Source organism: Agrobacterium sp. CGMCC 11546, from assembly GCF_013365515.1.
Taxonomy (GTDB): domain Bacteria; phylum Pseudomonadota; class Alphaproteobacteria; order Rhizobiales; family Rhizobiaceae; genus Agrobacterium; species Agrobacterium fabrum.
This window is the reverse complement of sequence record NZ_CP047387.1, coordinates 1,132,440-1,187,610: the sequence shown is the minus strand read 5'-3', so window position 1 is coordinate 1,187,610 and position 55,171 is coordinate 1,132,440. Positions and strand designations below refer to the sequence as shown.

Sequence of the window (55,171 nt, the reverse complement as noted above, 5' to 3'; positions counted from 1 at the left end):
GCCCAGCCGGCCGGATCGGGGGCTGATCATCAGAGCCGGTGTCGCGTTTCTAACTGGCTGGCGACACCGCATCTCTAACCAGCTTTGACATTGTATGGCGATAGATTGCATCTCTGTGGCTGATCGGATGGCACCGATTTGACCATCTGTCGCCAATCACATGGATTAAATGCTTCCCTGCGGTGTTCTCCTGAGTGCGACCACGTACTCACAAAGGAACCTCCGCCGTGAAATACACCTATTCCCTCACTTTCCTGATGGCGGCATTGGCCTGCACTCCGGTGTCCGCCAGCCCGTTCTCGTCCGCTGCCGGACGCTATCGCATCGATCCCACCTCCCATATCGGGTTTTCAATCGACCAGGTTGCCGGTCCGGGAATCAAAGGCGCAATCCTCGACATATCAGGCCGGTTCGACATCGATCCGGACCAGCCGGCCAAGTCTTACGTGGAAATCAGCTTGAATCCGTCCAGCGTCAAGACGGGGCAAGAGCGGGTGGAAAACTTCCTGAAATCCAGCGCGGTTTTTAATATCGCCGCTTACCCGCAGATCGTGTTTCGCTCCAACCGGGTCGTTCAGGATGGACCACGCAGCGCGGTAGTCGAAGGCATATTGACAGCCAGAGGCGTCTCTCGACCCGAGACCTTTCACGCGACATTCGTTGAACAGCAAAAGGGATCGGTTACCTTCCATGTCACCGGCAATGTTCCCCGCATGCCCTATGGCATGGGCGTGGGCGTACCGCTCTATTCGAATACGGTGGCATTCGACATCGATCTGAAGGGCGTCAGATAAAAAGCCGCAGACGCATCAAAAAATCATCGAGGCGGGAATAAATTCCGTCGACCGGTGTTTTATCCAGTATCGGGCACGGTGTCCGATCCATTTCCTCAAAGGACCATCTCATGCGTGCGCATCATTTCGTTCTGGCCGGCGCCCTCGTGCTCGCCGCAACCGCCGCCCTTGCCGAGCTTTATGCCGGTGGCGCCGTGGTTGAAAAGGCAACGGCCAAGGGCACTATCCTCACCGACGCCAAAGGCATGACGCTCTATACATTCGACAATGACGGCGACGCCTCATCGGCCTGCTATGATAGCTGCGCGAAAAAATGGCCACCCCTCGCCGCCCTGAAAACCGACAAGGCGGATGGCGACTACAAACCGATCGCCCGCAAGGACGGCACGATGCAATGGTCGCATGACGGAAAGCCGCTTTATCGCTGGCAGATGGACAAGAAACCCGGAGACATTACAGGCGATGGCGTCGGCGGCGTTTGGCACGTTGCCAAGGAGTAACTCCAATGCCGGACTTTCTGGACGAGATGACAAGTTGCATACCAGCGCTCCGACGTTACGCGAATGCACTGACGCATGATCGTGACACGGCTGACGATCTCGTCCAGGACTGTCTGGAAAGAGCGATCCGCAAAAAGGCGTTATGGCGACCGCAGGGTCCGTTGCGCCCTTGGCTGTATCGGGTGCTCGTCAATGTCTACCGCAACAATCTGCGCGGTAGTAAACGCCGGCCCCAGCAAATTCCTATTGACGACGCTGCGGAACAACTGGTCGTCCCGGCGGCGCAGACGGGTCGGGTCGCGCTTGCGGAAATGGCCCGCGCCATCGAAAAACTGTCCGGCGAACACCGTGAGGCTCTGCTCCTCGTCGTTGTCGAGGGCCTGACCTATACGGAAGCCGCGAATATTCTTGAAATTCCCCTTGGCACACTGATGTCCCGTCTGGGGCGAGCGCGAACTGCGCTTGCCCGCATGACCCAGGAAGACCAGCCAAATCTCAAGGTGATAAAATGACCGGCAACGAGCCACAGATAACCGAAGCCGATCTGCTCTCTTATGTCGACGGGCAGCTTGAAGACGACAGGCTCAATGCCGTTCGTGCCCACCTCACCTCCAATCCGGCCGACGCCCGCAAGGTCAAGATGTGGCAGCAGCAAAATGCGACGCTGACCGCTCTTTATGGCCCTCTCGACACCAATGTTGTACCCGATCGCCTCGATGTATTCCGCATTGAGCGGCGCATGCGATCGGAACGGGCTGACTGGCGCAATAGGGCGGCGGCAGCCGTCATTGTTTTTGCCATCGGGCTGACAGGCGGCTGGTTAGGACGCGGGCTTGTATCCGATGTTGCCGAACCTGCTTCCATCGTGGCGGATGCAGCGCAGGCACATAAGCTTTTTGCGAGCGACGTTCTGCATCCGGTGGAGGTCCGCGCTGATAGCGAAGATGCTCAAAACCTGCCGAAATGGCTCTCCAAGCGGTTGGACCGTAAAATCAACATCCCGGATCTCACCCGTCACGGCCTCTCCCTCGTTGGTGGTCGTGTGCTGCCCGGTTCCGAAGGCCCTGCCGCCCAGCTTATGTACGAAGACAAAGGCGGGCAGCGTATCACCCTTTACATCGTTGCTGCGGCCGACTCGAGCGACAGCGCCATGCGGCGCTCCAGCGTCGGTTCGCTGGAAACGGTGTCATGGGACGACGAAATGATCCGATGCGCCCTGGTCGGCAACCTGCCGACGGACCGCATGGACGCCATCGCCAGAGACACCTATCAACAGCTGAGTTAACCGATGCAAGATTTTGGCGATAATTCTGGGAGAGCCCCGGCTGCTGGACGCAGCTGGCGCAACACGCCCTCATCCTTTGGGCTGGTGGCGATCGCATTCCATTGGACGATCGCTGTTCTTTTCGTAGCGCAGCTCGCATTGGGATATCTGATGAGCCGCGACAGCATCGACCCGGTCCTTCAGTTTAATTTTTTCCAGTATCACAAGTCGATCGGATTTCTGGTGCTGGCGCTGGCCGTGCCGCGTTGCCTCTGGTCGGTTTTCAGTAGGAAACCGCGGGCTGTCGATGGCGAAGGTCCGGTTTCGAGGTTCGCCGCGCGGGTCGCTCACTCGGCATTGCTGTTCCTGACCCTGGCGGTTCCCCTCGCCGGTTGGGCTGTCGCATCGACCTCTCCCTTGCAGATCCCCAGCTACGTCTTTGATCTTGTTGTCGTTCCGGGATTGCCCATGACGATCTCTGATCAAGCCGAGGCCTTCTGGAGTGACGTTCACGCCACCCTCGCCTATCTCGCGGCCGTCATCGTCCTTCTTCATGTGATAGCGGCGCTATGGCACCATTTCATCCGCAGAGATCCGACACTTCGTCGCATGCTTCCCCTTCCGGACACCACGGATAACAGCCGCCGGGAAATCTCCTCCGGACAATAGGGAGACGGTCGACGAGTTGCACAAAAGCTGCAGGCGCAACCTGTTTCAGCCGCACGATGCGCGGAGGACTCCCTTTCAGGACCATCATTTGTTATCTTCGCCCGCGAAGAGCATTGGCGCATCGAGGTAGACTTTGCCTAAGTAAATACCGGTCTCAATCCAGTTTCACCCGTATTGCGGATAGCCAGAGGCTGTCGGCGTATGATCATGTTCATCGGGTGGTGGCAAGAGACCGGTCTGGCATTGTTAAAATGTGCCTTGCACAGCCCTGCTGTCTCCGCTCTTCGCCCACCCAGGACATCGCCACGCCGTACCCGCAAGGGTTTTCTCCTGCACCATCTTGGTGGACTTCCAAACGGAAGACCAAGACACCATGTGCAACCTTCTTCGGGTCCAATGGACCATTACACCACGAACGGCGCCCCAGCCCTGGCTTGCCTGCAACGGATGCGGTGAGCTCAGAGCATTTCAGGCCAGCGGCAAGATCCGGCTCAATGCCAACGGCCGTAAACTCGATGCCTGGCTCATCTACAGATGCCTGATCTGCGACAAAAGCTGGAACCGGTCAATCTTCGAGCGGCAGAATGTCCGCGACATAAGCCCGCCTGTTCTGGAGGCGCTGCTGTGCAACGATCCGCAATGGATAAGAGCCGAAACCTTCAACGTCGAGGCGTTGAGACGCAAGTCGCAGCGTATCGACGAGTTTCCGGACTTCTATATCGAGAAAAGGATACGGGACGAACCCACCGACTGGGCCGCGGCCGAGATCGATCTCACGGTTCCGTTTCCGGCTAGCATACGTCTCGATCGCCTGCTGGCTTCCGAACTGGGGCTTTCACGCTCAATGCTGCAGAAGCTTCATGATGGTGGCCAGATACGGGCGCAATCCGACCTTTTGCGGCGGCGTCTCAGGAACGGTACACGGATTGTGATCGAGTGCCGTGACGGGTTTGATAGGGAGCGGCTCTGGAAACCGGCGATGACCGGCCTCTGAGGGCAGCGTGAGGGTCTGCAAGTTCAGGCCCTCGCCTGCTCATCGAGGCGGTTCAGCCATGCGCTGGAAGAGACCTTTTTCTATTTCATCGGGCTTGCGGAACGAAGAGGAGTGGTAAAAAAATCCGCCGTCTGACGAGGGTATTCGGCGTAATGAAAAGCTCATCTTATATCGCACGGGTAGGTATCGCGGCGATGTTTGCCTCCACTCAATCAGCCAGTGCGGGGCCTGAAGATCACCATTGGTCGAAGGATCCGGCGAGCCATTGCGCATTCGTCGTGCCGGCTTCGATGACCGAGGGGCCGGCCTTCTGGACAGGCGCTTGTGTCGACGGAAAGGCGTCCGGAATCGGCATGCTCCGTCGCCGGGATGGCGGTCGCGCCGGGGCTGCTTTCCTTGGTAAAATGAGGAATGGCCTTCCTGAGATCGGTGTCGTCGATCTGGGCGACGGGTATCGGGCGGGCAAGTTCAGCGACGGCGATATTGGTGGCGAGGCCGAGCTTGAGCCTCAGCTGCGGATAGATGCGTTTCGTATTGCAGCAGACGCCGCAAGGCAGGTTAGCGCCAAATACGCGGCAGAGAAGAATGAAGCCTCCGCTCAGCTCTATGGCACCATGGCGGAAACCCTTGAAGCTCAGATCGAATAGGTACCCCTGCGCGGTGATGTCATCGACAGGCGCTGAAAAGCTCTGGCCATTTCAGGCAAAAACCTTAAGCTCCTGCGCCGGACACAAATTGCAGAGAACCATCAGATTTTCAGTTCAAATCATCAGGGAGAAAGCACACTATGAGCCTGCGTATCAACGATATCGCCCCCGACTTCACCGCCGAGACCACCCAGGGTCCGGTGCGTTTTCACGACTGGATCGGCGATGGCTGGGCAGTCCTGTTTTCCCATCCGAAAAACTTCACGCCCGTGTGCACGACGGAACTCGGCGCCATGGGCGGCCTGCAGCCGGAATTCGAAAAACGCGGCGTCAAGATCATCGGCATTTCGGTCGATCCGGTCGAAAGCCATGAAAAATGGAAGGCCGATATTCGCACCGCGACCGGCTTCAATGTCGATTATCCGCTGATCGGCGACAAGGACCTGAAGGTGGCGAAGCTCTATGATATGCTGCCGGCGGGGGCCGGCGACAGCTCCGAAGGTCGCACGCCTGCCGATAACGCCACCGTGCGCTCCGTCTTCGTCATCGGCCCCGACAAGAAGATCAAGCTGGTCCTCACCTACCCGATGACCACCGGCCGCAATTTCGATGAAATTCTCCGCGCCATCGATTCCATCCAGCTCACCTCCAAACACCAAGTGGCGACGCCCGCCAACTGGAAGCAGGGAGAGGATGTCATCATCACCGCCGCCGTCTCCAACGAAGATGCGATTGCCCGTTTCGGCTCCTACGACACGGTTCTTCCGTATCTGCGCAAGACGAAGCAGCCCGGCTGAGCTCCTAACAAAAACGGGGGCGGTGAACTATCATCGCCCCAGTCATCGCACTTCTCATGGCTTTATGATCCCCCCATGATAGTCAAGCCGGTACGTCTCGACATGTCCCCGGTAGATGCGCTCGACACCGGTAAAGGACTCGAATTCACCAGCATTCGTATCAACATAGATCAGATTTTCGACCGGATGGGTAAAGCCGCCGAGAAAGCGGCCTTCCCTATAGAGCGTGGAGAGCGACCGCTGAATGACCATACCGGCCGTCGTGCCGTCGATCATATCAGGCCTGAGAATACGGCCGTAATAACTCATCCCCCATACCGCGGTTCCCTGGTGCCAGACGACCTCCTGGCCGATGAAATCGGTTCCCCCGAAATAGCTGTCGACATAATGCCAGTCTCCGTCCCGATAACCGAGATCGTGCGATCCCTGACGCGTGGGGGTCGCAGATTTATCGCCGCCGCCGACATATGTTGCAGACTTGGCTTGCACGATAAACTCCTCCAACATTGACCCTCTCCACGATCTAGAACATAAAGTGAACATAGACGGTTTTCGCGATCGTCGCAAGCATCCTGCCGCACGACGTCGAGCCGCTATTTCAGCGCTGACGGGCTTGGTAATTGCGGCTTTTGCCCTTAAAAGCATCGCAGGAATTATCCCAAAAGAGTGCTCATGCCGCAAAACCCGCAAATCTATGTCGACGCCGACGCGTGCCCCGTGAAACCGGAAATTCTGAAGGTGGCGGAGCGGCATGGTCTGGAAGTGACCTTTGTCGCCAATTCCGGCCTTCGTCCTTCGCGCGATCCAATGGTGAAAAACGTCATCGTATCTGCGGGTTTCGATGCGGCTGATGACTGGATTGCCGAGCGTGCCGGCGAACACGATATCGTCATTACCGCCGATGTGCCGCTGGCCGGACGCTGCGTTGCCAAGGGCGCACTGGTGACAGGACCGACGGGGCGCGTTTTCGATCCGTCGAATATCGGCATGGCGACGGCGATGCGTGATCTGGGTGCGCATCTGCGCGAAACCGGGGAAAGCAAGGGCTATAACGCGGCCTTCTCGCCGCGTGACCGCTCGGCCTTTCTGGAGACGCTTGACCGTTTCTGCCGCCGTGTCAAAAAATGACGCCGCAAACAGAAAGGTGTCGTCCATGACCCGCGCCAGTCCGAAAAGCCCGGCCAAGAGCCCCGTCAGTCCCAAGAGCAATATCTATCGCCGTCATCGGCCTTTCGTCATTGCCTTTCTCGTCTGGGCCCTCAGCCTTGGCCTGGCGCTGGCATTTGCGCCTTCCGTCGCCATAGAGATCGCTGCGGTTCTGTTTTTCCTGACCTATCTGACGCTGGTCGCCTTCCGTCTGCCGAAGCTGACCGCGCAGCAGCTGAAAGCCCATGCCGACAGCGACGATCTGCCTGCGGTCGCGATCATCGCCGTCACGCTGCTTGCGGTCGGTGTTGCCGTGGTGTCGCTGTTTCAGGCGCTCAACCACACGGGTGAAACGGTCTGGACGCTGCTCATCGCCTTCGCCTCTGTTATCTTCGGCTGGCTGACGATCCACACTATGACCGCCCTGCACTACGCCCATCTTTACTGGCGTCCGGCCACGGTGGATGGCAAGCCTCAGCATCGCGGCGGCATGGATTTTCCGGCGACGAAGGAACCTTGCGGTTACGATTTCCTCTATTTCGCCGTGGTGATCGGCATGACGGCGCAGACCTCGGATGTGGGGGTAACCACCACCGCCATGCGCAAGGTGACGCTGCTGCACTCCATCGTTTCGTTTTTCTTCAACACGGTTCTGGTCGCGGCGGCGGTCAATGCCGCGGTCTCGCTTGCGGGCTGAACCGGAATTTTTCTTAAGGGAATGGCTTCATGAACATCATTTCGCAGAATACGGCCTTTGGCGGCATGCAGGGCGTTTTTTCGCACCAATCCGAAACGCTCAAAAGCGAGATGACATTCGCAGTCTATGTGCCGCCGAAGGCGATCCATGAGCCCTGCCCGGTTGTCTGGTATCTCTCCGGCCTCACCTGCACCCATGCCAATGTCATGGAAAAGGGCGAATATCGCCGCATGGCGTCTGAACTCGGTTTGATCGTCGTGTGCCCGGATACTAGCCCGCGCGGCAATGACGTGCCGGATGAGTTGACCAACTGGCAGATGGGCAAGGGCGCCGGTTTTTATCTCGACGCCACCGAGGAGCCGTGGTCGGAGCATTACCAGATGTACAGCTATGTGACGGAAGAGCTGCCTGCCTTCATCGGCCAGCATTTCCGCGCCGATATGAGCCGCCAGTCCATTTTCGGCCATTCGATGGGCGGTCATGGTGCGATGACAATTGCGCTGAAAAACCCCGAGCGTTTCAAGAGCTGCTCGGCTTTTGCACCCATCGTTGCCCCCTCTTCGGCCGACTGGTCGGAACCGGCGCTGGAGAAATATCTCGGTGCTGACAGGGCCGCATGGCGTCGCTATGACGCCTGCTCGCTGGTCGAGGATGGCGCACGGTTTCCCGAGTTCCTGATCGACCAGGGCAAGGCCGATAGTTTCCTGGAAAAAGGCCTGCGCCCCTGGTTGTTCGAAGAGGCGATCAAGGGCACGGATATCGGCCTGACGCTGCGCATGCATGATCGTTACGACCACTCCTATTATTTCATCTCCACTTTCATGGATGACCATCTGAAGTGGCATGCGGAGCGGCTTGGCTAAGGCTGGAGAAACAGGCCGGCGGCGCCCTGTGAGCGCCGCCGTTTCCGTCTTGATCCGGCGTCACGGGATGCGGGCAATGACCTTTATCTCGAAATCGAAGCCGGCGAGCCAGTTGACGCCGATGGCGGTCCAGTTCGGATAAGGCGATTTGCTGAAAATCTCCTGCTTGACGGTCATGATCGTTCCGAACTGGTTTTCCGGGTCCGTATGGAACGTTGTGACGTCAACGATGTCGTCGAAGGTGCACCCCGCCGCCGCAAGTGTGGCCTTGAGATTTTCGAAGGCCAGCCGGACCTGCTGTTCAAAATCGGGTTCAGGCGTTCCATCGGCACGGCTGCCGACCTGGCCGGAAACGAAAAGAAGGTCGCCGGAGCGAATGGCGGCCGAATAGCCGTGTTCTTCGTAAAGCGCGTGCCTGTTGGCCGGGAAAATTGCTTCGCGTTCAGTCATCTAGCATCTCTCTTTGTGGCTTGAGTGGCCTTGACGAGCGAAGTGCTGCTTGCAAAACTTCGAACGTCATTCGACATACGGTACGTATGCGAGATAGTGACGTACGCAGCGTATGTCAATTCAGATACGCAATGTATGTGAACTCCACTGCATCGAGGTGCAATTTTTCAGAGCGTAAGATTTCCAGGATAAATGGGAATGGGTGGATGTCCCCCTCCCGCCTTCCCTGCTGCTTATGGAAACAGGGCCGTTGCAAGCGTCGTCGGGCCGGGCCGGTTCAGCCTGAATTCGTGGATCACCCGTTCAGCAACACCATAGGCGAGTTCCTGTTCGATCGACTGATTGTCGAAGCTGACGACAGTGGCGGTGAATTTGGCCTCGGCGATGACTTCGCCCGTCGCTACGGCTGCGGCACGGACGATGACCTTGGCTGATGCCCGCTCTCCAAACAGGAAGGGCGCGCGTTTGACGGATGCAATACGGATGGTCAGGACCACACGCGGTCTGGTCTCACCCCGCGCCGTCATCTTGATCGCATTCTGGACCTGCGCATGGATGGACTGCATCAGTGCCGGCGCTACATCTGGGCGTGCAGCGACAAACGCGCCGCGCACATCATAAAGCAGCCGGTCGGTGTTTGTCGCTTCCGGTTCCAGCCTGAAAGACATCAGCACGAAAGACGCCAGCACAAGAATGCCAAGGCGTTTCAGCGTGGTGGTCATGATCAGCGGCTCCCCTTACGTGAGGTAGCCGTATGTTCCGTGATTAGGGTTAGAAAAGCGTTAAGAAGCGCTCTTCAGCGACTCCAGCACGTTGAGGGCGGCGCGCATGTCGATGAGCCTGACGGCGCGGCGTTCCAGCGCCTCCTCGTCCTCGCCCCATTGCTCGGCGGTCCAGTCCTCGTCCAGATGGGCGAGTGCCCAGGCCTCTTCCAGCGTCAGTTCCCCTTCTGCCAATGCCAGTGCCAGAATGGCGGAGCCGGTCAGAGACGTCATGGTGTGCAGCGCGGCGAGCGCAATCGGCGTATCGTATTTCTTCAGCGTCACCGCAAAGGCCGCGATGGCCTCGCGCGGTTGGTCGCGATGCATGACACCTTCGACGAGGATAAAGCGGGCGCCGAGTACATTGGTGGCCCAGTCCAGAACCGGATCCCAATGGTCCGTCTGCCGCGCAACCAGCGCTTCCGGATCGCCGGCGCGATAGCAGAGGAGATCGGACGAGGAAAAACGGAGTATGTCCTCGAAAACCGCCTGTGTGTCGCTGGCGATGCCATCGATGGCGGTATTCACATGCCGCGATACCGGCATGACGACCGGGTTCACCACTTCTTTCTGAGCATCCCATTCGTCGCGGAGCAGGTCGGCCAGCGCCCGCGAGGGTGCAACCAGTGGCTTCTTGGCGGGCGTGCGCAGCGGCTTGCCGTCGAGGAGGATGGTGAAACCGCCCTCCTCCGTCTCTCCGACGGTGACATCCTTGTAGAACCGCTTCGGCAATGGTTTCTGCATCTGGATCTGCGCGCGCAGGATCGGGTCGGGGTGGCTGAGGCCCTCTGAAAGGTCGTTCAGGAGATCACGCATGGCACATCCTCGTCAGTCGGATAGAAGAAGTCATTCGGTAATGTCGGCCGGAACATAGGCCGGAATGTCGCTCGGATGGTTGACCACCGCATCGGCACCCGCCTTCCAGAGGTCTTCGACCGAAGCGTAACCCCAGGCGACGCCGATGGCTTTTGCGCCAGCCGCTTTCGCCATCTGCATGTCATAAATCGCGTCACCGATGACGATAGTATCGGCCGGAACCATGCCGGTTTCGTGGCAGCATTCCATCACCATTGCCGGGTGCGGCTTGGAGGGGCAGTCATCCGCCGTGCGCGAAACGATGAAATGATCGGCAAAGCCATGGGTTTCCAGAATTTGGGTGAGCCCACGCCGGCCCTTGCCGGTGACAGCGCCGATCAGCACGTCATCCCGCTTCGACAGCATATCGATCAACGAGGCTATGCCATCGAAAAGCGGAGTTGCGTTTTCGAAACGTTCTCTCAGCGGATGATAGTTCTCTTTATAGCGCAGCGCCATGGCCGCCGCTTCATCGTCCACATGGACCCTGCCCAGCATGCGGGCGATGGCGATATCCAGCGTGAGCCCGATGATCGCCTTGGTCTCGGAGATATCAGGCCGCGGTTTTCCAAAATCGGCAAAGGTCTCGGACATGACGGCATGGATCAGGCCGGCGCTGTCCACCAGTGTGCCGTCGCAATCGAAAAGGACGAGTTTCATCTGTTGTCAGTCTTCCCTATCGCCATCGGCCACGTCGAGGCCGAGCAGGTTCCAGGTCTGTACCATGTGCGGCGGCAAGGGTGCGCTGACGCGAAGCCGGCCGCCGTTCGGATGCGGTATGTCGATATGGCGGGCATGCAGGTGCAGTCGCTTCTGTACGCCGCCCGGGAAATCCCAGTTCGGATCGTCAATGTAATATTTGGGATCGCCGATAATCGGATGTCCCATATACAGTGCGTGAACGCGAAGCTGGTGGGTGCGGCCGGTATAGGGTTCCATTTCCAGCCAGGCGAGGTTCTGCGCGGCGGTGTCGATGACACGGTAGTAGGAAATGGCGTGGTCGGCCCCCTCCTCGCCGTGTTTGGCGATACGCATGCGGTCACCGTCGGGGGTCTGTTCCTTGACCAGCCAGGTGGAAATCTTGTCCTGATGTTTGCGCGGCACGCCACGAACAAGCGCCCAATAGGTCTTCTTGGTGTCGCGCTCGCGGAAAGCGGCGGTCAGCTTCTGCGCGGCGCCACGGGTGCGGGCAACCACCAGCACGCCTGACGTGTCACGGTCCAGACGGTGCACCAGACGCGGCTTTTCGCCCTTCGGGCTGGTCCACGCTTCCAGAAGACCGTCAATATGACGGTTGACGCCGGAACCACCCTGCACGGCAATGCCAGCGGGCTTGTTGAATACGAGGACCTTGTCATCTTCATGCAGCAGCATGCGTGCCAGAAGCTCGCCGTCTGCCGAATGTTTGAGATCCTTCGATCCGATCGGACCGGTCTTGGTCTTCATATCGGAATCGACCGGCGGCACACGCACCATCTGTCCCGGCTGCACCCGCGCATCCGTCTTCACCCGGCCGCCATCCACACGCACCTGGCCGGAGCGCAGCAGCTTTTGCAGCTGCCCGAAACCGAGCCCCGGATAGTGAATCTTGAACCAGCGATCGAGGCGCATACCGGCCTCGTCGGCCTCGACCTTGATATGCTCGATACCTGCCATGAAATTTCCAGTCTTTCTGTCTTGATCGCGCGCTCTGTTCGTCGGCGCGCCGTTTGGTTCAAGCCTTTAGAACAAGTTGCGGCCCAAGGCCAGCCCGGCGAAAACCGCAGCGATGGAAACCACAAGGCTTGCAAGGATGTAAAAGGCCGAAAGGCCGAGTGCACCACGCTCGAAAAGCGAAACCGCATCCAGCGAGAAGGACGAGAATGTGGTGAACCCGCCAAGCACGCCGGTGACGAGAAACAGGCGCATTTCCATGGATGCGTTCAGCCTTCGCGCCACAAGTTCGACCAGCAGACCGATCAGGAAAGAACCGACGATATTAACCGCGAGCGTTCCCCAGGGGAAATTCGGACCCGCCAGCCACATGCTCCAGACGCCGACCAGATAACGAAATACGGAACCGATTGCGCCGCCTGTCGCGACAAGAGCGATATTGATCATGGAAATGATGTCTCCGGAGTTTGCCGGACCGGGCAGTCCAACGCATTTCTAGACCAAGGCAACCGCGGGCGAAACCCCTTTGCCCGGCGCTTTCATCCATTAAAATACGATTAAATTGCAGCGTCGCGATTTAGCCTTCCAACAAGATGCGGGTGCTAATATTCGGTTTTCAGGGTCGCAAAGATGGCCGGGGGTTGAATGACACAGGTTCTTTCTGTTTCTGCAAATACGGCAGCCTATGCGCTGGAAGCGGTGAAGCCATCGCAGCGCGTTCCGCGCAAAACGGAAATCGAAGACGCTATTCACGAGTTGGCACGTAAAGCCGAGCGTGGGGAGGATTTCCAGCTTCGCGGCATGATGACCGTGATCAAGCCACCGGCCCTGACACTCTATTTCCTCACCGCTGCCAGTCAGCGCCAGGAACCGCAGGCGACGCTGGAGCAGGCCGTCGAGGCATATGAGGAAAATAACTCCCCACAGAAGTCAAAAAATAATATTCTAGATCAAATCGATATATAGATATCTTAATTCTGTTTCTTAGTTTCCATGCTTGCAAAGCCGACACCCGCGTTCAGTCTGGTGTCAGCTTTATTTTCTAGATATTTTTCGACCGAGTTCCGGAAAATCGTGATGGTAGTGCCATCGCCTTTTCCATCACGGCGCTGAAAAACAAATCAATGTGTGAGACATCTTGCGGCTACCGGACCTGTCACGCGTTCCGGTAGCCGTTTTTCTTCTGTCAATTATGCTGATGATCGGTGCCGCCCTTGGCTGCGCCCGTGGAGAGCACGATCTCTACCTTACCGGCCTTCTCAAAGACCAACGTCACCGGCACCTTGTCGCCTTCGGCAAAGGGTTTCTTCACATTGAAGAACATCATGTGCAGGCCGCCGGGCTTCAGTTCCACCGTTTGGCCGGCGGGAATGACGATACCCTCATCCAGCTTGCGCATTTTCATGACGTCGTTGACCATGGCCATCTCGTGGATTTCAGCGCGGCCGGCGGCTGAGGATTCGATACCGACCAGCTTGTCGTCGCTGTCGCCGGTGTTCTTGATGGTCACGTAACCGCCACCAACCGGTTGACCCGGCAGCATGGCCTTGGTCGCGCCATCGGACACTTCGAGGTTGCCGACCTTCACGACATCCATATCCATGCTCATGCCGGAATGATCATGCCCGCCCGGATGCGCCTTGGCAGCGACCTTGATGGTCGGCGCCGGGCTTTTCAGCGAATGCGGATCGACGCCGGCGGCTGCGACCTCATCCCAGGAGACCTTGCCCTTGTCGCCGCAGAGCTGCGTCACCTTGAAAGGCAGATCCTGCCCGACTTCGACGCCTGAGATTTTGCCCTGCACGGCGAAGGTGTCATAGAACTCGTCCGGCAGGTCGCCACCCTTCCAGCGGACCTCGACAGCCCCACTTGTGATGTCCTTGCCGTGGTTCTTGTAGGTCTTCTGGTAGTCGCCCTTGATGATTTCCAGCTCCCAGCCGGCCTTGGGCTGCGGCTTGGCGGAAATGAAGCCTTCCGGCAGCTTGATCTGCACTTCCGTGGTGGCAAGCCCGCCATCGCAGCCATGCGGCACCTGAAGGGCGGCAACGATGGTGCTGTCCTGTTCGGCCGAGCCGTCCACGAATGTGGCGTGCGCAAAAGCCGACGCGGTCGAAACCGATGCAGCGAAGAGAGTGCAGGTGATGATCTTGGTGGTTTTCATTTGTCTGTCCCTGCGACTGCGCCCCCTGGGGCTCCGCAGCCGCTCCGTGCCACCGATAGGCGGCGATGATCCCGTAATGTGAAAAATCAGGAGGACAGGGCGGGCGGACCACGCGCGGACGGTTGTTGGATCGTCAGGACGGAGTGCACGCTCCATTCGGCGGACAGGCGGTTGTCGAGCCAGGCGAATTCTTTCTTCAGCCAGCCTTCCATGTCGGGCATCGGCAGAAGAATGGAAGATGCCAGCAGGCAGGCTTCGCAGAAGAGGATAGCGTCGCCCGAATGGGCCGGGCCGTCCTTGGTGTGGGAGGCATTCACCCCACCGACGTGGCCGAGGCAAATCTCGGCAAAGGTGCCATCCGGCAGCCGGTAGCTCTCGTCGAGGACGACCTGTGGGCTAACTGCAAGCGCCGGCTTGTGCGCAAAACCGAGCGACAACATAAGGGTCGCGCAGAAAATGCGAAGCATCTTCTCCATCCCTGTCAGCCGTCGTTTTCGATTTGCGTCCATGTCCTAGGCGATATCCCGCTTTCCTGCCGATTTCAAAGGGGAATTTTGCCGCAGGCTTGATCGTTGCAAGGGAACGATCGACGCGACGCGGCATTTTCCTTGCAAAGCCATTGTTTCAAAGGAGGCAGACATGCCAGCAAAATCGAAAGCCCAGCAGAAAGCGGCGGGTGCCGCGCTCGCCGCCAAACGCGGTGAAGTGAAAAAATCCAGTTTACAAGGCGCTTCAAAAAGCATGGAGAAGTCCATGACAGAAAAGGAACTTGAGGATTTTGCATCAACAAAACGCAAGGGCTTGCCGGAGAAAAAATCCGACTAGCTGCGCCTCGTCGTTGGAGCCTCGGTCTGGTCGCTGAAACGCCTCGTTGCGTCCGTGAGAACCCCGCCAACCCGCTTTCTATGACGAACGTCGGATGGGCACACAGACGCGGCCTCGAAACCGCTATACGGGACGGCTGAGATGACGATGGCGCAGATGGAGCAAGAATCTGTTCAGATGCGTCATTTGGTCCTTGCCAATAGCGGGGCTTCGAAGATAATGAGCGTCGCATCATCGTTGGGAGAAACCGCTTCATTGCGGTGCCGAAGGAGCAACCGCCCCGGAAACTCTCAGGCAAAAGGACCAGCGATGACGACGGAACTCTGGAGAGAAGCCACCTTGATCTAGGGACGGCTCGCCGAAGGGATAACAATCTCAGGCGACAAGGACAGAGGGGGCTCTTGAACCGGCGCTTTCGCGCCATGACCTGAGCCCGCGCGATATCTCGCGCAACCCTGGAGGCGTCCTTGGACGATACCGCCGCGCTGAAAACCACGCCGCTGCATTCCCTGCACATATCGCTTGGCGCCCGTATGGTGCCTTTCGCCGGTTACGACATGCCCGTGCAATATCCGGCCGGCGTGCTGAAGGAACATCTTCAGACCCGCACCTCCGCCGGTCTGTTCGACGTGTCCCATATGGGCCAGGTGATCCTGAAGGCGAAGTCCGGCAACAATGAAGATGCCGCACGCGCACTTGAGACGTTGGTGCCGGTCGATATTCTCGGACTGAAGGAAGGTCGCCAGCGTTATGGCTTCTTCACCGACGACAACGGCCACATCCTCGATGACCTGATGATCACCAATCGTGGCGACCATCTTTTCGTCGTCGTCAATGCTTCCTGCAAGGATGCCGATGTCGCCCATATGAAGGCGCATCTTTCCGATGCCTGCGAGATCACCCTTCTTGATGACCGTGCTCTGATCGCGCTGCAGGGACCGCGCGCCGAAGCGGTGCTGGCAGAACTGTGGGCCGGCGTTTCCGAGATGAAGTTCATGGACGTGCAGGAAGTACCGCTGCATGACGTGCCCTGCATCGTTTCCCGTTCCGGTTATTCGGGAGAAGACGGTTTTGAAATTTCCGTGCCCGCGGACAAGGCTGAAGAGATCGCCAAGGCTCTGCTCGAACATCCCGATTGCGAAGCTATCGGACTTGGCGCACGTGACAGCCTGCGTCTGGAAGCCGGCCTTTGTCTCTATGGCAACGATATCGATACCACGACCTCCCCCATCGAAGCCTCGCTCGAATGGGCGATCCAGAAGGCGCGCCGCGCCGGTGGCGACCGTGAAGGCGGTTTTCCCGGGGCGGAACGCATTCTCGGCGAACTCAAGGACGGCACATCGCGCCGCCGTGTCGGTCTGAAGCCGGAAGGCAAGGCCCCGGTGCGCGGCCATTCAAAGCTTTTTGCGGATGCCGAAGGCGTGACGGAAATCGGCGAAGTGACGTCAGGCGGTTTCGGCCCCTCGGTCGAAGGCCCTGTCGCCATGGGATACGTGCCTGTTTCCTACGCAGCTCCCGGCACGGCGATCTTTGCGGAAGTGCGCGGCAAATACCTGCCCGTCACCGTCGCCGCCCTGCCCTTCATCAAGCCCACCTACAAACGCTAATCCTCATTCCATCTCCGGAGAGAACACGATGCTGAAATTTACCGCAGAACACGAATGGCTGAAGTTCGAAGGCGATATCGCCACCGTTGGCATCACCAGCCACGCCGCTGAACAGCTTGGCGATCTCGTTTTTGTCGAGCTGCCGGAAGTGGGCGCAACCTTCGCCAAGGATGGCGATGCTGCGACCGTGGAATCCGTCAAGGCGGCGTCCGACGTCTATTGTCCGCTGGATGGCGAAGTGGTCGAAATCAACCAGGCCATCGTTGATGACCCCTCGCTGGTCAATTCCGATCCGCAGGGTGCCGGCTGGTTCTTCAAGCTGAAGCTTTCCAACGTTGCGGATGCCGATACGCTGCTCGACGAAGCGGCCTACAAGGAGCTGATCGCGTAATGACGACGCCCACGGAATTCCATTTCACCGACTATCAGCCCTATGATTTCGCCAACCGGCGTCACATCGGGCCGTCGCCGTCGGAAATGGCGGAGATGCTGAAGGTCGTCGGCTATAAGAGCCTCGACGCCCTCATCGACGCCACCGTTCCCTCCTCCATCCGCCAGAAGGTGCCGCTCACCTGGGGTGCAGCGCTGACTGAACGTGAGGCACTGGATCGTCTGCGTGAGACGGCCAACAAGAACCAGGTCCTGACCTCGCTGATCGGTCAGGGCTATTACGGCACCATCACGCCGCCGGTCATCCAGCGCAACATCCTGGAAAACCCGGCCTGGTACACGGCTTACACGCCCTACCAGCCTGAGATCAGCCAGGGCCGTCTTGAGGCGCTGTTGAACTACCAGACCATGGTCTGCGATCTGACCGGTCTCGACGTCGCCAATGCATCACTGCTCGATGAAGCGACGGCCGCTGCCGAAGCCATGGCCATGTGCCAGCGCGTTGCCAAATCCAAGGCGACTGCTTTCTTCGTAGATGCCAATTGCCATCCGCAGACCATCGCGCTGATCGAGACCCGTGCGGCCCCGCTCGGCTGGAAGGTAATCGTCGGCAATCCCTTCACCGATCTCGATCCCGTCGACGTGTTCGGCGCGATCTTCCAGTATCCCGGCACCCACGGCCATGTCAGCGATTTCACAGGCCTGATTTCCCGCCTGCACCAGACAGGCGCGATTGCGGCCGTCGCCGCGGATCTTCTGGCGTTGACGCTCTTGAAATCTCCGGGCGAAATGGGTGCTGACATCGCCATCGGCACCTCGCAGCGTTTCGGCGTTCCGGTTGGTTACGGCGGTCCACATGCTGCTTACATGTCCGTCAAGGACGCACATAAGCGCTCCATGCCCGGCCGTCTGGTCGGCGTCTCGGTCGATGCGCGCGGCAACCGCGCCTATCGCCTGTCGTTGCAGACCCGCGAACAGCATATCCGCCGCGAGAAGGCGACGTCGAACATCTGCACCGCGCAGGTGCTGCTCGCCGTCATGGCCTCCATGTATGGCGTTTTCCACGGCCCGCAGGGTATCAAGGCGATTGCCCAGCAGACCCACCAGAAGGCCGTCCTTATGGCCAAGGGTCTGGAAAAGCTCGGCTACACCATCGAGCCGGAAACCTTCTTCGACACGATCACCGTCGAAGTCGGCCACATGCAGGGCGTCATCCTGCGCTCGGCTGTGGCGGAAGGCGTGAACCTGCGCAAGGTTGGCGCGACGAAGATCGGCATGAGCCTTGACGAGCGCACGCGCCCGGCGACGCTTGAGGCCGTCTGGCGTGCGTTCGGCGGCAATTTCTCGATTTCGGATTTCAAGCCGGAATATCGCCTGCCGAAGGACCTGCTGCGTACCAGCCAGTACATGACGCATCCGATCTTCCACATGAACCGCGCTGAAAGCGAGATGACGCGTTACATCCGCCGCCTTTCGGATCGCGATCTGGCGCTCGACCGCTCGATGATCCCGCTTGGTTCCTGCACCATGAAGCTCAACGCCACGGCGGAAATGCTGCCGATCACCTGGCCGGAGTTTTCTGACATCCACCCCTTCGTGCCGGCCAATCAGGCGCTCGGTTACAAGGAGATGATTGATGATCTCTCGGAAAAACTCTGCTCGGTGACCGGTTACGACGCCTTCTCCATGCAGCCGAATTCCGGCGCGCAAGGGGAATATGCGGGGCTTCTCACCATCCGCAACTATCATCTCGCCAATGGCGGCACGCATCGTGACGTCTGCCTCATTCCGACATCGGCGCATGGCACAAATCCTGCCTCGGCGCAGATGGTCGGCATGAAAGTCGTGCCGGTGAAAGTGCGTGATAACGGTGACATCGATATTGATGATTTCCGTGCAAAAGCAGAGCAGTATGCAGAAAACCTCTCGTGCTGCATGATCACATATCCGTCCACCCACGGCGTATTCGAGGAGACGGTTCGCGAGATCTGCGAGATTACCCACAAGCATGGCGGACAGGTCTATCTGGATGGCGCCAACATGAACGCCATGGTCGGCCTTGCCCGCCCGGGCGACATCGGCTCCGACGTCAGCCACCTCAACCTGCACAAGACCTTCTGCATTCCGCATGGCGGCGGCGGTCCGGGCATGGGACCGATCGGCGTCAAGGCGCATCTGGCTCCCTTCCTTCCCGGCCATCCGACGACGGACGGTCGTGAGGGTGCGGTGTCTGCGGCCCCCTTCGGTTCTCCTTCCATCCTGCCGATCTCCTGGAGCTACTGCCTGATGATGGGCGGCGAAGGGCTGACGCAGGCGACCAAGGTGGCGATCCTCAATGCCAACTACATCGCCGAACGGCTGAAAGGCGCTTACGACGTGCTCTACAAGTCCGAGACCGGTCGCGTGGCGCATGAGTGCATCATCGACACCCGGCCGCTCGCGGATAGCTGCGGCGTGACGGTGGATGATGTGGCAAAGCGCCTGATCGACTGCGGTTTCCATGCGCCGACCATGAGCTGGCCGGTGGCCGGCACGCTGATGATCGAGCCGACGGAATCCGAAACCAAAGCGGAAATCGACCGTTTCTGCGATGCCATGCTGGCGATCCGCGAGGAAGCCCGCGACATCGAGGAAGGCCGTGCGGACAAGAATAACAACCCGCTGAAGAACGCACCGCATACGGTGGAAGACCTGGTCGGCGAATGGGATCGGCCCTATAGCCGCGAAAAGGGCTGCTTCCCGCCCGGCGCCTTCCGGATCGACAAATACTGGTCGCCGGTCAACCGCATCGACAATGTCTATGGCGACCGCAACCTGATCTGCACCTGCCCGCCGATGGAGGCTTATGCCGAGGCCGCCGAATAAGGCATCGCTGCAAACCAACATGCAAAGGCCCGGAGCGATCCGGGCCTTTTTCGTTACGGATAGTTTTGCGACCGCGCAGTCGTCTCTCTCTCGCACGATTGATCTGCACACGTTGCATGCTAAACAGGGCGACGCGGTTAAGGGGATGAAGTGGGAATGCGTCTGATTTGCCTGAATGGTTGGGGCGGAAAGCTTCATGACAAGCTCGTTCCCTATATTGCCTCATCCGACCCCGATATTTTATGCCTTCAGGAGGTAGTGCACACGCCGGCAGCTACGCAGGACTGGTTGAGCTATCGCGATCATGGCATCGAGCTGCCGCAGCGGGCGAACTTCTTTCGCGATGTCGCCGAGGCCTTGCCGGACCACGTGGCGATATTCTGTCCCGCGGCGCAGGGCGACCTCTGGCAGGGCGAGACACGATATCCTTCCCAATTTGGGCTCGCGACCTTTGTTCGCAAATCCATCGCGATCATTGCGCAGGCGCAGGGTTTTGTGCACGGCGTCTTTTCGGCTGACGGATATGGCGATCATCCGCGATCACGCACAGCCCACGCCATCAGGGTTTTCGATTTTACGACCGGTCAGCCCGTCGTCATTGCCCATATGCATGGGCTGCGCGACCTCGAAGGCAAACATGATATACCTGCCCGGCTGGAGCAGGCAAAACGTCTTGTGCAACTCGTCAAGAATATTGCGGAGGATGGCGACCGGGTCATCGTCTGTGGCGATTTCAACGTTCTGCCTGACAGCAGGACTTTCGTCGTGTTAAATGAGCTTGATCTTGTCGAGCTCGTTACAACCCGCGGTTTCACCGATACCCGGACCTCGCATTATGCCAAACCGAACAGATATGCGGATTACCTGCTGGTCAATCGGGCCGTCAAGGTCAGTCACTTCGACGTCGTAAGACAGCCGGAAGTCTCTGATCATTGCCCCTTGCTGCTTGAATTCAGCTGAGGAGCCGGACGCAGCACTGGGGCCGCTCGTCAGCGCACCAGCCGGATGTCGCTCGTCACCACGGTCTTGCCGGTCCTGCCGTCCTTATCGGTGGTGCGCAGCCGCAGGCCGTTGGCTCCAACCTTTTCAATGGTCATGGCAGCAATGCGGTCGCCATTGATATCGCGGTTCCATCTGACCGTCAGGTTGATCGCGTTTCCTTGCCTTGTTCCGGAAAGCGCGGATGGCCGGCCGGAAGGGCCGGTATACGCACCACTATAACGTCCGCCCTTCTCCGAGAGATCGGCCGCGATTGCGCGCTTGACCACGAGAAGGCCCCGGCAAGTGCCGGACATGTTGAGCGACGATGCTCCCGCATTGGAATTCAGCGTACAACTCACATTGATCGGCGGTGTGCCGATGCGGGTAATCACTGTTCCCTTGCCCGCCCATGTGCCTTTCAGCGACGAGAGGAATACGCGTTCATCCGCATGTGCTGGCTGAGTGCCGAGCAATCCGGCCGAAAATAAAAGTGCAAAAGCCTTGATCTTCATGGCGAGTATCCGTTTTTTTCCACGAAGACTAACTCACCAGTACGGTTAAACGTTCCTCCAGCCAATTCTATAACGATCAAAAATCCAGAGATCTCTGTTTATGTCGTGCCAATGCAACCAAATGCGGGCACAGATGTTTCTCGCCAGCCTCGATCGATTTCCCATTCCCTTTTGCATATTTTTCGGAGCATATTTCATGACGACTATCGGCGTTTCGGCACCGCATGGCAGCCTTCCTTCCGGTGGTTTGCCGCGCAGCGGCGGCATCTCAGACCGCACGCTTTTTGCCCTTGCAGCGCTGAATTTTTTCCTCGCCGATGCCCGTGACGGCCTCGGGCCGTTTCTGGATGCATTTCTGGCGACACAGGGCTGGTCTTCGCTCTCGCTGGGCATGATCGCCACGGTCGGCGGCCTCGTCGGTCTGCTTGCGACGCCACTATGCGGTGCGCTGGTGGATGGCACGACGTGGAAGAGGATGCTGATTGCCATCCCCGTCGTTCTCGTGACCATCGGCGCGCTGATCACGCTGATCTTTCCGGATGCGTGGATCGTCTGGACCGGCCAGATCATGACGGCTGTGGTCGGCGCCGTGGTCGGTCCAGCACTTGCCGGCCTCACCCTCGGCCTGGTTGGCGAGCGCCTGTTTTCCAACCAGATTTCACGCAACGAGTTCTGGAACCATGGCGGTAATTTCGCGTCGCTTTTCGCGACTTATGTGGTCGTCACCTTCTTCGGCATGAACGGGATCATCGGCCTGATGCTGCTGACCGCTGCCGGCGCCCTGGTCGCAACGGCGGCCATTGATCCTGCAAGGATAGACCACAAGGTTGCGCGTGGCCTTGCCGAAGACAAGGGAGAGCCCGGGCCATCCGGCATCAACGTGTTGCTGCACGAGCGAGGTCTGATCTTTCTCGCCATCATCCTGCTTGTCTTCCACTTCGGCAACGCGCCAATGGGTCGACTGATCGCGCAGGATTTCGCCATCGAACTGCAAACGCCCTTCCGCACCACAGCCGTCATCACCGGCGTCGCGCAATTCGCGATGATTTTTGTCGCTGCGATGGCACCCTGGCTGATACGCCGTTTCGGTCTTTCGACCGTGTTTATCATCGCGCTCGTCGCCCTGCCCATACGCGGTCTTCTCGCCTCGGCCTTTACGGATTTCTGGGTCATCTTTCCGGTACAGTTTCTTGATGGCGTGGGCGCCGGCCTGCTCGGCATCGTTACACCCGTCGCGGTGGAAAGAATCCTGAAGGGCACAGGCCGTTTTAATGTCGGCCTTGCCAGCGTCATGATGGTTCAGGGCATTGGCGCATCATTCAGCAATGTCGTTGCAGGCTGGCTGGTGACGAAGGGCGGGTATTCGCTGTCGCATCTTGTCGGCGGCGGCATCGCGGCGATTGCGATCGGACTTTTCATTCTCTATCGGAATGAAATCGCGCCGAAACAGGATGATGAAGGCGCTTCTCGATAGCGGCATATTGAGGTGCGCAAATAAAAGGAGGCCTGACGGCCTCCTGAAATCTCGTAGTCTTATGCGTTCAGCCGACGAAAGCGCGTTCGATCACGAACTCGGCAGGCTTGTTGTTGGCGCCTTCGTTAAGGCCAGCCTTTTCAAGCAGTTCCTTGGTGTCCTTCAACATGGCCGAGGAACCGCAGATCATGCCGCGATCAATGGCGGGATCGAGTGTTGGCACACCGAGATCGGCAAACAGCTTGCCGTTTTCGATCAGCGTGGTGATGCGGCCCTTGAAGGGGTAATCCTCGCGGGTGACAGTCGCATAATGCTTGAGCTTGTCGCCGACGATCTCGTTCAGGAACTCGTGATTGCGGATTTCCTCGACCAGATCGAAGCCGTATTTCAGCTCGGCCACATCACGGCAGGTATGGGTGAGGATGACCTCTTCGAACTTCTCATAGGTCTCGGGGTCGCGGATCAGGCTTGCGAAAGGTGCGATGCCGGTGCCAGTCGAGAACATGTAGAGACGTCTGCCCGGTGTCAGCGCATCCAGAACCAGCGTGCCTGTCGGCTTCTTGCGCATCAGAACCGTATCGCCGGGCTTGATTGCCTGAAGATGCGAGGTCAGCGGGCCATCAGGAACCTTGATCGAGAAGAATTCCAGTTCCTCGTCCCAGGCCGGGCTGGCGATGGAATAAGCGCGATAGATCGGCTTTTCACCGACCATCAGGCCGATCATGGCGAACTCGCCGGAACGGAAACGGAAGCCGGCTGGACGCGTCATGCGGAAACGGAACAGGTGATCCGTATAGTGCTCCACCGACAAAACCGTCTCGGCGTAAACACCATCAGGTATCTTGATCGCGAAATCTTCCGTCTTGGCTGGCGCGTTCATTTCAGGTTTCGTCCATTCATTCGATAAGCGACATTCTTCGACCGGGCAATTATACCATTTTTGTCGCGGTTTGAAGGCATGAGAATATCAATACTGCCATGCGCGCGGAAAATATGCATCCAAAACTCATATTTCCGCACAACGCGTCATTGGGCCGCACGGCGACGCCAGCTATAGGCCTCACCACCGGTGGCGGGAAGGGCGGTCGGCTGGTAGTAGACCGTGATTTCCGGCAGGCGATTTTCGGAAAGGCGGCGGATTGCCGTCTCGTTCGTCACGGCAAAGCTGGTAAAACCGGTGCGCAGCATCAGCGGCACCTGATCGATCAAAACATCGCCGACCGCCCTCACCTCGCCCGCAAAACCAAGGCGGCTGCGCAAGAGCGAAGCGTGGCTGAAACCACGCCCGTCATTGAAGGCCGGAAAGCTTACGGCGACAAGGTCGATACGGTCGAGATAAGGCTCGAGCCTGTTAACGTCGTCAGCCGGCGAAATCAGCACGCCGAGGCCAATATCGTTGCTTTCGGCGGCGCGGACAAGGAAATCGGCAAGTGGAAGCACGGGCTTCTGCTCGCCCGTTGCCTTCACCTCTTCCGTTTCGATCACCCATGGATCGTTTTCCGCAAAGCCGTCGCGGGTCCAGATTTTCGTCATATCCATTTCCTCAGGCGGCTTCGGCGGCGGAACCGTAGAGCGCGTCCTTGAACGGCTGCGGTCCGACGCGGCGATAGGCTTCGAGGAAGGTTTCTTCCTTCGAAAGGCGCAAGCCCAGATAAGTGTCGACAATGGTTTCCACCGCGTCGGTCACTTTTTCCGGCTCGAAACCGCGGCCAATGATTTCACCAATCGAGGTGTTTTCATCACCCGATCCGCCAAGCGTGATCTGGTAGAGTTCGGCACCCTTCTTCTCCACGCCCAGAAGGCCGATATGGCCGACATGGTGGTGGCCGCAGGCGTTGATGCAGCCGGAAATCTTGATCTTCAGCTCGCCGATCTCGGCCTGACGTTCGGGCGCGCCGAAACGGGTGGAGATCTCCTGCGCCACCGGAATGGAGCGGGCATTGGCAAGCGCGCAATAGTCCAGCCCGGGACAGGCAATGATATCGGTGATCAGCCCGGCATTGGCAGTCGCCAGTCCCGCGCCCACGAGCGCACGATAGACCGGCTCGAGATCGGCCAGCGCCACATGCGGCAGGATGATGTTCTGCTCGTGACTGATGCGGATTTCGTCAAAGGCATATTCGGCGGCGATGTCGGCGACGAGTTCCATCTGCTCGTCGGTCGCGTCGCCCGGAATGCCGCCGATCGGCTTCAGCGAAATCGTCACCATGCCGTAGTCCGGGTGCTTGTGCGGCGCGACGTTCTGCTCGACAAAACGGGCAAAACCTTCATCCGCACGCTTCCAGCGCGCCAGGCTTTCCCAGCCTTCAGGGCGGTCTTTCAGCGCCGGCGGGGCGAAATAGGCGGTGATGGCGGCAATATCGGCATCCGGCAGCTTCAATTCGGTGTTTTTCAGCTCCGCGAATTCAACCTCGACCTGGCGGGCCAGTTCTTCTGCGCCGGTTTCATGTACGAGGATCTTGATGCGCGCCTTGTATTTGTTGTCGCGGCGGCCGTGCAGGTTATAAACGCGCATGACGGCCGTGGTATAGGACAGCAGGTCCTCTTCCGGCAGGAAGTCGCGAATCTTCTTGGCGATCATCGGCGTACGGCCCTGCCCGCCGCCGACGTAAACGGCAAAACCGATCTCACCCTTGTCGTTCTTTTTCAGATGCAGGCCGATATCGTGGACCTGAATGGCGGCGCGGTCGCGCTCGGCACCCGTCACCGCGATCTTGAACTTGCGCGGCAGGAACGAGAATTCCGGATGCACGGAAGACCATTGACGCAGGATTTCCGCATAGGGACGCGGATCGGCGACTTCGTCTGCGGCAGCACCCGCGAAATGATCGGCGGTCACGTTGCGAATGCAGTTACCCGACGTCTGCAGTGCGTGCATTTCCACGCTTGCCAGTTCAGAGAGGATATCCGGCGTGTCCGAGAGGCGCGGCCAGTTGTACTGGATGTTCTGGCGGGTGGTGAAATGGCCATAACCCCGGTCATATTTGCGGGCGATATGGGCAAGCATCCGCATCTGTTGCGAATTCAGCGTACCGTAGGGAATGGCGACGCGCAGCATGTAGGCGTGGAGCTGAAGATAGACACCATTCATCAGGCGCAGCGGCTTGAATGCGTCCTCGGCCAACTCGCCCGATAACCGGCGCTCGACCTGATCGCGAAACTGCGCCACGCGGCCTTCAACAAATGCGTGATCGAATTCGTCGTAACGGTACATATTCTTCCTCAGACTGCGATAAATGCTGCATCGGCCGGCTTGTAGCCGGTGGCATAGTGCATGGTGGGGCCGGCGGCGCGGATGCGCTCGCGAAGCCGCGTCGGCCAGAGCTTGCCGTTCTCTTCCACGACATCGACGACATTGACGTCAACGACCTTGTTGGCGGAAAAATCGCGCTTGCCAATTTCCTCGAACGAGGCCACCGCCTCCGCATGGCGAGCGACGATTGCATCCTGCAGATTCTCGGTCCATTCGCCATTGGCGTCAAGCCAGACGGCAATACCGTCGCTCAGGCGATTGGCGGTCAAAACCTTGTCAACCATTCACATACTCCCGTTTGAGGCTCGCTGGCTTGGCTGCAAGCGCAAGCGCCTCGGATCTGTCGAAATTAGCGCCCGCAACCGCATCGCCGATGATGACCATGACCGGGCCGGTCAGTTCATCACGATATTCGAGGTCGGGCAGATCGTTCAATGTGCCGTGCAGCAGACGGCGATCCGCGCGGCTGGCATTTTCGATGACGGCGACGGTGGTTTCGACGCCAAGTCCCGCATCAATCAGCCGCTTGGCCACCGAAGCGGCAACACTGCGGCCCATATAGACGGCAATGGTGGCCCCGGAGACGGCAAGTCGTGCCCAATCAGGCAGGACGTCGCCCATCAGGTCGTGACCAGTGGTGAAAATCAGCGAAGAGGCGACACCGCGCAGCGTCAGTGGTAATTCGAAATCCGCAGCCGCGGCAAAGGCGGAGGTGATGCCCGGCACGATTTCATAAGCGACACCAGCCTCGCGCAGCGCTGCCATTTCCTCGCCCGCGCGGCCGTAGACCAGCGGATCACCGGATTTGAGCCGCACGACTCGCTTGCCTTCCAGGCCTAGACGCACCAGCAGGCGGTTGATATCATTTTGCGACTTGCTGTGGCAGCCCTTGCGCTTGCCGACAGAGAGCCTTTCAGCATCGCGGCGGCCAATATCGACAATCGCCTGCGGCACCAGGGCGTCGTAGACGATCACGTCGGCTTCCATCAACACGCGCTGCGCGCGCAGCGTCAGCAGATCTTCTGCACCTGGACCGGCGCCAACAAGCCAGACGCGACCTTCGCTGCGTTCCGGCGATTGCAGCAGGCGATCTGCGGCATGACGGGCGGAAGAGGTATCACCGAGAGCAACGGCATCCGCAACCGCGCCCGAAAAGAACCGGCGCCAGAAATTGCGCCGCAACGCGCCCTTCGGCACGTTCTCCTCGGCCGCATCACGATATTGCACCGCAAGACGTGCGAGCTTGCCGAGCGACGGCGACAGCATCTGGTCGATACGCGCGCGGATCATCTGGGCAAGAACCGGCCCTGCCCCTTCCGTGCCAATGGCAATGGCAACTGGCGCGCGGGCAACGAGTGCAGGCGTGAAGAAGTCGCAGAATTCGGGCTGATCCACCGCATTGGCGGGGATTTTCTTCGTGCGCGCTACAGAGACGATTTCGCGATCCAGCGCTTCATCGCCTGTTGCGGCGAACACCAGGGTGGCGTCGTCAACCAACGGGCTGGCGAAGGCCAGAGCACGGTGATCGATACTGTTTTCGCTGATGTAACGCGCAAAATCCGCTTCCGGGTGATCGGCATAGGCAACGATATGCGCGTTGGTATTGGCGAGCAGCCTCACCTTCGCGAAGGCTTCATCGCCATTTCCGAAAACAGCGACCTGCCGTCCCTCGACCCGGAAGAAAGCGGGGAAGGTTGAAAGGCGGTCGCCAGCAGCAGAAAAATCATGTTCGTTGTGCATTGGACATATATCCCGCATCGCGGCACAAGATTGAAGAAACAGAAATTCAAGCCTCTTCGACACCTGGATTTTTATTTCTCGAACACCCCGGTTTTGGAGGAAAACAAACCGGCAAGGATTTTTCGAGCCTTGGCGGGGCTTTGGAATCCTTCGGAATCCCTTGACAAAGCGGGTGCCCGCGCCGAACAAGGAGTGACAATCACCTATCGATTTTCCCATACGAAGACCGCTTTCCTTAAAGCGGCACGAAGGATCAGACCCTTGACCAGCCAGTCGCTCGCCGCCCGCCTCCTCGATGTTATCGAACACGATATTCTGCCCCTGACGGCTCGCGGCGTCAGCCTGGGCAACAAGGTTTTCGGAGCGGCGATCCTGCGCAAATCAGACCTCTCGCTCGTCGTTGCCGAGACCAATAATGAGCTGGAAAATCCGCTCTGGCATGGTGAAGTGCATGCGCTGAAGCGATTTTACGAGCTGGGCGAAAAGCCGAATACCAAGGACCTGATTTTCCTCTCCACCCACGAACCCTGCACCATGTGCATGTCCGCCATCACCTGGGCCGGCTTCGATAATTTCTATTCCTTCTTCAGCCACGAGGATTCGCGCGACGCTTTCGCGATCCCGCACGACCTGAAAATCCTCAAGGAAGTTTTCGGGCTGGAGCCGGGCGGATATCGCCGCAGCAACGCCTTCTGGAATTCTTTCTTCGTCGCCGATCTGGTGGAGAGCGAAGACGATCCGTTGAAAACCACGCTGAAGGCCCAGACGACCCGCATCAAGGCCGCTTATGATGATCTCTCCACCACCTATCAATCATCCAAGAGCGACAACGATATTCCGCTAAATTGAGCATTTCCAGGGAAAACTGCGTAGCGGTTTTCCGCCCGGACAATGCGTAAAATTAAAAACGAAGGTTTAGACACGATGGAAGCCTCGAAGGATATTTCCCGCCTGATCGAGATCATGGAAGCCCTGCGCCAGCCGGAAACCGGCTGCCCTTGGGATGTCGTGCAGACCTTCGAGACGATCAAGCCTTATACGATCGAAGAGGCCTATGAGGTTGCCGACGCGATCGAGCGCAAGGATATGGACGATCTTTGCGATGAGCTGGGCGACCTGCTGTTGCAGGTGGTTTTCCATGCCCGTATTGCCGAGGAACGGGGTGAATTCACCTTTGGTGATGTGGTGCACGCCGTCACCTCGAAGATGATCCGCCGCCATCCGCATGTCTTCGACGTCTCCGATGCCGACACGCCTGACAGCGTCAAGCTGCAATGGGACCAGATCAAGGCCGAGGAGAAGCGTGAAAGGGCAGAGCGCCGTGCACGTCGGGGCATCACCGAAGATTTCAGGGCAGGGTTTCTGGGCGGCGTGCAGCGTAGCCAGCCGGCTCTGACCGAGGCGCTCAAGTTGCAGGAACAGGCTGCGCGCGTCGGTTTCGACTGGTCGGACCCGGCTCCCATCCTCGACAAGATCGAGGAGGAAATCGCCGAACTGCGGGAGGCGCTGGCGGAGGGAAAGCCGGAGAAAGTCTCTGACGAACTCGGCGATCTGATCTTTGCGTTGGTCAATATCGGCCGCCACGTTAAAGCCGATCCGGAAGATGCACTACGTGGCACCAATACGAAATTCCGCAGGCGTTTCAATCACATCGAGACGTCGCTCAGCGACAATGGCGAGACGTTGAAAGAGGCGAGCCTCGAGAGGATGGAAGATTTATGGCAGGCGGCGAAACGGATCGAGCGTTCGCTTGATACGGTTTCTTCCTGACCACTCGGGACATGCATTAAAAGCAGGAGCGCTCAGCGCTTCGAGGATTGTGTGTAGATGCGAAGGCCCTACTCCGTCATGCTCGGGCCTGTCCCGGGCATCTACTGCCTATCGATTTTGAATACCGTAGCGGATCTTCGGGACAAGCCCGAGGATGACGTCGCATTTGACGGAATTTGTACCTTCAAGAAGCGCTCAGCGTTCCCAGTCTTCCCGCTCGCGACCAGCCGTCTTTCCAAGCTTCCGTTCTAGTTCCACAGCCTGCGCTTCCGACAGGCGCACATCCAGCGCAACCGATCCGTCCTCGTGATCTTCACGATTGTCGACAATGGAATTGTTGTAGACCCAGGAGATCAGCGGCAATTGCTCGACAGAAAGCACCACGGTCGTTTCCGTCAGCACACCGGACAGGCGTTTTGAAATCTCGTCCATCAGGGCGTCGACGCCCTCGCCCGTCACTGCCGAAACGGCGCGGATATCCGAGCGGCCTTCGGCGCGCTGCATGATGGCGTCGTGTGCTTCGGGCTCCAGACGGTCGACCTTGTTCCAGACCTCGATGATGCGCTTTTCGGCTTCCTTCTCGTCGATACCGAGATCGCCAAGAATGCGCAGCACATCGGCAGACTGGGCGGCATTATCCGGATCGGACATGTCACGCACGTGCAGAACAAGATCGGCTTCCAGCACCTCTTCCAGCGTTGCGCGGAAAGCGGCGACGAGATGCGTCGGCAGATCGGAAATAAAGCCCACCGTATCCGACAGGATGACAGTTCGGCCATGCGGCAATTTCATGCGGCGGAGGGTCGGGTCGAGTGTGGCGAAGAGCATGTCTTCCGCCAGAACACCCGCACCTGTTATGCGGTTGAACAGCGTGGATTTGCCGGCATTGGTGTAGCCTACCAGTGCCACGATCGGATGCGGCACCTTGCGGCGCTTGGCACGGTGAAGCTGGCGGGTACGCACCACCTGCTCCAGCTCCTTTTCGAGCTTGACGATGCGATCCTGCAGCAATCGCCGGTCGGCCTCGATCTGGGTTTCACCCGGGCCACCCATGAAGCCCGCACCGCCACGCTGGCGTTCAAGGTGGGTCCAGCTTCTGACGAGGCGGCCCTTCTGGTAGTTGAGATGTGCAAGATCGACCTGCAGCGTGCCTTCCTTGGTGGAAGCACGCCGGCCAAAGATTTCAAGGATCAGGCCGGTTCGGTCGATGACCTTGGCGTTCCACTGCTTTTCGAGATTGCGCTGCTGCACTGGCGTCAGGGGATGATCGACAATCACCAGACCGGAATCGGTCTCATCCAGAAGATGACCGATTTCCTCGATCTTGCCGGTTCCGAACAGGGTTGCGGGACGCGGCTGGTTGACGGGAACGACGAGCCCCTGGGTCACCTCGAGATCGATGGCAAGCGCCAGACCCTTCGCTTCCTCAAGCTTGGCTTCGACGGAACGGCCGGGAGCAGCCGGGGCTGATGCCGCGTCACGATTTTCGCGCTGCTGCTTGAGGACGGGTACAAGAACGACCGCGCGCATGTCGTCGCGGCGTTTTTCCTGCTCCGGAATGATCGATTCGCTCGAGGTGTCGCGTGTTGAAATGGGTTCGGCCTTATCCAGAAAGAATGTAAAGAATGTTACGGCCGACCGCATCCGCGCGGGCGGCCATAGAGATTAACCTGACGGAACCGGAAATGTTCCGATTCAGGTCAGTCTCTGTCGAAGATACCGTTAAAGGAGCCTGATCAGGCAGCGCCTTCTTCGCTCTCGAACATCTGCATCGGCTGGCCGGGCATGATGGTGGAGATTGCATGCTTGTAGACCAGCTGCGAGTGACCATCGCGACGCAGAAGCACGCAGAAATTGTCGAAGGAGGTAACAACGCCCGTCAGCTTGACGCCGTTGATCAGGAAAATCGTGAGCGAAATCTTCTGCTTACGAACGGTATTGAGGAAGAGATCCTGAAGGTTTTGAGAACGTTCCGCCATGGCGCCGCTTCTTTCTTTATTGCCGGCAGGGATACCGGAAAATAATCAATCAATAATAAGCCGGCCGAGTCTTGTCCCCCGCTTGGCCGACCTCAAACTCTGGTATCAAATCATGTTCCGTTCCGCAACGGCGAAAACAGCCAAATGAGTACGAGTATTGACCCGCTTTTTCGATTCGGGACAGTCAAAAATATTGTATCGAAACACGGAAAAGTTGTTCCACGTCCCGCACGGCATCGGCGGAAGCAAACAGCACGACGCGATCCTTCGCCTTGATCTTCGTGCTGCCATCCGGACGGATCACCACACCGTCGCGATAGATCGCGCCAATGCGCACGCCGTCGGGCATATCGATATCACGGAAAGACTGACCGACCAGCGGCGATGTTTCAAGCGCTTCCGCCTCGATTACCTCAGCCGAACCGCGCTGAACGGCATAAACCGAGCGGATACGGCCTTTGCGTACATGTTGCAGCACGCGGGAGATCGTGACGGCCCGGGGGTTGATATAGGCATCGAGTCCGAGCGAGCGGGCGACATCATGGAAAGAGGTACTGTTCAGCAGCGCCAGGTTCGATTTGCAGCCGAGCTGCTTGGCGATGACGGCGGCCAGAATATTGGTCTGGTCGTTATTGGTGAGCGTGACGATCAGATCGGCATCCTGGATATCCGCCTGCATCAGAATTTTCTGGTCGAGGGCCGAGCCATGCATGACGATGGTATGGCTCAGCTGTTCGGATGCGGCAATCGCCCTGTCGCGATCGGCCTCGATGATCTTCACCCGCGTTTTCGACTGCATTTCCTCGATTTTATGCGCGACGAAATGGCCGATATTGCCGGCGCCCGCAATGACGATGCGCTGCGCCTCCTGCTCTTCATGGCCAAAGAGGCTCAAGGTGCGGCGTGCATGCTGGCGTTGACAGATGACATAGGCGAGGTCGCCCACGCGCAATTGCTCCGAGGAATGCGCCACTTTGAGAATGCCGTCACGATAGACACCCACCACCGTGGCGATGAGGTCCGGAAACAGGTTGGAGAGCTGCAGCAGCGGCGTGTTGATGACCGGGCAATCTTCCATGCATTCGATGGCCAGCATGTAGATCGTATCTTCGGCAAAGCGCACCACATCGGTAGCACCCGGAAATGCGATGCGCCGCAGCACCATCTTGCCGACTTCGACTTCCGGGGAAATCGTGACATCGATGGACATGTTTTCGCGGCTGAAGAGATCGGCATATTCCGGCTTCAGATAGCTCTGGTCGCGGATACGGGCAATCTTGGTCGGCACGCTGAAGAGTGCGTGCGCCACTTCGCAGGCGACGATATTGATCTCGTCATGCAATGTCACCGCGATGATCATGTCGGCCTGATCCGCACCGGCCTTGGCCAGCATGTCCGGATGGGCGCCGTGGCCGACATAACCGCGCACATCCAGCGTCTCGGTAATGGCGGTAATCAGCGGCGCGGCCGTATCGATGACCGATACTTCGTTATCCTCCCGCGACAATTGTTCGGCGATGCCGTAACCCACCTGCCCTGCGCCGCAAATGATGACTTTCATGCTGTCTCTCTGACGGAATAATCGGTTGCGACGAGGCGCCTTGGTTCCTTATACGCCGAGAGATTTCAGTTTGCGATGCAGCGCCGACCGTTCCATGCCGACAAATTCCGCCGTGCGCGAAATATTGCCACCGAAGCGGTTGATCTGAGCCATCAGATAGTCCCGTTCGAACATTTCACGGGCTTCACGCAGCGGCAGGGTCATGATGTGCTGATCGCCCTGCGCGGAGATCTTCGGCAGCATGTCGCCAATATCGGAAGGCAGCATGTCAGCCGAGATCGGCGCTTCGCCACCTTCCGGACGGGCGAGAATCATCAGCCGCTCGATATTGTTGCGCAGCTGGCGGATGTTGCCCGGCCAGTCATGCGTCTGGAGAACGGCCATGGCGTCGTCGCCGATCTTGCGCGGGCGGATGCCGGCCTGTTCGGAAATCTGCCGCATGAACATGTCGACGAGGAAAGGAATATCCTCGCGCCGTTCGGAGAGCGCCGGCACCTTCACTGGCACCACGGCGAGACGATGGTAGAGATCCTCCCGGAACTGGCCTTCAGCGATCAGGCTTTCGAGGTGATGGGCGGTGGAGGAAATGATGCGCACATCCACCTTCACCCGCTTGCCGCCGCCGACACGCTCGAACTGCTGATCGACCAGCACGCGCAGGATCTTGTTTTGTGTCTCGCGCGGCATTTCACCGACTTCATCGAGATAAAGTACGCCGCGATGGGCTTCTTCCAGAGCCCCTACCTTGCGTGGCTGTCCAGGCAAGCCTTCCGTGCCGAACAGCGCAATTTCCATACGGTCGGGGGTGATCGTTGCAGCATTCAGCGCCACAAAAGGTCCGGTAGCGCGCGAGGATTTCTTGTGCACCATGCGCGCCACCAGTTCCTTGCCGGAACCTGAGGGGCCGAGGATCATGATGCGGCTGTTGGTGGGGGCAACCCTGTCAATGGTCTGGCGAAGTTGCGAAACCGCGAGTGACGCGCCGACGAGTTCAACAGCGTCACCGGTACGCTTCTTGAGTTCCTGGACCTCGCGCTTCAGCTTGGAATTTTCCAGCGCGCGTTCTGCAATCAGGATCAGACGATCGGCCTTGAACGGCTTTTCGATGAAATCGAAGGCCCCGCGCTTGATGGCGTTGACGGCGGTTTCGATATTGCCGTGACCGGAAATCATGACGACAGGAATTTCGGGGTGGCGGCTCTTGATCTCGTCCAGCAGTGCCAAACCGTCGAGCTTCGATCCCTGCATCCAGATGTCGAGAAAGATCAGACGCGGCACACGCTCGGAAATGGCGGCCAGCGCGCTGTCGCTGTCGAAGGCCATACGCGTCTCGTGGCCCTCATCGGACAGGATGCCCGCTACGATTTCGCGAATGTCCGCCTCGTCATCCACGACCAAAATATCAGACGCCATATGCTGCTTCCTTGTTATTTTCGCCGCCGACCGCCTCGATATAGGGCAGCAGCACTCGGATCATGGCGCCATGGCCATGGTCGAATTCGGCAGGGGCATCGTGAAGTTCCAGATACCCGCCATGTTCTTCAATGATCTTCTTGACGATGGCCAGACCAAGGCCCGTGCCCTTGTCCCGCATCGTCATATAGGGTTCGAGAATGCGATGACGGTTCTCGACGGGAAGGCCGCGGCCATTGTCGATGATGTCAGCCACGAAACGCGAATTGACCTCATCAAAAGAGGCGCGCACCAGGATTTTACCCGGCCGCTTTTCGCCTTCCACCGCTTCGATCGCTTCCGTCGCATTCTTGATGAGATTGCCGAAGGCCTGTCCCAGCATGCGGGCATCGAACATGCCCTCCAGCGGGATATCGCCGAACTCCGTTGAGAATTTCGTGTCGGCGGCGCTGATTTCCCGGAGGAAGGCCGCGTCCTTGAGGATCGACCGCAGGTCCGACTTTTCTTTCGTCGGCTTTGGCATACGCGCAAAGGCCGAGAATTCATCCACCATGCGACCGATATCACCGACCTGTCGGACAATGGTGTCCGTACACTGATCGAAGATGGCGCGATCGTTTTCGTCGATCTGCTTGCCGAAACGGCGCTTGATGCGCTCTGCGGAAAGCTGGATCGGCGTCAGCGGGTTCTTGATTTCATGGGCAATACGCCGTGCCACATCCGACCATGCGGTGGAGCGCTGGGCGATGACGAGATCGGTAATGTCGTCGAGGGTGATGACATAGCTGTCGCGGCCGTCGCGGGCATCCTCGCGGGTGACCTGCACATTCAGCGTGCGTTCCTTGCCCCGTCGCATGATATTGATCTGCTTGCGGAAGTTGCCGCGCGCCCAGGTGTTCGCCTCGGTCACGACCTGATCAATCTCAGGTGCGATCTCGGAAAGCTGCGCGCCGAGCAACTGGTCGAAATTCAGCGCCAGGAATTCCTCGCCGGACGGGTTGACGATGGTGATCCTGCGGTTCTCATCAATGCCGATGACAGCGGCGGTCACACCCGACAGCACGGCTTCGATGAAGCGGCGGCGGTCGTCGATATCGTCCTTGGCCTCGATGATCTGCTCCTGCTGGCTGCGCAGTTCCGAGACCATCTTGTTGAAGGTACGCGACAGGCGCCCGACGTCGCCATCGACAGCGCGCACGGGAACCAGCACATGCATGTTGCCCGTGGCGACACTGTCGGCGGCGCTGATGAGAAGACGGATCGGGCGGACGATCCGGTCGGCGACCGCGATTGCCGTCCAGATGGCGACCAGAAGCACGATCAGCGCAAAACCGAGATAGAGAATCGCAAAGGCGATCTGCAGCGGCGCGCGGCCCGCCTCCATATTCTTGTATTCCGCCCGGTTCTCCTCCATGAGCCGCATCGCGGTCATGACCTTCGGATCGACCGCACGCACCGTATAAAGGAAGGTGCCGCTGATGCCTTCGAGCTTGATGATGGCGCCAACGAGGTTGGTAATACCGGGCGGGATAAGGGTCGGTTGACCGGCGGCGGCTTTTTCGAGCGCGTCGTGCGGAATAGCGGGAAGCGGTTTTTCCGTCTTGATATCGGCCTGGGCAACCGCGTCGCCATCCTCCTGCACCAGAAACGCGCCGAGCAGACCGCGGCCCTTGGCCTGACGCGTCATCAGATCGACGAAGCCGGTACGATCAAGATAAAAAAGTGCGCGATTGCGATCGAGGTCGGTGGCCATCGATAGGGTCTGGCCCTGAAGATAACCGGCGTTTTCCATCATATAGGCTTGAGCGATATTGCCCGACGACTCGACGATCGACTGGGTGCGGATCGAAAACCAGCGGTCGAGACCGACATTCAGCGTCAGACTGGCGAAGATGGCGACAAGGACAGCGGGCGTGATCGCGACGATGGAGAAAAGCACGACGATGCGAACATGCAGTCGTGCCGCTGCCCTGCCCTTTTTACGCGCCTTCAGCAGCCGGTTGATTTCGCGGCCGATAAGGAAGATCAGGCCGATCACCAAGATCGAATTGATCACCACCGAGGCGATGACGACATTGGTCGTCGGCGCAATCGGCGTCACGCCCATAAGCACGAAGAGGGTGATGATAGCACAGACAAGGGCAACGCCGGCGAGCACCAGCCCCGGCAGGGCAAATGACATCCTGCGATCGGCAACCACCATTCCCGCTGCCTCGTCGGCAACGTCGTGTTCGGCGGCGGGTTTCCGCATGCATTACTCCCAATTGCTGGCCAGCCAGCACCACAGTCCTGAAGTCAGGCAAGACTCCCCCATCAGGCGAATCTATATCCTTCCTAGTGTTTTCCAAGCAACACAATGTGGCGAAAATGCAACGACAACTGTGGCCTTGTCAACATTGTCAGCTGGGGCGGGAACTACGATAGACGGAAACGCCGAGCTCGCGGATTTTCTTGCGAAGCGTATTGCGATTGAGGCCAAGAAGATCGGCGGCCTTGATCTGGTTACCGCGGGTTGCCGTCAGAGCCGCGAGAATCAGCGGATATTCGAGTTCGCGCAGCACGCGGTCATAAAGGCCGGGCGGCGGCAGGCCATCGCCGAAGCTGGCGAAATAATCCCGCATGTTCTCCTCGACAGCCTGCGAAATGGTGAGCGAACCGGTGCGAACCGCCATCTTGTCCAACGGGCTGTCGGGAACATCCGACTGCAATTCCTGCTCGATGATCTCGCGGGTGATGACTTCCTGCGGATAAAGCGCCATCAGGCGGCGGATCAGGTTTTCCAGCTCGCGGACGTTGCCCGGCCAGGCATAGGCCTTCATGACTTCCAGCGCCTCGGTCTCGAAACGCTTGCCCTCCAACCCTTCTTTCTCACCCGTCTGGATGAAATGGCGGACGAGATCAGGAATATCCTCAGCACGATCGCGCAGCGGCGGCAGGCGCAACGGCACGACGTTGAGGCGATAATAAAGGTCCTCGCGGAAGAGGCCCTGATTGATCGACTGTTTCAGATCTTTGTTTGTGGCGGCGACGATGCGGACGTCGGTGCGGATCGGCGTTCGCCCGCCCACGGTCGTATATTCGCCCTGCTGCAACACACGCAGCAGACGCGTCTGGGCATCCATCGGCATGTCGCCGATTTCATCCAGGAACAGTGTGCCACCCTCGGCCTGCTCGAAACGGCCGGTGGAACGGTTTTGCGCACCGGTGAAGGCGCCCTTCTCATGGCCGAACAGTTCCGATTCGATGAGATCGCGCGGGATGGCCGCCATGTTGATGGCGACAAAGGGACCGTTGCGGCGCTTGCCGTAATCATGCAGCGCCCGCGCCACCAGCTCCTTGCCGGTACCGGATTCACCCGTGATCATCAGCGTCAGATCGGTCTGCATCAGGCGGGCGAGAACGCGGTAGATTTCCTGCATCGCTGCGGAGCGGCCGACGAGCGGCATGCCGTCCTGCATGTCGTCATCGAGCTTGGCGGGCTTGCGCTTCGGCTCGGAGAGCGCGCGGCCGATGATGGCGATCAGTTCCGTCAGATCGAAGGGCTTGGGCAGATAATCATAAGCGCCCTTTTCCGAAGCCTTGATGGCCGTCATGAAGGTGTTCTGCGCGCTCATGACGAGAACCGGCAGGTCCGGGCGGGCCTTCTTGATGCGCGGCAGAAGGTCGAAGGCGTTTTCATCCGGCATCACGACATCGGTCACGACGAGATCGCCCTCACCCGCCGACACCCAGCGCCAAAGCGTTGCGGCATTGGAGGTGATGCGCACGTCATAACCGGCACGGCTGAGCGCCTGGTTCAGCACCGTGCGGATTGCGGCATCATCATCGGCGACGAGGATCGTAGCTGTCATCTGTCATTTCCTGTCGTGTTCGGCAAAGAGCTGTCGTCAAGCGCCACTTCCGGCGAGACGGGCATCAATACGCGGAAAGTCGTGCGGTGGTTCTGGCTGTCGCATTCGACAATGCCGCCATGGGCGCCAATCAGCTTGGCGACAAGCGCCAGGCCGAGGCCCGAACCATTGGTCTTGGTGGTGATGAAGGGATCGAAGAGATGCGGCAGAAGATCGGAAGGGACCCCCGGTCCATTATCATGCACGCAGAATTCAAGCGGCAGCGAGATGCGCTCGCGGCTACCGGCAACCGAAAGCCGAATACCGGGGCGATAGGCGGTCGTCAGCACAACCTCACCATCCGGCTGATTGGCGACTGCCTCGGCTGCATTCTTCACCAGATTGAGGAAGACCTGCACCAGTTGATCGCGATTGGCATAGACCGCCGGCAGCGAGGGATCATAATTCTCTGATATCTTGATGTTGCGGGCAAAACCGGCCTTGGCAATCGCCTTCACGTGATCAAGCACGGAGTGGATATTGACCGGCACGCGGTCGACCGGCCGCTCGTCGGAAAAGATTTCCATACGATCGACCAATGACACGATGCGGTCAGTCTCGTCGCAGATAAGCCTGGTAAGGGCGCGGTCCTCATCAGGCACCGACATTTCCAGCAGCTGGGCTGCGCCACGAATACCGGACAGCGGATTCTTGATCTCATGCGCCAGCATCGAGGCAAGGCCCGTCACGGAACGGGCAGCAGCGCGATGGGTCAGTTGCCGGTCGATCTTGTCGGCCATCGACCGTTCCTGGAAGACGACGACGACCGACCCCGGTTCACTGACGACGGGCGCGACGTAAAGGTCGACCAGCTTGTCCTGGCCCAGGCGCGGCGAACTCAGATCAACGCGATATTCGTTGACCGGCGCGCGGCGCTCCCGCACCTGATCGATCAGCGCCAGAAGCGGGCTGCCGAAGGGAATGAAAGTCGAGACGCGATAACGGGCAAGATGGGAGGCACTCGCCCCAAAAAAGGCTTCGGCTTCCCAATTGGCGAATGAAATGAAACCTTCGCCATCCACCAGAATGACCGGGTTCTGCACCGCGTTCAGAACCGCCATGGCGAGCTGGTTCGCATCTGCCGGGCTGTGTTTGTCAGCGCTCATGCGGCCTTCCTTGCGGCTTCTTCGCCCGTATTTTCGCTCAGGGCTGAGCGCAGCAGATCCGCCACCTCCCCCGTGTCACGCGATGTCATGATTTGAGCCTTTTCCGGCGTGGCGATGTCGGGAGCGGAACGGTCGAGATACCAGCCCAGATGTTTGCGGGCATGCCGCAGACCGGCTTCCCGTCCATAAAATTCCAGCATCATCTCGTAATGTTCAACGGCAATAGCGGGAATATCATTGCGTTGCGGCGCTGAATGTCCGGCGAGCACAGCCGGCAGCCAAGGCTGCCCCTGCGCGCCGCGGCCGACCATGACGGCATCCGCACCGGAGCGACGCAGGATTTCGCGCGCATCCTCGGCCGTTTCCACGTCACCATTGGCGATCAGCGGCACGGAAATCACCTCGCGCACGGCGCGGATGGCGTCCCAATCCGCCCGTCCCTCATAAAACTGCATGCGGGTACGACCATGAATGGTGATGAGCTGCACGCCTGCCGCCTCGGCACGGCGGGCAATTTCCGGCGCGTTGATGCTGTTTTCGTCCCAGCCGAGCCGCATCTTCAGCGTTACCGGCACATCAACCGCGCCAACCGTCGCCTCGATCAGCGACAGGGCATGATCGGGATCGCGCATCAAAGCCGAGCCGGAATAACCGCCCGTCACCTTCTTGGCCGGACAACCCATATTGATATCGATGATGCCGGCGCCGTTATCGGCGGCGATCTTCGCCGCCTCGGCCATGAAATGCGCCTCGCGCCCGGCAAGCTGCACCATATGCGGAACCATGCCGGCATTTTTCAGCCGGGCCCAGGATTCGCCCCTGTTAGCGACGAGTTCGCGGCTGGCGACCATTTCCGTCACGACCAGACCTGCGCCGTAACGCCAGGCCAGCTGCCGGAACGGCAGATCCGTCACACCTGACATAGGCGCCAGCACCGCACGATTACGGATCGTGACTGAGCCGATGCTGAACGGTTCTGACAACTCCGGAAGAGGCAAATGATGATCTTTCATGCAGAAGGGCTGTTTGCATTATTTTTAGACAGTGTTTGTGCGGTTGCCAAGCACTTTTAGAGGGTTGCACCTTTTATTTGCTGGGCGGCTGCCTGCCTGTTTTGCTGTCGGCAGCAATTTGTGCAGGTTCAAAGGTGCGATGGCGATCGATCCTGCGACATGTAGCGGCGAATGCGCGTCTTATCGGGCTGGCCATCCGGGTTTTGAAACGCTAGAGCAGGACTGTCAACCGCTAAGGGTTGCGCACAAAGCATATGACCAATGCAGGAAAGTACTATGAAATTCGGCATCGTCATCGTCGCCGCCGGACGCGGTGAAAGGGCAGGCTCACCCGAGGAAGGGCCCAAGCAATATCGCCCGATCGGCGGCAGGGCCGTGATCGAGCACACATTGGCGACCTTCCTGCGCTGGAACGACGCCTGCCCGATCGTGGTCGTCAGCCATGCCGACGATGCGGCCCTGCTGTCACCGATCCTTGCGCGGCTTGATGCCGGCGAGCGGATCACCACAGTCACGGGCGGCGCCACACGTCAGCAATCGGTACTGGCCGGGCTTGAGGCACTCTCCTCGCACGGCCTTACCCATGTGATGATCCACGATGCCGTGCGGCCTTTCGTCGCCGCGGACCTGCTGGACCGAATTGTGGCGCTGCACCGGGCGGGTGCGGGAGGCGTTCTGCCTGCCCTGCCCGTCACCGATACGCTGAAGCGCGGCCTGGATGAGCGCGTCGTGGAGACGGTTTCCCGGCAGGGGCTTTATGCGGCGCAGACACCGCAAAGTTTCAGCTACAGCGACATTCTTGACGCGCATCGTGCCGCCGCTGCTTCAGGCAAAACGGATTTCACCGATGACGCGTCGATTGCCGAATGGACGGGACTGACCGTGACGCTGACCGAAGGTTCGGTCGATAATGTGAAACTCACTCTCAAGCGGGATATCGCCATGGCTGATGAAAAGCTCTCCCACGCCTTGCCCGATGTGCGCACCGGCAATGGTTACGACGTGCACCAGCTGGAGCCCGGCGACGGCGTGATGCTCTGCGGCATCTTCATCGAGCACGATCAGCGACTGAAAGGCCATTCCGATGCCGATGTGGCGCTGCATGCGCTGACGGATGCCCTGCTCGCCACCTGCGGTGCCGGCGATATCGGCGATCATTTCCCGCCTTCCGACCCGCAATGGAAGGGTGCAGCCTCGCGCATCTTCCTCGAACATGCGGCCAAGGTCGTGCGCGACAATGGCGGCACGATCATGAATGCCGATGTCTCGCTGATCGCCGAAGCTCCGCGCATCGGTCCGCACCGCCAGGCGATGCGGGAAGCACTTTCGGACATGCTCGGCATTGCGCTGGAGCGCTGCTCGGTGAAAGCGACAACCAATGAGACGATCGGTTTCGTCGGCCGCCGGGAAGGCATTGCAGCCATCGCCACCGCCACCGTCGTCTACCGAGGCAGACCGCTATGAGCCTTTTCCCCGGAGACATCGAAGAACTGGCGCGGCGAATCATCACCGATTTCACCGCCTGTGGCTTGATGGTCTCGACAGCGGAAAGCTGCACCGGAGGACTGATAGCCGGCGCGCTGACGGAGATTGCCGGTTCCTCCGCCGTCGTCGACCGTGGTTTCGTCACCTATACCAATGACGCCAAGAGGGACATGCTGGGGGTTGGCAGCGAGACGCTGATAACATTTGGTGCCGTCTCCCGGCAGACTGCATTGCAGATGGCGCATGGCGCCCTCTTCCGCTCGCGCGCGAATTTCGCCGTGGCGGTAACCGGCATTGCGGGCCCGGGCGGCGGCTCAGCCGAAAAACCGGTGGGGCTTGTGCATCTGGCCGCCAAGGCGCGCAACGGCAACTTCCTGCATCACGAAATGCGGTACGGAGATATCGGCCGTACTGAAATCCGACTTGCGACGGTCAGGACTGCGCTTGAGATGCTGATTGCCCTCAATCAGGCCGGGTCGGTGTAAATTTTGTCGGCACGGGTTTCGAAGGCTTCCGCAAACATGCGGAACGCCCGGTCGAACATCGAGCCCATCACCGCGCCGAGCAGACGGTTCTTGAATTCATAATCGATGAAGAAATGGATCGTCGTGCCACCATTTTCGGCGGCTTCGAAACGCCAGCGATTGTCGAGATACCTGAAGGGGCCATCGATATATTTCACATCGATGGCGCGCTCGGCGGGGTTCAACAACACCTGCGTGGTGAAGGTCTCGCGAATGGCCTTGTAGCCCACCGTCATATCCGCCACCAGCAGCACCTTACCATCCCGCTCCTTGCGCGAGCGGACGGAGAGCGCCTCGCAAAGCGGCAGAAACTGCGGATATTTCTCCACATCGGCGACGAGGTCGTACATGCGGTCGGGCGAGTGTTTAACAAGGCGATGCGTTTCGAACTGTGGCATGTACGGCAGTTAATCCTCGACAACAAGAAGATCAAGAAGGCGGCGGATCTGTTTTCGGCTTTTCAGCTGGAATATCGGCACGTTGGGGCCATGAAGCGCAAAACTCTCTTCGAAGATCGGACTATGGCGGCGTTCGAAATTCCAGATATAGCGCAGGAAATCGAGGTCTATTCTTTCCGGGCATCCTGCCGCCATTTCGGGCCGGGCCTTGCCATAACCCTTCACGATCCGGCTGACGGCGCCCCACAGGCAAAGCCAGCGCGGCATACGGACCCAGAGGACGATATCCGTTCTTGGCAGACGCAAATCGAAGGATGACGGATTGCTGCCATCCATCAACCATCGGTCTTCGGTGATGATGGCCGCGATCCTCTGGCGCTGTTCTTCGCGCGGGCGCAACTGCCAGCCGGGCAACCAGAAAATGTCGCGGTCCATGGAAATATAGCGAAGCCCGAAGGCGGCTGCGAGTTTTTGCGACAGTGTCGATTTTCCACCGCCGGAGCAGCCAACGACCATGATACGGCGTGCCGACGCTATAATCGCAGCGGCATCCTTGACGTTTTCCAGATAGTTCGGCATCGAATAAACCTCATCCTCGTCGCCGTGGATTGTCCAATAAAGCGGGCAATATTCTGCAACGGCACGACGCGAGCGTCCGACGTTACGGAAATTTAACTATTGCAACCCCCTCGCAGGGATTGCTATTTATTTGCGACTAATATTACACCCATGGGATGCAACGGCGCTGGAACCTCCCATTTTCACCGCGCTTATTCATCCTTGGGTTCACACCCGATACATAACCGCTTTGAGCCACTGAGTGAGCCGATGGACGATTTTTCCAACATCATCAACCTTCTCGAATCTGCCAAGCAACTGGCATCGATGAACGAAATGCCGATGCTTGCCTATCTCATCGACGTCGCGAAATGCGAGGCGAGAGAGAACAAGCCGGTTTTGCGAAAGCGCAAACGCGGCGAATCGACCGTCAAGGAAGGCTGTTAATTGCCGTTTCCCATAGCCGAGCGATAATGCCGGCTGGCCCAATCTTCAAGACGATGTCATAATCATGCAATGAATCCGGCCGCTTTTTCGAGGCGGCCATTTCTTTGCACACTGGAAACGACAGCGTCATGACAGTCGCATCGGCAGATATCAGAACCTACCGGCAGGAAAGACCCAGGGAACAGCATGGCTTCGTGCAGATCGTTCTTCCGGTCTCCGGCCACCTGCGGATCGACGTGGCCGGACGGCAGGATGAACTCTCCACCGGGCGCGGTGTCTTCATCCATCGCGATGCGCTGCACACGCAGGAAGCGACTGACATCAACCATTCGCTGGTGGTCGATATCGATCAAAACGCCGTTCCGGAGCACACGCTGGAGAGATTCGCACACGCGCCGTTTCTCGATATTGCGCCTGATACACGGCAATTAATTGCCTATATGTGCGGCCTGATCAAAACCGACGGTCGGCGCGACGATATCGCCGGTCTCTGGGCGCCGCTGCTGATGGACAGCCTAGCCACTGAAAAAACCGGTATACGCCTGCGCCTGCGCAAACTCAGTGCGGTCGTCAAGGCGGAGCCGTTCTTCCCCTGGACCATCGACATGCTGGCGGCCTGCGTGACGATCAGCGACAGCCGCCTGCACGCGTTGTTTCTCGAAGAATTCGGTCTCCCGCCTCACCGCTGGCTTGCCGGGTTGCGCATGGACAAGGTCTGCACGCTGCTCAGCGAATCCAGCCTGCCGATTGCGGAAATCGCGCTCAGGGCCGGGTTTTCCGACCAGACGGCGCTGACGCGCGCACTGCGCAATGCGGTGGGTGAAACACCGGCCGCCTATCGCCGGAACCGCGGCATTCACTAGATGTGAGCTTTCCGGGGGGTGTCCGTTCATAGTGGATTGAGGTGCGTGTGGCTTTACCCCCTCTGCCCTGCCGGGCATCTCCCCCTCAAGGGGGGAGATCGGCAGGAGGCGCCATCTCCACTTCATTCTCAAGCTTCCAGATGAGTGAGACCTTGCCGCAGATCGATCTCCCCCCTTGAGGGGGAGATGCCCGGCAGGGCAGAGGGGGGTAAACCACACGCACCTCGATCCATTGTGTACGGACAACCCTCCGAAAACCAACAATCAGAGCGGCGAACAAGTCCTCAGGAGTTTTTGTCAAGACAGCCGCAAAGGGCTGTGGCACATCGCGGACAAAGTGAATGCGGATGTGGCATGACATGAACAACAGGACAGGTCTCGGGGTTTTTTACGGCATGCTGGCGGGCGCGCTCTGGGGCGGCATATTCCTCGCGCCCAAACTCGTGCCGGATTTTTCCGCGCTGCAACTATCGACGGCGCGTTATCTGACCTACGGGCTGATTTCCCTCATCATCATCGGGCCGCGCCTCAAACGCGTATCGGCGCATTTCGGTGCGCGCGAATGGATCGCGCTCGGCTGGCTGAGCATGATCGGTAACATCGCTTATTACGTCTTCATCTCGACAGCGGTGAAGCTGAGCGGCGTCGCCTTCACTTCGATCATCATCGGTTTCCTGCCTGTCGCCGTCACCATCATCGGCAGCCGTGATCATGGCGCGGTGTCGCTGAAGCGGCTGTGGCCATCGCTTGCCTTTGGCGCAATCGGTATTGTCGGCATTTCCTGGCAATCGCTGACGGAAAACGATGCGGGGCTGGATGTCTCGCGTCTCATCGGGCTTGCCTGTGCGCTCGGGGCACTGGCCTCCTGGACGGCATTCGCGGTGGGCAATGCGCGCTGGCTGTCGCGTCTTCACGATGTCAGCGCCGATGACTGGAATATGATGACGGGTGTCGTGACCGGCGGGCTTGCCCTGCTGCTCGCCATTCCGGCCTTTGGCTTTGGTGGAGAAAGCCATAGTTCGGGAGATTGGCTGCATTTCGCCGCCATCGCCGCCGGGCTCGGTTTCACCGCTTCCATTCTCGGCAATGCTCTCTGGAACCGCATGAGCCGCATGCTGCCGCTCACCATGGTTGGGCAGATGATCCTGTTCGAGACGCTGTTTGCGCTGCTTTATGGTTTTCTGTGGGAAGGGCGCGGGCCGACCTTTGTAGAGATCGTCGCAATCTGCTCGGTGGTGCTGAGCGTCGTCTTGTGTATGAGGGCGCACCGGCCCGAGAAAGCTGTTGTGTAAGTGGGATGAAGGCCGGGAACAGGCGGTTGACCTATTTCACAAGCCGCACCCTCCCACTCACGTCATCCTCGGGCCTGTCCCGAGGATCCAATCACGTTCGTACAATCGATAGATCGCAGATGCTCGGGATAAGCACGAGCACGACGGTGGAGAGAGCATATCGCCCGATCCAGCAACTATGTTGCCGAACCCTTGTCCTTACTCAGCAGCAGCCAGCAGCTTCTTCTCGCGGGCCGCACGCAGGCGCTCAAAATCGTCGCCGGCATGGTGGGAAGAACGCGTCAGCGGGCTGGAAGAGACCATCAGGAAGCCCTTGGCATAGGCCACAGTCTCGTAGGACTTGAATTCTTCCGGTGTGACGAAGGCCTCAACCTTGTGGTGCTTGCGGGTCGGCTGCAGATACTGGCCGATGGTCAGGAAGTCCACGTCGGCGCTGCGCAGATCGTCCATCAGCTGCAGCACTTCGTTGCGCTCTTCACCCAAGCCGACCATGATGCCGGACTTGGTGAACATGGTGGGGTCCAGTTCCTTGACACGCTGCAAGAGACGCACGGAATGGAAATAACGCGCGCCCGGACGAACCGTGAGGTAATTGCCCGGAACGGTTTCCATGTTGTGGTTGAAGACATCAGGCTTGGCGGCGACGACGCGCTCCAGCGCGCCGGGCTTCTTCAGGAAGTCGGGGGTGAGGATTTCGATGGTCGTCGTCGGAGACGCGGCACGGATCGCCCAGATGACCTTCTCGAAATGTTCAGCACCGCCGTCAGCGAGATCGTCACGGTCAACCGAGGTGATGACGACGTGTGAAAGGCCCATCTGCTTGACGGCCTTGGCGACGTTCTCAGGCTCGTCCATGTCAAGCGCATTGGGCTTGCCGGTCGCGACGTTACAGAAGGCGCAGGCACGGGTGCAGATTTCACCCATGATCATGAAGGTCGCGTGTTTCTTTTCCCAGCACTCGCCGATATTCGGACAGCCGGCTTCCTCGCACACCGTTACCAGCTTGTGGCTGCGCACCAGTTCGCGCGTCTCGTGATAGCCCTTGGAGGTTGGCGCCTTGACGCGGATCCATTCCGGCTTGCGCATAACCTCGGTATCGGGCCGATGCGCCTTTTCCGGATGGCGGATGCGCTTGTCGTCGGACGACCTGTCGAGAATAGTGACCATTAAAAACCTGCTTCCATCGCCTGTAGCGATCTAAACACCTGTTGGCCGGATGCTTTAGAACAATTCCAGAAAAAGCGTAAGCCCCTTCCGGTCATGCGGCCCGTTAGCGCCGCACCAGCTTTGCCACAAACAGCAACAGGCTGGCGCCAAGGAAAGACGTGACGAAATAACCGAGCCTGCTGTCCTGCACGAAGACATCGAGGGTGCGAAGGACGGCGACGGCGACAACCGAACCGACAATGCCCAGAATGATGTTCATGAAGATGCCGAAGCGCATATCCATGAGTTTGCCCGCAAGCCAGCCGGCGAGACCGCCGATGATGATTGCCGCAATCCAGCCTACACTTTCCATTCCCACGCTCCCTGAAAGAACAGTTCCCTTGAGGAACCGGCGTTGAGACATATGGGACACCCGGCAAGGTTAGACAATGCCGGGCATCACGGGGCACTTATGCGTTCAGAACACGTCCGTAGGCGTCGAGCACGCTTTCCTTCATCGATTCCGAAATGGTCGGATGCGGGAAGATCGTGTGCATCAGATCCTCTTCCGTCGTCTCGAGGTTCATGGCAACGACGAAGCCCTGAATGAGTTCGGTCACTTCCGCACCGACCATATGGGCACCGAGCAGTTCGCCGGTCTTCTTGTCGAAGATGGTCTTGACCATGCCCTGGTCTTCACCGAGCGCAACCGCCTTGCCGTTCGCCGCAAAGGAGAAACGGCCGACGCGGATGTCGCGGCCCTGTTCCTTGGCCTTGGCTTCGGTCAAACCAACCGAGGCGACCTGCGGGTTGCAATAGGTGCAGCCGGGGATCTTGAGCTTGTCCATCGGATGGACATTCGGCAGACCAGCGATCTTTTCAACGCAGATGACGGCCTCGTGCTCGGCCTTATGGGCGAGCAGCGGCGGGCCGGCGACATCGCCGATGGCGTAAATACCAGGCACGTTGGTTTTGCCGTAACCGTCAATGATGATGAAACCGCGATCGGTCTTCACGCCGGCGGCCTCAAGGCCGATGCCTTCGACATTCGCCACGACGCCGACAGCCGAAATCATCCGGTCAGCGATGATCTTCTCGGACGAACCGTCCTTCTTCTCCAACGTCGCGGTAACGGAATTCGCGGCCTTCTCGACCTTGGAAACCTTGGTCTCCAGATGAATCTTGATACCCTGCTTTTCCAGCTGCTTCTTGGCAAAGGCAGAGATTTCCGCATCTTCGACCGGCATGACCTGGCTCATGATCTCGACGACGGTAACATCGACGCCCATGGTGCGGTAGAAGCTGGCGAATTCGATGCCGATGGCGCCCGAACCCATGACGAGCAGCGACTTCGGCAGCTCTTCCGGCTTCATCGCCTCGAAATAGGTCCAGATCAGCTTGCCGTCCGGCTCGATGCCCGGAAGCGCGCGCGGGCGGGCGCCTGTTGCGACGATGATGTGCTTGGCGGTGTAAGTGCCCTCGCCCAGCGTGTTCTTCGGAACCGGACCCTGCGGCTGAACCACCGGCTTGGTGGACTTGCCGACAACGATTTCGCCGGGCTTGGTGATTTTCGCTTCACCCCAGATGATATCGACCTTGTTCTTCTTGAACAGGAAACCGACGCCGTTGTTCATGCGCGCAGCAATGCCGCGCGAGCGCGCCACGATTGCCTTCACGTCAGGCTTGATCGAACCTTCCAGCGTCAGGCCGTAATCCTTGGCGTGGGTGGCGGTGTGCATGACATCGGCGGTGCGCAGCAGGGCCTTGGTAGGAATGCAGCCCCAGTTGGAGCAGATGCCCGCCAGATGTTCGCGCTCGACGACGGCAACCTTCATGCCGAGCTGGGCTGCGCGGATCGCGGCAATATAACCGCCCGGTCCCGAACCGATGATGATGACGTCATAAGATTGAGCCATTGGAAATCCTGCCTTGTCTTGTTCGGATGATGGTAAACCGTCCCGAAACGAGAATGAGTGTCAAAGTCCGAGCATCATGCGGACGACGGGCTCCAGCCCGCGGCCGATGGCCCGTGTGTTTTCAGCATCGAGATGAACGCCGTCCACCGGCGTCGTGCGGGCAACCGACCCGGCATCGAAAAAGCCGCAATCGAGTTCATCGGCAAGGTCCCTGTAGACGGAAGCCAGCATCGCCGATTCGTCGATAGCATCACGAAAGATCGCGCCCATGAACGGATTGGCCGTTTCGCATAGTTGCGGCGGCGCGACGATCAGAACGTCAGGTGCTTCCCAGTCCGACACCTGCCAGACGTGGTTGCGCGTGAGTTTCACCAGCCGCTCGACACCCTTCATGGCGACAATGGCCGAACCATGGATCGCCGGCTTCATGTCGTTGGTGCCGAGCATGATGATAACCATATCCAGCGGCGCGTGGCTATGCAGCAGCGTCGGCAAAAGCCTTGCGCCATTGCGGTCGCAATCGCCGGTGTGGTCGTCATAAGCGGTGGTGCGACCGCCCAGACCCTCGTGGATCACATGCACGTCGGAACCGAGCGCCTTCTGCAAGACGCTCGGCCAAAGATCGTCATGGCTGTGCCGGCCACCCGTTTCCGCATTTGATCCCCATGTGAGAGAATCGCCAAAGCAGAGGACCGACTTCACCATATTATTCTCCGATCAAACCAGCATGCCCATCGGGTTTTCGATGTAGCGCTTGAACGCGCCGATCAGTTCGGCTCCGAGCGCGCCATCGACGCAGCGATGGTCGGTGGAAAGCGTGACCGTCATGACGTTGGCGATCTTGATCTCGCCGTTCTTCACGACGGCACGCTGTTCGCCCGCACCGACAGCCAGAATGGTGGCGTGCGGCGGGTTGATGACGGCGGAGAAGCTTTTCACGCCCATCATGCCCATGTTGGACACGGCAGTCGTACCGCCCTGATATTCCTCGGGCTTCAGCTTGCGCTCTTTCGCGCGCTTGCCGTAGTCCTTCATCTCGTTGGAGATGGTGGAGAGCGACTTTTCTTCCGCTTTGCGGATGATCGGCGTGATCAGGCCACCCGGAATGGAAACGGCAACGCCGACATCCGCGTGCTTGTGCTTGACCATGGCGCTTTCCGTCCAGGAGACGTTGGCGTCAGGAACGTCACGCAGCGCCAGCGCCAGCGCCTTGATGACCATGTCGTTGACCGACAGCTTGTAGACCGGCTTGCCGTCCTTTTCGGGAGCAGCGGCGTTGAGCTGGGCGCGCAGCGCCAGAAGCGTATCCAGTTCGCAATCCACGGAAACGTAGAAATGCGGAACCGTCTGCTTGGATTCGACCAGACGCTTGGCGATGACCTTGCGCATGCCGTCATGCGGCACAAGCTCGTAGGAGCCCTGTTCGAACAGCTTGAGAACGGCTTCGTCGGACTGGCCCTTGGCGAGTGCCGGGGCCGGTGCGCCTGCGGATGCAGCAGCGGCGGGAGCAGCCTTTGCACCGCCGGAAGCGGCAGCCTTTTCCACATCGGTCTTGACGATACGGCCATGCGGGCCGGAACCGGAGACGGCCGAAAGGTCGAGACCGGCTTCCTTGGCAAGACGGCGGGCAAGTGGCGATGCGAAAATGCGCTCGCCGGACTTGGCAACCGGGGCCAGTGTGGAAGATGCGGCCGCCTGATCGGCTACCGGCTTTTCAGCCTTGACTGGAGCAGCTTCTTCCTTCGGCGCTTCAGCCTTTGCGGCTTCCGGCTTGGGAGCTTCCGCCTTGGCAGGAACGGCATCGCCGCCCTTCGCCGCCTCGGCCACATCTTCTCCTTCTGCTGCGAGGATCGCGATCAGGGCGTTGACCTTGACGGCTTCGGTGCCGGCCGGAACAACCAGCTTGGCGACGGTGCCTTCATCGACGGCTTCCACTTCCATGGTCGCCTTGTCGGTCTCGATCTCGGCGATCACGTCACCGGGGGCGACCTTGTCGCCTTCCTTGACCAGCCACTTGGTCAGATTGCCCTCTTCCATCGTCGGGGAAAGGGCAGGCATGGTAATGTTGATAGGCATGACTAGTCCCCCCAAACGAGATTATATTGTTCCAGCTCTTCAGGATGCTCCGCCAGCCGATCCAGCTGCGATGGCGAGACTTCGATATATCCGGCGACATCGTTCAGCCATTCGCTCACGGCGCCGATGACGCCGATATACTCGCGCGGGACACCGGCAATCACATCGCCTTCACCGTCATTGATAACAGCCCAAAAGACAACGCGCTCGAACTGAGGAGCCGCCTTGGAACCTAGAACACGATACCAATTTTCAGTTGCGGGGAGGATTTGTTTTATTTTACTCAAATTCACCTCCCCTTACTTGTAGCAGACGGTTTTGACAGCCTGAACGACTTCGTCAACATTCGGCAGAGCCAACTTTTCGAGGTTTGCCGCGTAAGGCATCGGAACGTCCTTGCCGGCAATCGTGAGGATCGGCGCATCGAGATAGTCGAAGGCGGCGCGCATGACCTGATTGGCGATGAAGTCACCGACCGATGACTGCGGGAAACCTTCCTCGACGGTCACCAGACGGCCGGTCTTCTTGACCGATTCGATGACGGTGGGCAGGTCCATCGGACGGATGGTGCGCAGATCGATCAGTTCGACGTCGATGCCGAGCTTCTCGAGTTCCGCAACCGCCTTGATCGCATAGGTCATGCCGATACCGAAGGAAACGATGGTCGCATCCTTGCCCTTGCGGTGAATGCGCGCCTTGCCGATCGGCAGCACGAAATCATCGAGCTTCGGCACTTCGAAGCTCTGGCCATAGAGAATTTCATTCTCAAGGAAGATGACCGGGTTCGGATCGCGGATAGCCGCCTTCAAGAGACCCTTGGCGTCGGCTGCCGTGTAAGGCATGACGACCTTGAGGCCCGGAATATGGCTGTACCACGCGGCGTAACATTGCGAATGCTGCGCGCCAACGCGGGCAGCAGCGCCCGAGGGACCACGGAACACCATCGGAGCGCCCATCTGGCCACCCGACATGTAAAGCGTCTTTGCCGCCGAGTTGACGATCTGGTCGATCGCCTGCATGGCGAAGTTGAATGTCATGAATTCGACGATGGGCTTGAGGCCCGTCATCGCAGCGCCGACGCCGATACCGGCAAAACCATGCTCGGTGATCGGGGTATCGATGACGCGGCGCTCACCGAATTCCTGCAACAACCCTTGCGTGATCTTGTAGGCGCCCTGATATTCGGCGACTTCTTCACCCATGACGAAGACTTTTTCGTCGGCGCGCATTTCTTCGGCCATGGCGTCGCGCAGCGCTTCACGCACCGTCGTCATCACCATTTCCGTGCCTTCAGGAATATCAGGATCGGCAGCAACTTCGATCTTGGGTGCTGCCGGAACCTTGGCGGCTTCCTTGGCAGCGCTCGGCTCTTCGGCCGCTTCGCGGGTCTTGCCGCCGGCGGCGTCCGAACCGGAATTGGCAGCTTCTGCCTTTGGTTCTTCCTTTTTGGCGGAGGAAGAGATGTCGTCGGCGCTTTCGCCTTCCTGGATCAGAACGGCGATCGGCGTATTGACCTTGACACCTTCGGTGCCGGCGTCGATCAGCAGCTTGCCGATCACGCCTTCATCGACGGCTTCCACTTCCATGGTCGCCTTGTCGGTCTCGATCTCGGCAATCACGTCGCCGGAGGTGACCTTGTCGCCTTCCTTTTTAAGCCATTTGGAAAGCGTGCCTTCCTCCATGGTCGGGGAAAGGGCGGGCATAAGAATTTCTACAGGCATGGGTTTCCCTTTCCCGATCAGAGCAGAATATCGGTGTAGAGCTCGGATACATCCGGCTCGGGGTCGTTCTGGGCGAAGTCGGCGCTGTCGGCGACGATATCACGGACATCCTTGTCGATGGCCTTCAATTCGTCTTCGCTTGCCCAGCCATGGTCCAGAAGCCGTGCCTTGACCTGTTCGATCGGGTCATGTTCGGAGCGCATCTTCTGCACCTCATCCTTGGAGCGGTATTTCGCCGGGTCCGACATGGAGTGGCCACGGTAACGGTAGGTCAGCATTTCCAGAATGATCGGACCCTTGCCGGAACGGCAATGCTCCAGCGCCTGGTCAGCGGCAGCCTTCACGGCGCGCACATCCATGCCATCCACCTGAACGCCGGGGATGCCGAAGGACTGGCCGCGCAGCGAATAGTTGGACTGGGCGGTGGCGCGGGCGGTCGAGGTGCCCATCGCGTAACGGTTGTTCTCGACGATATAGATGATCGGCAGCTTCCAGAGAGCAGCCATGTTGAAGCTCTCGTAGACCTGGCCCTGGTTTGCCGCGCCGTCACCGAAATAGGTCACGGAGACATTGTCATTGCCGCGATATTTGTTGGCGAAGGCGAGACCGGTTCCAAGCGAAACCTGCGCGCCAACGATGCCGTGGCCGCCGTAAAAATGCTTCTCCTTGGAGAACATGTGCATGGAGCCGCCCTTGCCTTTCGACAGGCCGCCCTTTCGGCCGGTCAACTCGGCCATGACGCCACGCGCGCTCATGCCCAAAGCAAGCATATGGCCGTGGTCACGGTAAGCGGTGATGACCTGATCGCCGTCCTTCTGCGACATCTGCATGCCGACAACAACGGCTTCCTGGCCAATGTAGAGGTGACAGAAACCACCGATAAAGCCCATACCGTAAAGCTGGCCTGCCTTTTCTTCGAAACGGCGGATGAGCAGCATTTCACGATAGGCGTGAAGCTCTTCATCCTTCGAGAAGTCCGGGCTGTTCTTGCCAGTGAATTCGGTTGCAGCCTTTGCCGTTGTCTTGCGGCCGGATACGGTCGCTGGTTTTCGCGGCGCCATTCATCCCTCCCTGAGTTGCCGTTTGAATGGATAGATTGGCGCGTACCATATGCAAGAAAATGCCATGCAGCAATGCTTTAAACGCATGGCACATATTCACGCTAAGATGCTGTGAATAAATAAAAAATGTTAAATTAACTTGATTTAGGTTAATTAGAAATATGTGTTCATGATGACGATTTCGTCGGTGCGGGACATATTCAGCTGGTAACGGGAAATCTCGTCGATCATGTCGCGTTCAAGCGAACCGTCGCTCAGTAATTCCACCTGCCGCTCCAGCGCCACGCGCGCCTGCGTCAGCTTTGCAAGCTCAGCCGTTCTGGTCAAACGCTGCCGCTCCAACCGCTCCGTCGCCTGCAGGCCGAAGTCGCCATGGATGGAATGATACCCGAAATAGGAAAGAAAAGCGATCGTGATGGCCGGAACGATCAAACGGCCGAATCGTCTTTTTTTATGATGTCTGGTCCACATGCCGGAGAAAAGCCCTAAAACGCACAACGTGATTCTGAGACTAAGCCGGATTGTTTAACTATCCGTTGACCTTAAATTCCAATCGGCAGATCGGCATGAAAAAGCCCGCCGGAGGGCGGGCTTAGGGTGGCGATGGTACCGTCAAACTCTCCTTTGTCATGCTAGAGCCTGTCCCGAGCATCTGCAACGTATCGAAATTGAGGAGACGTTGGCAGATCCTCGGCACAAGGCCGAGGATGACGTCGAATGTGTTGCTGGGCCTGATACCAATCCCGTCACGGGCAGTAACGACCTCCCACAAAATCCTGGCGAATTACCCGCGCAGGATCGAACGGCCGGCGTAGGCAGCCTGCGGACCCAGCATTTCTTCAATGCGGATCAGCTGGTTGTACTTTGCGAGCCGGTCAGAACGGGCAAGCGAACCGGTCTTGATCTGACCGCAGTTCGTCGCGACAGCGAGATCGGCGATGGTAGAATCTTCCGTTTCGCCCGAACGGTGCGACATGACGGCGGTGTAACCGGCCTTGTGTGCCGTTTCGACTGCATCCAGCGTCTCGGAAAGCGAACCGATCTGGTTGACCTT

60 protein-coding genes and 1 riboswitch (1 of these 61 running past the window's edge) are annotated in these 55,171 nt (G+C 58.9%); of the genes, 25 read left to right on the top strand and 35 right to left on the bottom strand.

Annotated features, from left to right (window positions below):
- Nucleotides 1-227: 227 nt before the first annotated feature.
- The 8 genes from GSF67_RS05955 to GSF67_RS05920 all read left to right on the top strand — a co-directional run bounded on the left by GSF67_RS05955 (nucleotide 228) and on the right by GSF67_RS05920 (nucleotide 5,665).
- Nucleotides 228-794, top strand: coding sequence for a YceI family protein (locus GSF67_RS05955; RefSeq protein WP_006315308.1), 567 nt, complete (start codon nucleotides 228-230; stop codon nucleotides 792-794).
- 110 nt (nucleotides 795-904) lie between these two features.
- On the top strand, nucleotides 905-1,294 hold the full coding sequence (locus tag GSF67_RS05950; protein WP_006315309.1) for a hypothetical protein: 390 nt from the start codon (nucleotides 905-907) through the stop codon (nucleotides 1,292-1,294).
- Nucleotides 1,295-1,299: 5 nt separating this feature from the next.
- Nucleotides 1,300-1,806, top strand: coding sequence for a sigma-70 family RNA polymerase sigma factor (locus GSF67_RS05945; protein WP_006315312.1), 507 nt, complete (start codon nucleotides 1,300-1,302; stop codon nucleotides 1,804-1,806).
- Nucleotides 1,803-2,579 carry an anti-sigma factor gene (locus tag GSF67_RS05940; protein WP_006315313.1) on the top strand — a complete coding sequence of 259 codons (777 nt, stop codon included), beginning with the start codon at nucleotides 1,803-1,805 and terminating at the stop codon, nucleotides 2,577-2,579. The genes GSF67_RS05945 and GSF67_RS05940 overlap by 4 nt, the downstream gene beginning before the upstream one ends.
- Nucleotides 2,580-2,582: 3 nt before the next feature.
- Entirely contained in the window at nucleotides 2,583-3,227 is a 645-nt protein-coding gene (locus GSF67_RS05935) for a cytochrome b (protein WP_006315314.1), read from the top strand.
- Nucleotides 3,228-3,600: 373 nt separating this feature from the next.
- Nucleotides 3,601-4,221 carry a DUF1062 domain-containing protein gene (locus GSF67_RS05930; RefSeq protein WP_006315315.1) on the top strand — a complete coding sequence of 207 codons (621 nt, stop codon included), beginning with the start codon at nucleotides 3,601-3,603 and terminating at the stop codon, nucleotides 4,219-4,221.
- 152 nt (nucleotides 4,222-4,373) lie between these two features.
- Nucleotides 4,374-4,868 carry a hypothetical protein gene (locus GSF67_RS05925; RefSeq protein WP_035216332.1) on the top strand — a complete coding sequence of 165 codons (495 nt, stop codon included), beginning with the start codon at nucleotides 4,374-4,376 and terminating at the stop codon, nucleotides 4,866-4,868.
- 140 nt (nucleotides 4,869-5,008) lie between these two features.
- Nucleotides 5,009-5,665, top strand: coding sequence for a peroxiredoxin (locus GSF67_RS05920; RefSeq protein ID WP_006315319.1), 657 nt, complete (start codon nucleotides 5,009-5,011; stop codon nucleotides 5,663-5,665).
- A gap of 54 nt (nucleotides 5,666-5,719) precedes the next feature.
- On the opposite strand, the gene GSF67_RS05915 is transcribed toward GSF67_RS05920, so the two are convergent.
- Complete coding sequence (locus GSF67_RS05915; RefSeq protein WP_006315320.1) at nucleotides 5,720-6,172, bottom strand: DUF5680 domain-containing protein; 453 nt, start codon at nucleotides 6,170-6,172, stop codon at nucleotides 5,720-5,722.
- Between the two features lie 165 nt (nucleotides 6,173-6,337).
- Here GSF67_RS05915 and GSF67_RS05910 point away from each other — a divergent pair, with 165 nt between their 5' ends.
- Genes GSF67_RS05910 through fghA form a run of 3 tightly spaced genes read left to right on the top strand, consistent with a single transcriptional unit; the run spans nucleotide 6,338 to nucleotide 8,371 of the window.
- Entirely contained in the window at nucleotides 6,338-6,793 is a 456-nt protein-coding gene (locus GSF67_RS05910) for a YaiI/YqxD family protein (RefSeq protein ID WP_006315321.1), read from the top strand.
- Nucleotides 6,794-6,818: 25 nt separating this feature from the next.
- Nucleotides 6,819-7,508: a DUF1345 domain-containing protein gene (locus GSF67_RS05905; protein WP_006315322.1), complete on the top strand. Its 690-nt coding sequence runs from the start codon at nucleotides 6,819-6,821 to the stop codon at nucleotides 7,506-7,508.
- A gap of 29 nt (nucleotides 7,509-7,537) precedes the next feature.
- Nucleotides 7,538-8,371, top strand: a complete 834-nt coding sequence (gene fghA / locus GSF67_RS05900; RefSeq protein WP_006315323.1) for an S-formylglutathione hydrolase — start codon at nucleotides 7,538-7,540, stop codon at nucleotides 8,369-8,371.
- Nucleotides 8,372-8,431: 60 nt separating this feature from the next.
- On the opposite strand, the gene GSF67_RS05895 is transcribed toward fghA, so the two are convergent.
- The 6 genes from GSF67_RS05895 to crcB all read right to left on the bottom strand — a co-directional run bounded on the left by GSF67_RS05895 (nucleotide 8,432) and on the right by crcB (nucleotide 12,537).
- Nucleotides 8,432-8,821, bottom strand: a complete 390-nt coding sequence (locus tag GSF67_RS05895; protein WP_006315324.1) for a RidA family protein — start codon at nucleotides 8,819-8,821, stop codon at nucleotides 8,432-8,434.
- Nucleotides 8,822-9,054: 233 nt separating this feature from the next.
- Nucleotides 9,055-9,543 (bottom strand): hypothetical protein, encoded by a 489-nt coding sequence (locus GSF67_RS05890; RefSeq protein ID WP_006315325.1) that lies wholly within the window; start codon nucleotides 9,541-9,543, stop codon nucleotides 9,055-9,057.
- Nucleotides 9,544-9,603: 60 nt separating this feature from the next.
- Nucleotides 9,604-10,398 (bottom strand): ATP12 family chaperone protein, encoded by a 795-nt coding sequence (locus tag GSF67_RS05885; RefSeq protein WP_006315326.1) that lies wholly within the window; start codon nucleotides 10,396-10,398, stop codon nucleotides 9,604-9,606.
- Nucleotides 10,399-10,428: 30 nt separating this feature from the next.
- On the bottom strand, nucleotides 10,429-11,097 hold the full coding sequence (locus tag GSF67_RS05880) for an HAD family hydrolase (RefSeq protein WP_006315327.1): 669 nt from the start codon (nucleotides 11,095-11,097) through the stop codon (nucleotides 10,429-10,431).
- A 6-nt stretch (nucleotides 11,098-11,103) separates the two neighbouring features.
- Nucleotides 11,104-12,093 carry an RluA family pseudouridine synthase gene (locus GSF67_RS05875; protein WP_006315328.1) on the bottom strand — a complete coding sequence of 330 codons (990 nt, stop codon included), beginning with the start codon at nucleotides 12,091-12,093 and terminating at the stop codon, nucleotides 11,104-11,106.
- Between the two features lie 66 nt (nucleotides 12,094-12,159).
- A complete protein-coding gene (gene crcB, locus GSF67_RS05870) occupies nucleotides 12,160-12,537 on the bottom strand; it encodes a fluoride efflux transporter CrcB (protein ID WP_006315329.1) in 378 nt (125 codons plus the stop codon).
- 198 nt (nucleotides 12,538-12,735) lie between these two features.
- On the opposite strand from crcB, the gene GSF67_RS05865 reads away from it, so the two are divergent.
- Nucleotides 12,736-13,056 (top strand): hypothetical protein, encoded by a 321-nt coding sequence (locus GSF67_RS05865; protein ID WP_006315330.1) that lies wholly within the window; start codon nucleotides 12,736-12,738, stop codon nucleotides 13,054-13,056.
- A 220-nt stretch (nucleotides 13,057-13,276) separates the two neighbouring features.
- On the opposite strand, the gene GSF67_RS05860 is transcribed toward GSF67_RS05865, so the two are convergent.
- On the bottom strand, nucleotides 13,277-14,251 hold the full coding sequence (locus GSF67_RS05860; protein WP_006315331.1) for a copper chaperone PCu(A)C: 975 nt from the start codon (nucleotides 14,249-14,251) through the stop codon (nucleotides 13,277-13,279).
- Between the two features lie 86 nt (nucleotides 14,252-14,337).
- A complete protein-coding gene (locus GSF67_RS05855; protein WP_010971643.1) occupies nucleotides 14,338-14,718 on the bottom strand; it encodes a hypothetical protein in 381 nt (126 codons plus the stop codon).
- A 172-nt stretch (nucleotides 14,719-14,890) separates the two neighbouring features.
- On the opposite strand from GSF67_RS05855, the gene GSF67_RS05850 reads away from it, so the two are divergent.
- From GSF67_RS05850 to GSF67_RS05830, 5 genes are all read left to right on the top strand, one after another.
- A complete protein-coding gene (locus tag GSF67_RS05850; protein WP_006315333.1) occupies nucleotides 14,891-15,076 on the top strand; it encodes a DUF3008 family protein in 186 nt (61 codons plus the stop codon).
- A 228-nt stretch (nucleotides 15,077-15,304) separates the two neighbouring features.
- Nucleotides 15,305-15,392, top strand: a riboswitch (glycine riboswitch).
- Nucleotides 15,393-15,543: 151 nt separating this feature from the next.
- Nucleotides 15,544-16,683 carry a glycine cleavage system aminomethyltransferase GcvT gene (gene gcvT, locus GSF67_RS05845; RefSeq protein ID WP_006315334.1) on the top strand — a complete coding sequence of 380 codons (1,140 nt, stop codon included), beginning with the start codon at nucleotides 15,544-15,546 and terminating at the stop codon, nucleotides 16,681-16,683.
- 28 nt (nucleotides 16,684-16,711) lie between these two features.
- Nucleotides 16,712-17,074: a glycine cleavage system protein GcvH gene (gene gcvH, locus GSF67_RS05840; protein WP_006315335.1), complete on the top strand. Its 363-nt coding sequence runs from the start codon at nucleotides 16,712-16,714 to the stop codon at nucleotides 17,072-17,074.
- Nucleotides 17,074-19,938 carry an aminomethyl-transferring glycine dehydrogenase gene (gene gcvP / locus GSF67_RS05835; RefSeq protein WP_006315336.1) on the top strand — a complete coding sequence of 955 codons (2,865 nt, stop codon included), beginning with the start codon at nucleotides 17,074-17,076 and terminating at the stop codon, nucleotides 19,936-19,938. The genes gcvH and gcvP overlap by 1 nt, the downstream gene beginning before the upstream one ends.
- Nucleotides 19,939-20,094: 156 nt before the next feature.
- Complete coding sequence (locus tag GSF67_RS05830; protein ID WP_006315338.1) at nucleotides 20,095-20,898, top strand: endonuclease/exonuclease/phosphatase family protein; 804 nt, start codon at nucleotides 20,095-20,097, stop codon at nucleotides 20,896-20,898.
- Between the two features lie 29 nt (nucleotides 20,899-20,927).
- Here the strand turns inward: GSF67_RS05830 and GSF67_RS05825 are convergent, their stop codons facing one another.
- Nucleotides 20,928-21,431 (bottom strand): hypothetical protein, encoded by a 504-nt coding sequence (locus GSF67_RS05825; protein ID WP_006315339.1) that lies wholly within the window; start codon nucleotides 21,429-21,431, stop codon nucleotides 20,928-20,930.
- Between the two features lie 133 nt (nucleotides 21,432-21,564).
- On the opposite strand from GSF67_RS05825, the gene GSF67_RS05820 reads away from it, so the two are divergent.
- Nucleotides 21,565-22,905, top strand: coding sequence for an MFS transporter (locus tag GSF67_RS05820; RefSeq protein WP_035216341.1), 1,341 nt, complete (start codon nucleotides 21,565-21,567; stop codon nucleotides 22,903-22,905).
- Between the two features lie 67 nt (nucleotides 22,906-22,972).
- On the opposite strand, the gene GSF67_RS05815 is transcribed toward GSF67_RS05820, so the two are convergent.
- From GSF67_RS05815 to cysG, 5 genes are all read right to left on the bottom strand, one after another.
- Entirely contained in the window at nucleotides 22,973-23,785 is an 813-nt protein-coding gene (locus GSF67_RS05815; protein WP_006315341.1) for a ferredoxin--NADP reductase, read from the bottom strand.
- A gap of 146 nt (nucleotides 23,786-23,931) precedes the next feature.
- Nucleotides 23,932-24,438, bottom strand: coding sequence for a DUF934 domain-containing protein (locus GSF67_RS05810; protein WP_010971634.1), 507 nt, complete (start codon nucleotides 24,436-24,438; stop codon nucleotides 23,932-23,934).
- 10 nt (nucleotides 24,439-24,448) lie between these two features.
- On the bottom strand, nucleotides 24,449-26,119 hold the full coding sequence (locus GSF67_RS05805; RefSeq protein ID WP_006315345.1) for a nitrite/sulfite reductase: 1,671 nt from the start codon (nucleotides 26,117-26,119) through the stop codon (nucleotides 24,449-24,451).
- 8 nt (nucleotides 26,120-26,127) lie between these two features.
- Nucleotides 26,128-26,442, bottom strand: a complete 315-nt coding sequence (locus GSF67_RS05800; protein WP_006315350.1) for a DUF2849 domain-containing protein — start codon at nucleotides 26,440-26,442, stop codon at nucleotides 26,128-26,130.
- The gene (gene cysG / locus GSF67_RS05795; protein WP_006315352.1) at nucleotides 26,435-27,898 is read right to left on the bottom strand and encodes a siroheme synthase CysG; all 1,464 of its coding nucleotides are present in this window, start codon (nucleotides 27,896-27,898) and stop codon (nucleotides 26,435-26,437) included. Before cysG ends, GSF67_RS05800 begins: the two co-directional genes overlap by 8 nt.
- A 261-nt stretch (nucleotides 27,899-28,159) precedes the next feature.
- Between cysG and GSF67_RS05790 the strand changes: the two genes are divergently transcribed.
- Nucleotides 28,160-28,747, top strand: a complete 588-nt coding sequence (locus GSF67_RS05790) for a deaminase (RefSeq protein WP_035216345.1) — start codon at nucleotides 28,160-28,162, stop codon at nucleotides 28,745-28,747.
- 75 nt (nucleotides 28,748-28,822) lie between these two features.
- Nucleotides 28,823-29,668: a nucleoside triphosphate pyrophosphohydrolase gene (gene mazG, locus GSF67_RS05785; RefSeq protein WP_006315353.1), complete on the top strand. Its 846-nt coding sequence runs from the start codon at nucleotides 28,823-28,825 to the stop codon at nucleotides 29,666-29,668.
- Nucleotides 29,669-29,863: 195 nt separating this feature from the next.
- Here mazG and hflX read toward each other — a convergent pair whose 3' ends face one another.
- The 8 genes from hflX to dusB all read right to left on the bottom strand — a co-directional run bounded on the left by hflX (nucleotide 29,864) and on the right by dusB (nucleotide 40,630).
- Nucleotides 29,864-31,312, bottom strand: a complete 1,449-nt coding sequence (gene hflX, locus GSF67_RS05780; protein ID WP_006315354.1) for a GTPase HflX — start codon at nucleotides 31,310-31,312, stop codon at nucleotides 29,864-29,866.
- A gap of 92 nt (nucleotides 31,313-31,404) precedes the next feature.
- Nucleotides 31,405-31,647, bottom strand: a complete 243-nt coding sequence (hfq, locus tag GSF67_RS05775; RefSeq protein WP_003496145.1) for an RNA chaperone Hfq — start codon at nucleotides 31,645-31,647, stop codon at nucleotides 31,405-31,407.
- Nucleotides 31,648-31,831: 184 nt separating this feature from the next.
- Nucleotides 31,832-33,208, bottom strand: coding sequence for a Trk system potassium transporter TrkA (gene trkA, locus GSF67_RS05770; RefSeq protein WP_006315355.1), 1,377 nt, complete (start codon nucleotides 33,206-33,208; stop codon nucleotides 31,832-31,834).
- Between the two features lie 48 nt (nucleotides 33,209-33,256).
- Nucleotides 33,257-34,621 carry a sigma-54 dependent transcriptional regulator gene (locus GSF67_RS05765; RefSeq protein WP_006315356.1) on the bottom strand — a complete coding sequence of 455 codons (1,365 nt, stop codon included), beginning with the start codon at nucleotides 34,619-34,621 and terminating at the stop codon, nucleotides 33,257-33,259.
- Nucleotides 34,611-36,872 carry a PAS domain-containing sensor histidine kinase gene (locus GSF67_RS05760; RefSeq protein ID WP_006315357.1) on the bottom strand — a complete coding sequence of 754 codons (2,262 nt, stop codon included), beginning with the start codon at nucleotides 36,870-36,872 and terminating at the stop codon, nucleotides 34,611-34,613. Before GSF67_RS05760 ends, GSF67_RS05765 begins: the two co-directional genes overlap by 11 nt.
- A gap of 148 nt (nucleotides 36,873-37,020) precedes the next feature.
- On the bottom strand, nucleotides 37,021-38,472 hold the full coding sequence (ntrC, locus tag GSF67_RS05755; RefSeq protein ID WP_004441656.1) for a nitrogen regulation protein NR(I): 1,452 nt from the start codon (nucleotides 38,470-38,472) through the stop codon (nucleotides 37,021-37,023).
- Complete coding sequence (locus GSF67_RS05750; protein WP_006315358.1) at nucleotides 38,469-39,617, bottom strand: nitrogen regulation protein NR(II); 1,149 nt, start codon at nucleotides 39,615-39,617, stop codon at nucleotides 38,469-38,471. Before GSF67_RS05750 ends, ntrC begins: the two co-directional genes overlap by 4 nt.
- On the bottom strand, nucleotides 39,614-40,630 hold the full coding sequence (gene dusB / locus GSF67_RS05745; RefSeq protein ID WP_006315359.1) for a tRNA dihydrouridine synthase DusB: 1,017 nt from the start codon (nucleotides 40,628-40,630) through the stop codon (nucleotides 39,614-39,616). The genes GSF67_RS05750 and dusB overlap by 4 nt, the downstream gene beginning before the upstream one ends.
- A gap of 276 nt (nucleotides 40,631-40,906) precedes the next feature.
- Between dusB and GSF67_RS05740 the strand changes: the two genes are divergently transcribed.
- Both GSF67_RS05740 and GSF67_RS05735 read left to right on the top strand, forming a co-directional pair.
- Nucleotides 40,907-42,094 (top strand): bifunctional 2-C-methyl-D-erythritol 4-phosphate cytidylyltransferase/2-C-methyl-D-erythritol 2,4-cyclodiphosphate synthase, encoded by a 1,188-nt coding sequence (locus tag GSF67_RS05740; protein WP_006315360.1) that lies wholly within the window; start codon nucleotides 40,907-40,909, stop codon nucleotides 42,092-42,094.
- Nucleotides 42,091-42,600: a CinA family protein gene (locus tag GSF67_RS05735; RefSeq protein WP_006315361.1), complete on the top strand. Its 510-nt coding sequence runs from the start codon at nucleotides 42,091-42,093 to the stop codon at nucleotides 42,598-42,600. Before GSF67_RS05740 ends, GSF67_RS05735 begins: the two co-directional genes overlap by 4 nt.
- Here the strand turns inward: GSF67_RS05735 and GSF67_RS05730 are convergent.
- Both GSF67_RS05730 and GSF67_RS05725 read right to left on the bottom strand, forming a co-directional pair.
- Nucleotides 42,582-43,037 (bottom strand): type II toxin-antitoxin system RatA family toxin, encoded by a 456-nt coding sequence (locus GSF67_RS05730; protein ID WP_006315362.1) that lies wholly within the window; start codon nucleotides 43,035-43,037, stop codon nucleotides 42,582-42,584. The two genes, GSF67_RS05735 and GSF67_RS05730, sit on opposite strands and share 19 nt — an antisense overlap.
- A gap of 9 nt (nucleotides 43,038-43,046) precedes the next feature.
- Nucleotides 43,047-43,616 (bottom strand): ATPase AAA, encoded by a 570-nt coding sequence (locus GSF67_RS05725; RefSeq protein WP_006315363.1) that lies wholly within the window; start codon nucleotides 43,614-43,616, stop codon nucleotides 43,047-43,049.
- A 249-nt stretch (nucleotides 43,617-43,865) separates the two neighbouring features.
- On the opposite strand from GSF67_RS05725, the gene GSF67_RS05720 reads away from it, so the two are divergent.
- From GSF67_RS05720 to GSF67_RS05710, 3 genes are all read left to right on the top strand, one after another.
- A complete protein-coding gene (locus GSF67_RS05720) occupies nucleotides 43,866-44,042 on the top strand; it encodes a hypothetical protein (RefSeq protein WP_006315364.1) in 177 nt (58 codons plus the stop codon).
- Nucleotides 44,043-44,170: 128 nt separating this feature from the next.
- The gene (locus tag GSF67_RS05715; protein WP_006315366.1) at nucleotides 44,171-44,905 is read left to right on the top strand and encodes an AraC family transcriptional regulator; all 735 of its coding nucleotides are present in this window, start codon (nucleotides 44,171-44,173) and stop codon (nucleotides 44,903-44,905) included.
- Nucleotides 44,906-45,264: 359 nt separating this feature from the next.
- A complete protein-coding gene (locus GSF67_RS05710) occupies nucleotides 45,265-46,197 on the top strand; it encodes a DMT family transporter (protein ID WP_035215223.1) in 933 nt (310 codons plus the stop codon).
- Between the two features lie 198 nt (nucleotides 46,198-46,395).
- Here the strand turns inward: GSF67_RS05710 and lipA are convergent, their stop codons facing one another.
- The 10 genes from lipA to eno all read right to left on the bottom strand — a co-directional run.
- On the bottom strand, nucleotides 46,396-47,364 hold the full coding sequence (lipA, locus tag GSF67_RS05705) for a lipoyl synthase (RefSeq protein ID WP_006312478.1): 969 nt from the start codon (nucleotides 47,362-47,364) through the stop codon (nucleotides 46,396-46,398).
- Nucleotides 47,365-47,467: 103 nt separating this feature from the next.
- On the bottom strand, nucleotides 47,468-47,716 hold the full coding sequence (locus GSF67_RS05700) for a GlsB/YeaQ/YmgE family stress response membrane protein (RefSeq protein ID WP_006312479.1): 249 nt from the start codon (nucleotides 47,714-47,716) through the stop codon (nucleotides 47,468-47,470).
- Between the two features lie 97 nt (nucleotides 47,717-47,813).
- Nucleotides 47,814-49,259 (bottom strand): dihydrolipoyl dehydrogenase, encoded by a 1,446-nt coding sequence (gene lpdA / locus GSF67_RS05695; protein WP_006312480.1) that lies wholly within the window; start codon nucleotides 49,257-49,259, stop codon nucleotides 47,814-47,816.
- A 60-nt stretch (nucleotides 49,260-49,319) separates the two neighbouring features.
- Complete coding sequence (locus GSF67_RS05690; RefSeq protein WP_006312481.1) at nucleotides 49,320-49,964, bottom strand: SGNH/GDSL hydrolase family protein; 645 nt, start codon at nucleotides 49,962-49,964, stop codon at nucleotides 49,320-49,322.
- 12 nt (nucleotides 49,965-49,976) lie between these two features.
- Complete coding sequence (locus GSF67_RS05685; RefSeq protein WP_006312482.1) at nucleotides 49,977-51,335, bottom strand: pyruvate dehydrogenase complex dihydrolipoamide acetyltransferase; 1,359 nt, start codon at nucleotides 51,333-51,335, stop codon at nucleotides 49,977-49,979.
- A gap of 2 nt (nucleotides 51,336-51,337) precedes the next feature.
- Complete coding sequence (locus tag GSF67_RS05680; protein WP_162180301.1) at nucleotides 51,338-51,622, bottom strand: hypothetical protein; 285 nt, start codon at nucleotides 51,620-51,622, stop codon at nucleotides 51,338-51,340.
- A gap of 12 nt (nucleotides 51,623-51,634) precedes the next feature.
- Entirely contained in the window at nucleotides 51,635-53,056 is a 1,422-nt protein-coding gene (locus GSF67_RS05675) for a pyruvate dehydrogenase complex E1 component subunit beta (protein ID WP_006312484.1), read from the bottom strand.
- Nucleotides 53,057-53,073: 17 nt separating this feature from the next.
- Entirely contained in the window at nucleotides 53,074-54,117 is a 1,044-nt protein-coding gene (pdhA, locus tag GSF67_RS05670; protein ID WP_006312485.1) for a pyruvate dehydrogenase (acetyl-transferring) E1 component subunit alpha, read from the bottom strand.
- 153 nt (nucleotides 54,118-54,270) lie between these two features.
- Nucleotides 54,271-54,588, bottom strand: a complete 318-nt coding sequence (locus tag GSF67_RS05665; RefSeq protein WP_010971616.1) for a septum formation initiator family protein — start codon at nucleotides 54,586-54,588, stop codon at nucleotides 54,271-54,273.
- A gap of 313 nt (nucleotides 54,589-54,901) precedes the next feature.
- On the bottom strand, nucleotides 54,902-55,171 hold the 3' portion of the coding sequence (eno, locus tag GSF67_RS05660; RefSeq protein WP_006312487.1) for a phosphopyruvate hydratase. Its footprint extends 1,005 nt past the window's final position; only the last 270 of its 1,275 coding nucleotides appear in the window; the start codon falls outside the window, past its right edge — the gene reads right to left on this strand; its stop codon occupies nucleotides 54,902-54,904.

Bases quoted from the DNA above. Each gene is read 5' to 3' on its own strand.
- GSF67_RS05720 (WP_006315364.1), top strand. From the start codon at position 43,866: ATGGACGATTTTTCCAACATCATCAACCTTCTCGAATCTGCCAAGCAA.
- GSF67_RS05855 (WP_010971643.1), bottom strand. From the start codon at position 14,718: ATGCTTCGCATTTTCTGCGCGACCCTTATGTTGTCGCTCGGTTTTGCG.
- GSF67_RS05805 (WP_006315345.1), bottom strand. From the start codon at position 26,119: ATGTACCGTTACGACGAATTCGATCACGCATTTGTTGAAGGCCGCGTG.
- GSF67_RS05895 (WP_006315324.1), bottom strand. From the start codon at position 8,821: ATGACTGAACGCGAAGCAATTTTCCCGGCCAACAGGCACGCGCTTTAC.
- lipA (WP_006312478.1), bottom strand. From the start codon at position 47,364: ATGGTCACTATTCTCGACAGGTCGTCCGACGACAAGCGCATCCGCCAT.
- GSF67_RS05760 (WP_006315357.1), bottom strand. From the start codon at position 36,872: ATGCGGAAACCCGCCGCCGAACACGACGTTGCCGACGAGGCAGCGGGA.
- GSF67_RS05880 (WP_006315327.1), bottom strand. From the start codon at position 11,097: ATGAAACTCGTCCTTTTCGATTGCGACGGCACACTGGTGGACAGCGCC.
- GSF67_RS05700 (WP_006312479.1), bottom strand. From the start codon at position 47,716: ATGGAAAGTGTAGGCTGGATTGCGGCAATCATCATCGGCGGTCTCGCC.
- GSF67_RS05935 (WP_006315314.1), top strand. From the start codon at position 2,583: ATGCAAGATTTTGGCGATAATTCTGGGAGAGCCCCGGCTGCTGGACGC.
- GSF67_RS05860 (WP_006315331.1), bottom strand. From the start codon at position 14,251: ATGAAAACCACCAAGATCATCACCTGCACTCTCTTCGCTGCATCGGTT.
- trkA (WP_006315355.1), bottom strand. From the start codon at position 33,208: ATGAAAGTCATCATTTGCGGCGCAGGGCAGGTGGGTTACGGCATCGCC.
- hflX (WP_006315354.1), bottom strand. From the start codon at position 31,312: ATGCGGTCGGCCGTAACATTCTTTACATTCTTTCTGGATAAGGCCGAA.
- GSF67_RS05765 (WP_006315356.1), bottom strand. From the start codon at position 34,621: ATGGCGTCTGATATTTTGGTCGTGGATGACGAGGCGGACATTCGCGAA.
- GSF67_RS05825 (WP_006315339.1), bottom strand. From the start codon at position 21,431: ATGAAGATCAAGGCTTTTGCACTTTTATTTTCGGCCGGATTGCTCGGC.
- GSF67_RS05725 (WP_006315363.1), bottom strand. From the start codon at position 43,616: ATGCCGAACTATCTGGAAAACGTCAAGGATGCCGCTGCGATTATAGCG.
- GSF67_RS05920 (WP_006315319.1), top strand. From the start codon at position 5,009: ATGAGCCTGCGTATCAACGATATCGCCCCCGACTTCACCGCCGAGACC.
- GSF67_RS05945 (WP_006315312.1), top strand. From the start codon at position 1,300: ATGCCGGACTTTCTGGACGAGATGACAAGTTGCATACCAGCGCTCCGA.
- GSF67_RS05735 (WP_006315361.1), top strand. From the start codon at position 42,091: ATGAGCCTTTTCCCCGGAGACATCGAAGAACTGGCGCGGCGAATCATC.
- GSF67_RS05940 (WP_006315313.1), top strand. From the start codon at position 1,803: ATGACCGGCAACGAGCCACAGATAACCGAAGCCGATCTGCTCTCTTAT.
- gcvH (WP_006315335.1), top strand. From the start codon at position 16,712: ATGCTGAAATTTACCGCAGAACACGAATGGCTGAAGTTCGAAGGCGAT.
- GSF67_RS05905 (WP_006315322.1), top strand. From the start codon at position 6,819: ATGACCCGCGCCAGTCCGAAAAGCCCGGCCAAGAGCCCCGTCAGTCCC.
- GSF67_RS05890 (WP_006315325.1), bottom strand. From the start codon at position 9,543: ATGACCACCACGCTGAAACGCCTTGGCATTCTTGTGCTGGCGTCTTTC.
- GSF67_RS05815 (WP_006315341.1), bottom strand. From the start codon at position 23,785: ATGAACGCGCCAGCCAAGACGGAAGATTTCGCGATCAAGATACCTGAT.
- hfq (WP_003496145.1), bottom strand. From the start codon at position 31,647: ATGGCGGAACGTTCTCAAAACCTTCAGGATCTCTTCCTCAATACCGTT.
- GSF67_RS05850 (WP_006315333.1), top strand. From the start codon at position 14,891: ATGCCAGCAAAATCGAAAGCCCAGCAGAAAGCGGCGGGTGCCGCGCTC.
- GSF67_RS05690 (WP_006312481.1), bottom strand. From the start codon at position 49,964: ATGGTGAAGTCGGTCCTCTGCTTTGGCGATTCTCTCACATGGGGATCA.
- GSF67_RS05865 (WP_006315330.1), top strand. From the start codon at position 12,736: ATGACACAGGTTCTTTCTGTTTCTGCAAATACGGCAGCCTATGCGCTG.
- GSF67_RS05950 (WP_006315309.1), top strand. From the start codon at position 905: ATGCGTGCGCATCATTTCGTTCTGGCCGGCGCCCTCGTGCTCGCCGCA.
- GSF67_RS05915 (WP_006315320.1), bottom strand. From the start codon at position 6,172: ATGTTGGAGGAGTTTATCGTGCAAGCCAAGTCTGCAACATATGTCGGC.
- GSF67_RS05740 (WP_006315360.1), top strand. From the start codon at position 40,907: ATGAAATTCGGCATCGTCATCGTCGCCGCCGGACGCGGTGAAAGGGCA.
- gcvP (WP_006315336.1), top strand. From the start codon at position 17,074: ATGACGACGCCCACGGAATTCCATTTCACCGACTATCAGCCCTATGAT.
- lpdA (WP_006312480.1), bottom strand. From the start codon at position 49,259: ATGGCTCAATCTTATGACGTCATCATCATCGGTTCGGGACCGGGCGGT.
- GSF67_RS05930 (WP_006315315.1), top strand. From the start codon at position 3,601: ATGTGCAACCTTCTTCGGGTCCAATGGACCATTACACCACGAACGGCG.
- GSF67_RS05675 (WP_006312484.1), bottom strand. From the start codon at position 53,056: ATGCCTGTAGAAATTCTTATGCCCGCCCTTTCCCCGACCATGGAGGAA.
- dusB (WP_006315359.1), bottom strand. From the start codon at position 40,630: ATGAAAGATCATCATTTGCCTCTTCCGGAGTTGTCAGAACCGTTCAGC.
- GSF67_RS05875 (WP_006315328.1), bottom strand. From the start codon at position 12,093: ATGGCAGGTATCGAGCATATCAAGGTCGAGGCCGACGAGGCCGGTATG.
- GSF67_RS05730 (WP_006315362.1), bottom strand. From the start codon at position 43,037: ATGCCACAGTTCGAAACGCATCGCCTTGTTAAACACTCGCCCGACCGC.
- cysG (WP_006315352.1), bottom strand. From the start codon at position 27,898: ATGCACAACGAACATGATTTTTCTGCTGCTGGCGACCGCCTTTCAACC.
- GSF67_RS05750 (WP_006315358.1), bottom strand. From the start codon at position 39,617: ATGAGCGCTGACAAACACAGCCCGGCAGATGCGAACCAGCTCGCCATG.
- crcB (WP_006315329.1), bottom strand. From the start codon at position 12,537: ATGATCAATATCGCTCTTGTCGCGACAGGCGGCGCAATCGGTTCCGTA.
- GSF67_RS05830 (WP_006315338.1), top strand. From the start codon at position 20,095: ATGCGTCTGATTTGCCTGAATGGTTGGGGCGGAAAGCTTCATGACAAG.
- GSF67_RS05820 (WP_035216341.1), top strand. From the start codon at position 21,565: ATGTTTCTCGCCAGCCTCGATCGATTTCCCATTCCCTTTTGCATATTT.
- GSF67_RS05715 (WP_006315366.1), top strand. From the start codon at position 44,171: ATGACAGTCGCATCGGCAGATATCAGAACCTACCGGCAGGAAAGACCC.
- GSF67_RS05710 (WP_035215223.1), top strand. From the start codon at position 45,265: ATGAACAACAGGACAGGTCTCGGGGTTTTTTACGGCATGCTGGCGGGC.
- pdhA (WP_006312485.1), bottom strand. From the start codon at position 54,117: ATGGCGCCGCGAAAACCAGCGACCGTATCCGGCCGCAAGACAACGGCA.
- GSF67_RS05685 (WP_006312482.1), bottom strand. From the start codon at position 51,335: ATGCCTATCAACATTACCATGCCTGCCCTTTCCCCGACGATGGAAGAG.
- GSF67_RS05925 (WP_035216332.1), top strand. From the start codon at position 4,374: ATGAAAAGCTCATCTTATATCGCACGGGTAGGTATCGCGGCGATGTTT.
- GSF67_RS05910 (WP_006315321.1), top strand. From the start codon at position 6,338: ATGCCGCAAAACCCGCAAATCTATGTCGACGCCGACGCGTGCCCCGTG.
- ntrC (WP_004441656.1), bottom strand. From the start codon at position 38,472: ATGACAGCTACGATCCTCGTCGCCGATGATGATGCCGCAATCCGCACG.
- fghA (WP_006315323.1), top strand. From the start codon at position 7,538: ATGAACATCATTTCGCAGAATACGGCCTTTGGCGGCATGCAGGGCGTT.
- GSF67_RS05665 (WP_010971616.1), bottom strand. From the start codon at position 54,588: ATGTGGACCAGACATCATAAAAAAAGACGATTCGGCCGTTTGATCGTT.
- GSF67_RS05885 (WP_006315326.1), bottom strand. From the start codon at position 10,398: ATGCGTGATCTCCTGAACGACCTTTCAGAGGGCCTCAGCCACCCCGAC.
- mazG (WP_006315353.1), top strand. From the start codon at position 28,823: ATGGAAGCCTCGAAGGATATTTCCCGCCTGATCGAGATCATGGAAGCC.
- GSF67_RS05800 (WP_006315350.1), bottom strand. From the start codon at position 26,442: ATGGTTGACAAGGTTTTGACCGCCAATCGCCTGAGCGACGGTATTGCC.
- GSF67_RS05810 (WP_010971634.1), bottom strand. From the start codon at position 24,438: ATGACGAAAATCTGGACCCGCGACGGCTTTGCGGAAAACGATCCATGG.